Genomic DNA, 54,366 nt, shown 5'->3' with positions numbered 1-54,366 from the left:
CGGGGGGCCCCCATGTGGGGGGGGCCACGGGGGGGTTTTTCCCCCTCCCCCCCGCCGGTTACCGCGGGCGGCGGGGGGCCGGCCGGCCGGGGGGGGCCGGCCCGCCCGCCCGCCTCTCACGACATCAACCACCAGGGGAGTCCCGTTGACCATGTCCGGCACCGAACTCACAGTCACCCTCAGCGGCGGCAGCGCCGCCGACGCGCTCACCGTCGTACGGACCCTGGAGCCCGTCTTCGGCGCCCCGGACGAACTGCCGTCCGACGAGCACGCCACCGTCCACACGGCCACATTCGGCGGCGACACCCCCGAGCTGCCGCCCCGGCTTCCGCAGAGCGGCGTCGGCCACCTGTCGGCGCCGGTCACCGCCACCGTGCAGGGCACGCCGGAGGCCGTCGAGAAGGCGAGCGACACGCTGGTGCGCGCCTTCTCCGCGGACGACCAGGGGAGCGCGTCGGGCGACCAGGAGCGGGAGCGTCAGCTGCTCCTGCAGCCCTGACCGGGCCGGTCTGTTCTACCAGCGGGACTCCACCTGGTCCTTGATCCGCCGGTCGTAGAGGTCACGGATCGCGGTGAGCGTCGCCTCGGGCAGCTCCGGCAGCCTGGCGGCGTCCGCGTTGGCGCGGGCCTGTTCGGGCGAGCGGGCGCCGGGGATCACGGTGGTCACGCCGGGCTGCTGGATGATCCAGCGCAGCGCCAGCTGGGCGGGGGTGTATCCCTCGGGCGCGAGGGCGGCGAACTCGGCCGCGGCCTCGACGCCTGTCGTGTAGTCCACGCCGGAGAAGGTCTCGCCCACGTCGAAGGACTCGCCGTAACGGTTGTAGGCACGGTGGTCGTTCTCCGGGAAGACGGTGTCCTTGGTGTACTTGCCGGACAGCAGGCCCGAGGCGAGCGGGACCCGGGCGATGATGCCGACGCCGGCCTCCCGGGCCGCGGGAAGCACCTCGCGCAGGGGTTTCATACGGAACGGGTTGAGGATGATCTGCACGCTCGCCACGCCCGGCCGGGCGATGGCGGTCAGGGCCTCCTGGCAGGTCTCCACGCTGACGCCGTAGGCCGCGATGCGCTCCTCCTCGACCAGGGTGTCGAGGGCGTCGAAGACCTCGTCCGTGGAGTACACGGGCGTCGGCGGGCAGTGCAGCTGGACCAGGTCGATGCGGTCGACGCCGAGGTTGCGCCGCGAACGGTCGTTCCAGGCCCGGAAGTTGTCCAGGACGTAGTTCCCCGGGATCTGCTCGAGGCGGCGGCCCATCTTCGTCGCGACCAGGACATGCAGGTCGGGGCGGCCGCTGAGGAAGCCGGCGATGGTCTGCTCGCTGCGTCCGTCGCCGTACACGTCCGCCGTGTCGAAGAAGGTGACCCCCGACTCGGCCGCCGTCTCCAGCACGGCCAGAGCTTCCTTGTCGTCGACGTCCCCCCAGTCGGCGCCGAGTTGCCACGTGCCGAGACCTACCACGGATGCGTGCTGCTGCGACCTGTCGAATGTGCGCTCTTCCATGGCGTCAGTCTGTCATCCGGCACCTGGCCGCGCGGAACAGGACGCTCCGCCCCGCCCACTCGCGGCATTTCACTCACACGAGTGAATGAAACAACTCGGGGGCATGCACGCGTCAACGGACGCCTAGCGTGAGCCCGTGACTGATCGTTCAGCAAGCAACGTCCAGCGTGACGACCCGGCGTGGACCCGCCGCGGTCTGCTCCGCTCCGCCGCCGCCCTGGCCGTCGTACCCCTGCTGGTGGCCGCGGATCCGGCCGAGGCCGCCCAGCAGCTCCCGGACTTCCCGGCCGGCGTCGCCCTGTACCGGTCGGCGTACCGGAACTGGGTCGGCGAGATCACCGCCGACGGACTGTGGGCCTGCGCCCCGACCGACGCCGGCCAGAGCGTCGCCGTCGTCAACTGGGCCTGGCGGCACGGCTGGACGGTACGCGCCCGGGGTTCCGCGCACGGCTGGTCGCCGCTGACGGTCACGGAGGGGACGCCGTCCGACGCGCCCGTCCTCCTCGTCGACACCGCTTCCCATCTCACGGGCCTGACCCTGGAGTCCGGCTCCTCCGTCCGCGCCGGCACCGGCGTCACCCTGGAGGCGCTGCTCACCTTCCTGGAGGAGCACGGCCTCGGTGTCACCGCCGCGCCCGCTCCCGGCGACCTCACCCTGGGCGGCGCCCTCGCGATCGACGCCCACGGCGCCGCCGTACCGGCCGCCGGCGAGCGGCGACTGCCGGGGCACACGTACGGCTCGCTCAGCAATCTCGTGCTGTCGCTGACGGCCGTGGTGTGGGACGAGGGCGGCGGCGCCTACGTCCTGCGCACCTTCCGCCGCGACGAGGCGGACTGCGCGGCGCTGCTGACCCACCTCGGGCGGGCCCTGGTCACCGAGGTGGTCCTGCGGGTGGGCGCGAACACCAACCTGCGGTGTGTGAGCCGTACGGACATCCCGGCCGGCGAGCTGTTCGCCGCGCCCGGCAGCGACGGCCGCACCCTCGCGAGGCACCTGGAGGAGGCCGGCCGGGTCGAGGCGATCTGGTTCGCCTTCACCGAGTTCCCGTGGCTGAAGGTGTGGAGCGTGGCGCCGACGAAGCCGCTCACCTCGCGGCGCGTGACGTCGCCGTACAACTACCCGTTCTCCGACAACGTCCCGACGCCGGTGGCGGAGCTGGTGGGCCGGATGGTGTCGGACGCGGCCTGGTATCTGGCGCCGGTGCTCGGCAACGCGCAGTACGACGCGGCCGCTCTGGGACTCGTGGCGACGCTGTCGGCCGACATCTGGGGACCGTCCAAGAACACACTGCTCTACATCAAACCCACCACGCTCAGGGTCACGGCGAACGGCTACGCGGTGCTCACCACCCGCGACCAGGTGCAGCGCGTGGTCGCCGAGTTCACCTCCTACTACCGCGAGCGGCTCACGGCGTACGCGGACCAGGGCCGTTTCCCGGTCAACGGCAGCGTCGAGATCCGGGTGACCGGGCTGGACGATCCTGCCGACGCGGAGCTGGACGGGGCCCGCGCCCCGCTGCTGTCGGCGCTGCGGCCGAGCGCGGAGCATCCCGAGTGGGACACGGCCGTCTGGCTGGACGTGCTGACGCTGCCCGGCACGCCCTACGCGGAGCGGTTCCTGCGCGAGCTGGAGCGGTTCCTGCTGCGGACGTACGACGGCGGGTACGCCCGCACGCGGGTCGAGTGGTCCAAGGGCTGGGCGTACACCGACGAGGGGGTGTGGGACGACGACGAGGTGATCGGCACGACGGTGTCCGCCTCGTTCGGCGAGGCCGTGTGGGGACAGGCGGCCGGGACGCTGGACCGGCTCGACCCCCACCGCGTCTTCGACAACGCCTTCCTGGACCGTCTGTTCAGGTGAGCCGTTCCCCCGTGGCTACTTGCGGGACGTCAGCGCCCGCTGGTGCACGGTCCGCGCCACCTTCGGTCCCAGCCAGCGCTTGAACCGGCGCAGCGCCTCCAGCTGTCCGGCCGCCTTGTCCATGCGGTAGTACAGCTGGGGCGGGACGTACGGGAGCAGAGGCGAGTGGCGCTGGCCGAGCAGGGCGAACATCTGCTCCGGGGGGAGGTGGATGTAGCGGGGCAGGTTCTCGTACCACCGGGCGCTGTAGCGGGCCGCGCTCTGGAGGGAGAGCAGGGCCTGCTTGCGTTCCCGCTCGTAGTGGGCGAGCGCCTGCGGGAGGACGGTGTGCTCGCGCAGGGCGCCGGCCAGGGCGATCGCGTCCTCCAGGGCGAGGGTGGTGCCGGCGCCGATGGAGTAGTGCGTGGTGTGGGCGGCGTCGCCGAGCAGGACCAGGTTGTCGCGGTGCCAGGTGCGGTTGGTGAGGGTGCGGAAGTTCAGCCACGGGGCGCCGCCCTGGGCGGTGGAGCGGCCGATCAGAGGGTGGCCGTCGAGCACGTCGGCGAAGAGTTTCTCCAGGAGGGCGAGCCCGTCGGCCTCGTTCGCCGTGTGCAGCCCCAGTCCCCTCCAGGTCTCGGGGGCGCACTCCACCACGCAGGTGCTGCGCTCGGGGCTGAAGGGGTAGCCGTAGCACCAGATCCAGCCGTGGTCGGTCTCGACGAAGGCGAAGGTGAACGCGTCGAAGACCCGGGTGGTGCCGAGCCAGATGTAGCGGTTGCGGCCGGCCCTGATCTCCTCGCCGAAGTGGCCGGGGCGGCCGCCGCGCAGGGCGCTGTGCACACCGTCGGCCGCCACGATCAGGTCGGCCGAGGGAAGGTCCCCGTCGGTGATCTCCTGGATCTCGTGCTCGAACTCCAGCCGTACGCCCAGCGATCGGGCCCGTCCGGCGAGAATCTCCAGCAGGCGGTGCCGGCCGATACCGAAGCCCTCGTCGCCGGGGTGGCGCGTGACGCTGTCCCGCACATGGGCGATGCCGTGGTTCCAGCGCACCGAGTGCTCCTCGACCGCGCGGGCCGACTCGGGGTCGTACGCTGCCAGCTTGTCGAGCAGGCCACGCCAGTACGTGACACCCCAGCCGTAGGTCGAGCCCTCGGGGCCACGTTCATGGACCGTGATGTCGTGGGACGGGTCCTGCCGCTTCAGCAGGATCGACAGATACAGTCCGGCGGGCCCGCCACCGACACAGGCGACCTTCACACGCACCCCTCAGCAACTACTCAACGCGTCCAATTGGCAACGCAGAGTAGCAGGCCAGGGTCTCGCAGTACGCGACCTTCCGCCGTCCTCAAAGGACCGCCCGCTGCGCTTCCCCTCCGGCGGACGGTCTCCGGTTCCGGGTTTGCTCCGCAGGTCACGGGTACCCGCGCCGGGACAACCCGACGAGACGAAGGAGGCGATGACCTGTGTCGCAGGTCGAGGAATCCATCGAGGTCGGCGTCCCCGTGCACACGGCCTACAACCAGTGGACGCAGTTCGAGACCTTCCCCGAGTTCATGAACGGGGTGGAGCGCATCGAGCAGCGCACGGACACGCTCACGCACTGGGTGACCAATGTGAACGGTGTGCACCGGGAGTTCGACGCCGAGATCACCGAGCAGATCCCGGACGAGCGGGTCGCGTGGACCACGATCGCAGGCGAGGCCCAGCAGGCCGGTGCGGTGACCTTCCACCGGCTCGACGACCAGCACACCAAGGTGATGCTGCAGATGGACTTCCATCCGGACAGCGTCACCGAGAAGGTCGGCGACAAGCTGGGGTTCGTGAAGCGGCAGACCAAGGGCGACCTGGAGCGCTTCAAGAAGTTCATCGAGGAGCGTGGCCGGGAGACCGGCGAATGGCGCGGCGCGGTCGTATGACCGTGACCGCGGGCTATCCGGCAGCGGCCGTACGGCACTCCGGATGGCCCCAGCCCTGATCGTTCTTGGCGATGGGTTCCCCGGCCGCGTACGGGCGTCCACAGACGCAGCGGCCGGGGAACTTCGCCTTGATGGTCCGTGCGGAGCCGCCGCGACCGCCGGACACCTTGGCGCCGCCCGGCCGTTTGCGCGGGGCGCGCGCCACCGGCGTGTCCGGTGCGGCCGGCGGCTCCGGCGATCCGAGGTCGCTGCCCGCGGGTTCCTGCACGGTGGCGGCCTGGCTCGCGGCGCGGTCCGCGAAGTCGTTGAGCGGGTCGCCGTCCACCTGGTGCGCGGGCACATAGCGGAACTCGACCGAGCGGCCGTCGAGCAGCTCGTCGATGCGCACCACCAGGTCCTGGTTGGCGACGGGCTTGCCGGCGGACGTCTTCCAGCCGTTGCGCTTCCAGCCCGGCAACCAGGTCGTGACGGCCTTCATCGCGTACTGGGAGTCCATCCGGACCTCCAGCGGCACATCCGGGTCGGTCGACGCCAACAGCCGCTCCAGCGCGGTCAGTTCGGCCACGTTGTTGGTGGCCTTGCCGAGCGGCCCCGCCTCCCAGCGCGTCGGGGACTCCGACGCGTCGGCGACGACCCAGGCCCAGCCCGCCGGCCCGGGGTTTCCTTTCGAAGCCCCGTCACACGCGGCCACAACACGTTCACGCATGCGCCCGATCATGCCATGGCCGCGCGGGGAGTCCGGACTCGGTTCAGGGGACGTCCGTGACCTGCGGCCGGTCCCCCGTTTTCGTCGTGACGTCGATCACCGAGAAGCTCGCGCCCTGCGGGTCGCTGAGGGCGGCGAACCGGCCGAACGGCGTGTCCAGCGGGCCGAAGCGGAGGACGCCGCCGAGCTTGGTGGCGCGGGCGACGGCGTCGTCGCAGTTGTCGACGGTGAAGTAGACGTTGATGTACGGCGGCACCTCGGGCGGAAACTCCTCCCCCATCTTCATGCGGCCCAGCACCATGTCGCCGTCGACCTCGAACAGGCGGAAGTCGACCGCGTCGTCCTGCATCTGCTTCGCGGTGTAGGGAAACACGGCCGGGAAGAACGCGTCCGACTTCTCGGGCTCGCGGGTGAAGACCTCGGCCCAGCAGAAGGCGCCGGGCTGCTCGGGCGGCGCCTGGAAGCCCTCGTGGACGCCCGCCTGCCACACGCCGAAGACGACGCCGCTGGGGTCGCGTGCCAGGCACATGGTGCCGAAGTCGCCGACCTGCATCGGCTCCATCACCACCTCACCGCCGTTGTCACGGATCTTGCCGGCGGTGGCGGCGGCGTCCGGGGACGCGAGGTACAGACACCACTGCGACGCTCCTTCCTGACCGGGCATCGGCGGTACGACGGCGGCGACGGCCTTTCCGTCGGCGTAGGCCTGGGTGTAGTTGCCGTACTCCGACGACGACTCACCGAAGGTCCAGCCGAGGACGTCACCGTAGAAGCTCTTGGCTCCCTCGACGTCGCTGAACATCGCATCGGCCCAACAAGGGGTTCCCTCAGGTTGTACGGCCATGACCGCGACCTCTCCAAATCGGTGAATGTCCGGCTTCTCACGCTAGCGATCCGGGCGCCGGCCCGCGCGACGAACGGCCCGATCCGTTCCAGACTGGACAGACGTGTCCGGTCTTCGGTGAAAGGGGGAGACGTATGACCACCGGGACCATGCAGGCGTGGTCCGTGCTGCGGCCGGGGCCCGTCGAGGAAGAGCCCCTCCGGTTCCGCCGGAAACCGGTGCCGGTGCCCGGGGCCGACGAGCTGCTGCTGCGGGTGAGTGCCTGCGGGGTGTGCCGTACCGATCTGCACGTGGCCGAGGGCGACCTGCCGGTCCGCCGGCCGGGGGTGACGCCCGGGCACGAGGTGGTCGGGGTGGTGGTGGGACTCGGGCCGGCGGTGAGCGGGTTCACGGCGGGTGACCGGGTGGGGTTGGCGTGGCTGCGGGGTACGGACGGCACCTGCGCGTACTGCCTGCGCGGGGCTGAGAACCTCTGCCCGGCCTCCCGGTACACGGGCTGGGACGCCGACGGCGGATACGCCGAGTACGCCACCGTCCCCGCCGCGTTCGCGTACCGGTTGCCCGACGCCCTCGACGACGTGTCCGCGGCGCCGCTGCTGTGTGCCGGGATCATCGGCTACCGCGCGCTGCGGCGGGCATCGCTTCCGGCGCGGGGCCGCCTCGGTCTGTACGGCTTCGGCGGCAGCGCCCATCTGTGTGCGCAGGTCGCGCTGGCCGAGGGCGCCACCGTGCACGTGATGACCCGGGGGGCCGGCGCCCGGCGCCTCGCGCTCGCTCTGGGCGCCGCCTCCGCGCAGGACGCGTACGACCCGCCCCCCGAGCCGCTGGACAGCGCGATCCTGTTCGCTCCGGCGGGCGAGCTGGTCCCGGTCGCGCTGCGGGCGCTGGACCGGGGCGGAGTCCTGGCGGTGGCCGGTATCCACCTCAGCGACGTTCCGCCGCTGCGCTACGAGAGCGAGCTCTTCTACGAGAAGCAACTGCGCAGCGTCACCTCCAGCACACGGCAGGACGGCCGCGATTTCCTCGCCCTCGCCGCCCGGTACGACGTGCGCGCCACGACCCGCACGTACCCCTTGTCCCGGGCCGACGAGGCCCTGCGGGACCTGAAGGCCGGGAGCTTCGACGGGGCGGCGGTGCTGGTGCCCGAGGTGGGGTGAGGCGGTGGCGGACGGCCCCCACCAGCGGCATCCCCGAGGACTACCAACAGGGCCTGAACGTACGGTTCATGGACATCGACGACCCCGTGCCGACCGCCTGCAGGAACGGCGGCTGCCCGTACCTGCCGATACCGCCGACCGCGTGCCAACCGCCGCCGGGGCCGGGGAGGTCGTACGTCTTCCGCCTTCGGCCCGGCTGTGCTTGCCTGGGGAACCGTTTCGGTGTCCGGGGCGGGAGTCGTATGCGCAGGGTGTGGAGCGTGTGGGTGCTGCTCGGCGGGCTGCTGCTCGGCGCGTGCACGGACCCGGCGTCCGGGCCACAGGGCCCGCCGCCGTCCCCGGACGTTCCGCGCGCCTCGGCCACCACCGAGCACGGCCGGCCGGCCGCCACCGCGCGCTCCGCCCCGAGGGCCCCCGGGAAGGCACCCAGCGTGCTGTACCTCGGCGACTCGCTGGCGATGGAGAGCCAGCGGGTGCTCGGGCAGGAGTTACGGCGGGACCTGCGCGCGAAGTACACCAGCGCCCCCTACTCCGGCACCACCCTGTGCGACTACCTGGAGGGCACGGGGGCGCGCTCCCTGGTGCCGGACCGGGACAAGGCCGCGGCCCTGGTCCGCTCGCTCCACCCGGACGTCGTGGTCCTGCAGTTCTGGGGCAACGCGTGGGGCTACACCTGGTGCATGGACGGGATCACCTACGCGGGCTCCCGGAGCAAGTACTTCAGGCGGTACGCGGCCGATGCCGAGCGGCTCGCCGAGCAGATCGCGACGGCCGGCGCGGGGAAGCGGCCGCGGATCGTGTGGGTGGCGCAGGGACCGGACCCGGTCACCCCCGACCGGGTCCGCCACGTCAACGCCCTGTACGAGAGGCAGGCGGCGGCCTCGGGCGACCTGGTCGCCGACGCGGGAAGGACGGTGAGCCCGGCCGGGGCCCGCCAGACATGGGTCCAGTACCTGCCCTGCACCGCCTACGAACACGAGCACCCCGGCTACTGCACCGAGCCCGGCCGCGACCGCACCGCCCTGCACCTCGACACGGACTTCCTGCACTTCTGTCTGGCGCCCACGACGTCCACGCCCCGGCCGTGCCCGGTCCGCTCCCCCGGCATCCTGCGCATCGCCCGCGAGGTCACGCGGGTGATCGGAGAACGGGTCGGCGGTCCCTGATCGCCAGTCGCTGAACGCGACGGTCAAAACCCTTCGACACCGGGCCCGTTGATCCGCGGAGAACTCCCGTCATGTGATCGGGGAAATCCGGGCCGAGGCGGGCTGACGGCGCACGGTCACGGCCCGGTCGCCCGGGACCGTGGCCGCTGACCGTCCGGGCGGGTCACTCGCCCGCGTACGCCTTGTCCAGGGCGGCGATGTCGAACTTGCTCATCGCCATGAACGCCTTGGTCACGCGGGCCACCTTCGCCGGGTCCGGGTCGGTGATCATGGCCTGGAGCCGGTCCGGGACGACCTGCCAGGACACTCCGTACTTGTCTTTGAGCCAGCCGCAGGGGCCGGGTTCGCCGCCGTTCTCGGTGAGCTTGGCCCAGTAGTAGTCGATCTCCTCCTGGTCCTTGCAGAGGATCATGAAGGAGACCGCCTCGCTGAACTTGAACTCGGGTCCGCCGTTCAGCGCGAGGAACCTGTGGCCGTTGGCCGTGAACTCGACGGTCAGCACGGAGCCGGCCGGCTGGGGCGCTCCCTCGGGGTAGCGGGCGACCTCGCCGATGCTGGAGTTCTTGAAGATGGACACGTAGTGGTGAGCGGCCTCCTCCGCCTGGCCGTCGAACCAGAGACATGTGGTGAAACCGTCGGCTGCCATGAGTACCTCCTGGGTGGGGAACGCGGTCATCTGTACCGACCGATCCTCGCCGCGGAACTCATCGGTCGGGCGGCCGATTCATCCAGGTGGCCGATGCACCGACGCGAACCGGCATCCGCCCCATGACGTCTTCGCCCACGGACACGGTCCGGCCCTTCCGCCTCGACATCCCGCAGAGCGACCTCGACGACCTGTACGACCGTCTCGACCGCACCCGCCGTTGCCCGAGGAGGCCGTGGACCGGGACCGGCCGATGACCGACGTGATGCTGTACTGGCTGACCGCGACCGCCCGTTCGGCCGCCCGGATCCACTACGAGCGCGCGTACCTCCAGGGCGAGTGGGCAGCCCGGCCGGCCGAGCCGTCCACGGCGTCGCCGACCGCCGTCGCGCTCCAGATCCCCTTTCGGCACAAGGCGGCGCGCACCGAGAACATCGTGCGGTGGACCGGGTTCGAGCGGAGCGGCCACTTCGCGGCCATGGAGGAGCCGGATCCGTTGGTGGGGGACGTGTGTGCCTTCTTCCGTCAGCTGCGGGAGGGGCCGTCGGGTGACCGCTCTGCCCGTGGCGAATCTGCTGAGGGCCTGGAATTCCCCGGGCGGCCCCGGTCCCGGCCCAGAGTGGAGATCACGACGACTCGACACAGAGGAGTGCTGATGCTGTCTCCACTCACCTCCGGCCCGGGGGCGGCCCTGCTGCCCCGGGCGCAGGACGGCGACACCCCGCCCACCCGGTTCGACGACCACCTGGCCGCCCAACTGCTCGCCCAGCGCATCGTCCTGCTGGGCACCCAGGTCGACGAGGTGTCCGCGAACCGGGTCTGCTCCCAGCTGCTGATCCTGTCCGCGGAGGACCCGCGCACCGACATCAGCCTGTACATCAACAGCCCGGGCGGCTCGGTCCACGCGGGCCTGGCCATCTACGACACGATGCAGCTGATCCCGAACGACGTCTCCACGCTCGCCATGGGCTTCGCGGCGAGCATGGGCCAGTTCCTGCTCAGCGTCGGCGCGCCCGGCAAGCGCTACTCGCTGCCGCACGCGCGGATCATGATGCACCAGCCGTCGGCGGGCATCGGCGGCACCACCGCGGACATCGAGATCCAGGCGGAGAACCTGGAGAACCTGAAGCGGACGATCGAGCGGATCACCGCCGACCACACCGGGCAGAGCCCGGAGACCATCTCCCGGGACGGCGACCGTGACCGCTGGTTCACGGCCGAGCAGGCCAGGGAGTACGGCATGGTGGACCAGGTCGTGGCGTCGCTCGACGATGTCCGCCCGGCCGCCTCGAAGCGACGGATGGGACTCTGACATGGGGACGTACACGATTCCGAACGTCGTCGAGAAGACCCCGCAGGGCGAGCGGTCGTACGACGTGTTCAGCCGGCTGCTGGCGGAGCGGATCATCTTCCTCGGCACCGAGATCGACGACGGCGTCGCGAACGTCGTCATCGCGCAGCTCCTCCATCTGGAGTCCTCCGCACCGGAGAACGAGATCGCGATCTACATCAACTCCCCCGGCGGCTCGTTCACCTCGCTGATGGCGATCTACGACACGATGACGTACGTGCAGTCGCCGATCACGACGTTCTGCGTCGGGCAGGCGGCCTCCACGGCGGCCGTGCTCCTGGCCGGCGGGGACCCGGGGCGACGGTTCGTGCTGGAGCACGCTCGGGTGCTGCTCGGGCAGCCGGCCAGCGGCGGACAGCAGGGGACGGTGTCCGATCTCTCGCTCCAGGCCAAGGAGATGGTGCGGATCCGCTCCCAGGTGGAGGAGGTGCTGGCACGGCACACGCACCACGACATCGCCACCCTGCGCGCGGACATGGACCGCGACAAGGTGTTCACCGCCGAGGAGGCGGTCGCGTACGGACTGGCGGACGAGGTGGTGAGCCGGCGCCTCGTGACGGTCTGAGGCGCCGGCCGGTCCGGTCAGGCGGCCAGGCAGAGCCCGTTGTACGGGGCCGTGGAACGGCGGGTGACGCCGACCCGCGCCTGGCGGGTGAGCTCGCCCTGGGCCAGCGACAGCAGATCTCCCAGGCCCAGGCCGAGGGCGTGGGCGGCGGCCGCGAGGACCTCCGACGAGGCCTCCTTGCGGCCGCGCTCGACCTCGGAGAGGTACGGCATGGAAATCCGGGCGGCGTCGGCGACGTCCTTGAGCGTGCGCTCCTGAGCGAGGCGTTCGCGGCGCAGCACATCGCCGACCAGGTCGCGCAAGAGGGGTTCCTTCCGCGCGCCCGCGTCGAGGGGGACGGGGGCCGTCGGCGACTGGCCGGGCGGGGAGGCGGCGGGGCGTTCGGACACTGGGCGGGCGGTCCCGGGGCGCGCGGCGGGCGGGCGCAGGGGAATCACGCGGGCTTGGTTCGGCGCTTGGTTGCTCACCCTGATCAGACTAGATTCCCTGGCCCCGAGGGCAAGGTGCCGGCATTCCGCCCTCGGGGGAATCGGCCATAAGGTACAGAACCCCCATCGTGAGAGGTTCGACCGCCGTTTTTCCGCCGCTCGGACGCAGGACGGGCATGGGCCCTCACGCCCCGGGTAGGCGCACGGTTGAAGGACCTGGGACGGTTCGCTGTTCCGCGGCCGGCGTGCATACGTCACCGCGATCCGGGTACTCGCACGCGGCGAGCCCGGAGCAGGACCCGAGACAACCAAGGCCGAAGAGGCAGACGTCGAGCCGTGACTTTCGTGGGAGAGGTAATGGACACCGCCGTGATCCGGTCGGAGGCACAGGTCGTCAAGCAGACCGCCGGGACCAGGACGACGGGTGACGGACCGCTGCCGGGAGTCGAGGACCCGCGGACCGTGGCGCCGCGCGACGCGCGGGAGCTTTCCCGCCAGTTTTTCCAGCGCCTGACCCAGCTCGAAGAAGGCACGCACGAATACCAGTACGCGCGCAACACGCTCATCGAGATGAACATGTCCCTGGTGCGCTTCGCGGCCGGCCGGTTCCGCGGCCGCGGCGACGACATGGAGGACATCGTCCAGACCGGCATGATCGGTCTGATCAAGGCCATCGACCGATTCGAGCTGGCGCGCGAGGTCGAGTTCACGTCGTTCGCGCTGCCCTACATCGTCGGCGAGATCAAGCGCTTCTTCCGTGACACCACCTGGGCCGTGCACGTGCCGCGGCGGCTGCAGGAGCTGCGCGTGGAGCTGGCCAAGGCCCGCGAGGAGCTCGCCAGCCGGCTGGACCGCGAGCCGACCGTGGCCGAACTCGCCACGTTGATGAACATCCCCGAGAGCGAGGTGGTGGAGGCGCAGATCGCCTCCAACGGCTACAACTCGTCCTCGCTGGACGCCGCGCTCACCGGAGACGGCCCGGAGGGCGGCGAGGCGGTCCTCGCCGACTTCATCGGGGTGGAGGAGAACGGGCTGCGGCTCGTGGAGGACTTCCAGTCCCTCGCCCCGCTCATGGCCGAACTGAGTGAGCGCGATCGGCAGATCCTCCATATGCGGTTCGTGGAGGAGGCCACCCAGGCGGAGATCGGCGAGCGTCTGGGCTGCTCGCAGATGCATGTGTCCCGGCTGATCAAGCGGATCATCACACGCCTGCGCCACGGCATGCTGGGCGAGCTGGGCTGCGCCTGACCGATCCGACCCGGACGCGAACGAGCGGGTGCCGTCCCCACGGAACGAGGGCCGCATGACGGCCGGGGCGGTACCCGTGAACGGGCTCAGGTGCGAACAGGCGCAACCGTGACGCCTCAACCGTGAGCCTTCAAGAGCGGGCGGAGATCACCTCTGGCCCAGGCCCACGACGGCGCGAACCCGCTTGCCGACGGGCACCCGTTCGAAGTCGATCTCCGCGGCCAGCGCGTGCACGATCTCCAGGCCGTGTCGGCCGATGCGCTCAGGATCCCTGGGGAAGCGCCGGGGAAGGGCGACGCTGCTGTCGTAGACCACGACGGCCACCGCGCCGGCCGTGCCCTCCAGCTCAAGGATGTACGGCCCGTCGCTGTGCCGGTCCGCGTTGGTGACCAGTTCGCTGACCACCAGGAGGATCCCGTCCTTGGTACGAGGGTCCACGTCGGCGCACCACTCGGTCCTGAGCTGCTCCAGGAAGCTCCCGGCGAAAGCCCGCGCCTCCGCTATGGATCCCGGTTCGCCGGTGTAGTGCGCTGCCCGCCGTAGCGGTTCCACGGGCACGTCGAAACCAGTCGGTATCCCTGCCCCGTCCAGGTGCTCGGTCATGCGTGTCTCTCTCGGAAGCCGGACTGGCCGGACGCTGCTGCACCAGTGCTCGTACCCCGAGCCGCGCGTCACAGTCCCCGAGTCCCCGTGACGGTCCTTACGCCGGGCCGGTTGTGATCGTCGTACCCGGGGTGAGAGCCGCCTTCGCCGTTCCCGTGGTGTCGGAGTCGGGCGAGGGCGGTGGGGTCCGGGAGCCGGTCGGCGGCTCGCTGTTCGAGGAGGAGGACCTCGGTCGGCGGGTGGCCGCCCGCCGGGGCGGTACGCGGCGGCGACTGACGCGAGGCAGGAGCCGTACCGGTCGTCGGGGTTCCTGGAACAGGGCCTTGGCGAACACGGCGTCGAGGTGCGGGGCGAGGCCGGGGTGGGCTGCGGAGGGCCGTTCCACGAGGGTCCGGTGGGCGTCCTCGGGCCGCAGCACCGCCGGGTGCCGCCGGCGCCGTCGGTGTGACCGTCCGCTTCGCCGTGGCGACTGAGTGCATGCGACGGGGGGGCCAGGCGACGGGCGTTCAGGCGACGGGCGTGAAGAGGGCCGCTGCGGTGCGCTGCATCCGCAGGGCGTCCACGGACTCCGCCAGCAGTTCGTACTCGGTGGTGTCGTCGAAGGCGGCGATCCGCACCAGCCGCCCGGCGGCCAACTCGTCGGCCACCAGCTCCTGTTGGGCCGGGTCGGCGCACCAGGTGCGCAGCACGGCGGGCACGTCGGGAACGGTGTGTGCCACGGGGACGAGGGCGCCCGCCGGTAAGTGCTCGGCCTCGGGCCGGGGGTCCAGCCGGTCGGCGATCCAGGAGGCACGGTCGCGCAGCCACCACAGGGCGAGGGCGAGGGTGGGGGCACGGTAGGTCCCCAGCGGTACGCCGATACGCCGACCGTCACAGGTGCCGTACCCCGTGACATGGCACAGGAATTCGTCGTGCACGATCCACTCCCCCGCTGCTTCGCCAGACTTGGTCGGCCAGGCCTCACTTTCGATACGGCTCCCGTGCGGTGCTCGGCTCATGTGCTGTGCGTGATCGGCTCTTCGCTGGATGTGAAGTGCCCTAGCAGTCGAGTATGTTCACTACTGAAACACTGTCACCACGTCTTTCCAGCCAGTCTCCTGGCATATTCGCCGCCCGACATGGCCGAAATGTGATGGGCGGCCCCGCCGCCGTCATTACCTGAGGGGTAATCGACCCCGCGGACCGCTGCGGGCAGGGTGGAGCCACCGGGTCGCCGCAGCCGCGGATCCGGGTTTCGACCAGCAGATACGTCCTTGATGGAGGCCGATCACCCATGCCCGCGAACACCGACCGTTACGAGAACGCCGTCGCCCGCTACTTCGAGGCCTGGAACGCCCGGGAGGCCGGCACACGTGCCAAGGCGGTCGCCGCCGCCTGGACCGTGGACGGCACCTACACCGACCCGCTCACCGACACGGGCGGCCACGCGCAGCTCGTCGCGGTGATCGCGGGGGTCCACGAGCAGTTCCCCGGCTTCGTCTTCCGGCAGGTCGGCACGGTGGACGGCCACCACGAGACGGCGCGCTTCTCCTGGGAGCTGGTGAGCGAGGCCGACGGTTCGGCACCGGTGGCCGGCTCCGATGTGATCACCCTGGCCGAGGACGGGCGGATCAAGGCCGTCCTCGGCTTCCTGGACCGGGTGCCCGCCGGAGCCTGAGCAGGACGTCGGCGATGAGTTTCCGCGCTGCCGGTGGTCTCTTCAGCGGGAGTCTCCTGAGGTGGAGACCATCGCAGCGGAGGATGTCATGGCGACGACCGGGAAAGTGGAGGCGGAATTCACCGCCAAGCTGAGCAAAAGCCCGGAGAAGGGCAGCTGGACGTGTGTCCGCTGGCCCGGCTCCGTGGCGTTCTTCGGCACCCGCGGCCTGGTCAAGGTCCGCGGGATGATCGACGGGCACCCCTTCCAGAGCTCCTTCATGGCCCTCGGTGACGGCACGCACATGCTTCCGGTGAATGCCGAGGTGCGCCGGGCCATCGGGAAGAAGGCGGGGGACACGGTGACGGTGCGGCTCGAGGAACGGCTGGGCTGACGCCTGACGTGGCTTCCCTCAGGCCTGGCCCCGTCACGGCCGCCCGCGCTCGTACCGGCGCCCCCGCTCCCTCGCACCCTCCGCCGCCCGGGGCCGTGACACCCCGTCGGTCACGCCTTGACGATGGCGTCGATCCGCGCCAGTTCCTCCGCGTCGAAGTCCAGGTTGCGGATGGCGCCCACGCTGTCCTCCAGCTGCTGCGGGCTGCTCGCGCCGACCAGGGCGGAGGTCACCCGGCCGCCGCGCAGGACCCAGGCGAGGGCCAGCTGGGCCAGGGACTGGCCGCGGGACTTCGCGATGTCGTCGAGGGCGCGCAGGCGACCCACCAGGTCCTCGGTGACCGCGTCCGAGTTCAGGAACGGGCTGTCGCTCGCGGCCCGCGAGTCCTCCGGGATGCCGTTGAGGTAGCGGCCGGTCAGCAGACCCTGCTCCAGCGGGGAGAAGACGATGGAGCCGACCTGGAGCTCGTCCAGCGCGTCCAGCAGACCCCCGTCCTCGGGGCGCCGGTCGAGCATCGAGTAGCGGGGCTGGTGGATGAGCAGCGGGGTGCCCAGCTCACCCAGGATGCGCGCGGCCTCGCGGGTCTGCTCGGCCGAGTAGTTGGAGATGCCGACGTACAGCGCCTTGCCCTGCTGGACCGCCGAGTGCAGGGCGCCCATCGTCTCCTCCAGGGGAGTCTCCGGGTCGGGGCGGTGCGAGTAGAAGATGTCGACGTAGTCCAGGCCCATCCGCTTCAGGCTCTGGTCGAGCGAGGACAGCACGTACTTCCGCGAGCCCCACTCGCCGTAGGGGCCGGGCCACATCAGGTAGCCGGCCTTGGTGGAGACGACCATCTCGTCGCGGTAGGACGCGAAGTCGGCCTTCAGCGCCTCGCCGAACGCGGACTCGGCGGCGCCGGGCGGCGGGCCGTAGTTGTTGGCCAGGTCGAAGTGGGTGACGCCGAGGTCGAAGGCACGGCGCAGGATGGCGCGCTGCGTCTCGACCGTGCGGTCCGCCGGGCCGAAGTTGTGCCACAGACCGAGCGACAGCGCGGGAAGTTTCAGACCGCTGCGTCCGGTGCGCCGGTAGGGCATGTCCGCGTAGCGGTCGGGGTGTGCGGTGTACAACGCGACTCCAGAGGGGTTGGCACGGCGGAACCTGGTTCCCTGAGAACCGTGCCCACTCTCTCGTGACCTGGGTGCAGTGGTCCAACAGAAGAATCCGATGGAATTGAGCGGATAGGCTTCTCAATCATGGAACTCCGCCATCTCCAGCACTTCGTCGCGGTCGCCGAGGACCAGCATTTCACCCGGGCCGCCGAACGGCTGCTGGTCTCCCAGTCGGGGCTGTCCGCCTCCATCCGCGCCCTGGAACGGGAGCTGCAGACCCCGCTGTTCGTGCGAACCACCCGCCGGGTGACGCTCACGCCGGCCGGCCGGGCGCTGCTGACCGAGGCGGAGCGGATCCTCGCACAGGTGCGGGCGGCCCACGAGGCGGTGGCCGCGGTGCAGGGCGTGCTGCGTGGCATGCTCGCGCTCGGGTCGGAGCAGTGCATCGCCGGGGTCCACGTCGCCGGGCTGCTCGCCACGTTCCGGCGCCGGCACCCGGACGTGGAGATCTGTCTGCGGCAGGCGGGCTCGGGGGCGCTCACCGAGGAGGTCGCGGCCGGTCGACTGGACCTCGCGTTCGCCGTCCGGACGGCCGACGAGGACACCGACCAGCTACGCGCCGTACCGCTGACCAGCGAGCCGATGACGGTCCTGTGCCATCCCAGCCACCGCCTCGCGCGCGCCGGGGCGGCCGTGACGCCTGAGGATCTGGGCGGAGAGGTCTTCGTCGACTTCCATCCGGACTGGGGTCCGCGCCGGACCACCGACGCCGCCTTCGCCGCCGCGGGCGTCCGCCGGAGCGTCGCCCTGGAGGTCAACGACGTGCACACCCTCCTGGACCTGGTGGACGAGGACCTCGGCATCGCCGTCGTCCCGCGGCACTTCCAGCACAAGCGCGAGTCGCTGACCGCCCTCCCGGTCAAGGGCACCGGCGAGACCGTGTACGAGACCGTCGCCCTGCTGCCGCCCGCACAGGCCACCAGCCCCGCGGCCCGGGCGCTGATGGCGCTCCTGGAAACAGAGGGCGCCCTCCTGCAGACAGAGGGCACCCTTCCGCAGACAGAGAGCGCATGACGGCCGCGGATGCGCCATGGTGGATCCATGCATGCCAAGGACATCCTCATCGACGCGTACAGCCGCATCCAGGAAGAGGTCCACGCCACCGTCGACGGGCTGGGCCCGGACGGCCTCAACGCCCGGCCCTCCGCCGACGCCAACTCCGTCTCCTGGCTGATCTGGCATCTCACCCGGGTCCAGGACGACCACATCGCCGACGCCTCGGGGTTCGACCAGGTGTGGCTGACACAGGGCTGGGAGAAACGGTTCGGCCTCGACCTTCCGCGCCGTGACACCGGGTACGGGCACAGCTCCGCGAAGGTCGCCAAGGTGCGGGTCGGCTCCGGTGACCTGCTGACCGGGTACTACGACGCCGTGCACGAGCAGACGCTCGGGTATCTGCGCGGGCTCACCGCCAAGGACTTCGAGCGGATCGTGGACGAGCGCTGGGATCCGCCGGTGACACTGGCCGTACGGCTGGTCAGTGTCCTGTCCGACGATCTCCAGCACGTCGGACAGGCCGCCTACCTCAGGGGGTTGTTGCGAAGCGCGGCTTCGTAGCCCGGCAGGACGACGTCCTCGATGAGTGCCCTGCGCTCGTCGAACGGGATGAACGCGCTCTTGAGGGCGTTCACCGTGACGGTGCGCAGGTCCTCGACCGTCCAGTTGGCCCCCTCCACCAGCAGCGCCATCTCCCGGGTCATCGTCGTCCCCGACACCAGCCGGTTGTCGGTGTTGAGGGTGACCCGGAAGCCGAGGTCCTTCAGGGCCGTGATCGGGTGCTCGGCGATCGACATGGCGGCGCCGGTCTGGAGGTTGGAGGTCGGACACATCTCCAGCGCGATACGACGGTCCCGGACCCAGCCGGCGAGACGGCCGAGCTTGCCGGCCGCGAGGTCGGGGATGTCGTCGGTGATGCGGACGCCGTGTCCGATGCGCTGGGCGCCGCACACCTGGAGCGCCTGGTGGATGCTGGGCAGACCGTGTGCCTCGCCGGCGTGGATGGTGAACGGGACGTTCTCCCGGCGCAGATGCTCGAAGGCGGCCAGGTGGTCGGCGGGCGGGAAGCCGTCCTCGGCGCCGGCGATGTCGAAGCCGACGACGCCCGCGTCCCGGAAGGCGACGGCCAGGTCGGCGGTCTCCCTGGTGCGGTCGAACATACGCATCCCGCACAGCAGCGTGCCGACGCGGACCGGGGTGCCCGCGGCGGCCGCCTTCGCCATACCGGCCGCGAGACCTTCCTGAACGGCCTCGACGACCTCGGGCAGGGTCAGCCCGCCTCTCAGCATCAACTCGGGGGCGTACCGCACCTCGCCGTACACGACACCGTCCGCGGCGAGGTCGAGCACGTACTCCTCGGCGGTGCGCAGCAAGCCCTCGCGGGACTGCAGCACCGCCAGGGTGTGCTCGAAGGTGCCTATGTAGCGCACCAGGTCACCTGAGCCCGCGGCCTCGACGTACCAGGCGGCCAGCTCGTCCGGGTCGGTGGTGGGCAGGGGGTGGCGGACCGCGTCCGCGAGCTCCACCAGGGTGGCGGGGCGCAGGCCGCCGTCGAGGTGGTCGTGCAGCACGGCCTTGGGCAGCCGGCGGAGGGTGTCGGTGTCGATGCGGGGCGCGGTCATGTGCGTGGTCCTCGGCGGTGGTTCTGGGCGTGGTTCTCGGCGGTGGTTCTGGGCGTGGTTCTCGACGGTGGTTCTCAGTCGGTGGCGGGCTGGAGCAGGTCCCAGCGGTTTCCGTACAGGTCCTCGAAGACGGCGACCGAGCCGTAGGGCTCGTGGCGGGGCTCCTCCAGGAAGGTCACGCCGGCGGCGAGCATGCGGGCGCGGTCGTGGGCGAAGTCGTCCGTGTGCAGGAAGAATCCGACGCGGCCACCGGTCTGATCCCCGACCCGGGCACGCTGGGCGTCGTCCTTGGCCCGGGCCAGCAGCAGATCGGTGCCGTCCTGATGGGAGCCGGGCCGAACGACGACCCAGCGGGAGCCGTCCGGGCGCGGGGTGTCCTCGACCAGACTGAATCCGAGGGCCTCGGTGTAGAAGCGGATGGCCTCGTCGTGGTCGTCGACGACGAGGGTGACCAGGGCGATGCGTCTCATCGGGGCCTTTCGGAGACTTGTGAAGCAGGTGAGTGACGGGAGAGGTTATACGTAAAACGTGCCCTGCGCCAGTCAGCCCTGCCGATGATCCGGGCGGGCGCGGAAACCGGCCCGGGGAACGCGGAACGGGCCGGGGGGTGCGTGGCAGCGGTGACTCCCTGCGTGGCAGGCTGGTGATCACGTCGGAGTCACCGGCTCCGCCGCCTCCCCGCCCGCACTGCCGTACAGGAGTCGCGCGTCATGACCGAACTGCCGAAGTCGACCGGTGCCCCGGCCCACCAGAACGTCACCTTCCCGAGCGGCGGGACCACCGCCCACGGCTATCTGGCCCTGCCGCCGTCCGGACGCGGACCCGGCGTCATCGTCATCCAGGAGTGGTGGGGCCTGACCGACCACATCGCGGACGTCGCCGACCGGCTCGCCCGGGAGGGCTTCGTCGCCCTCGCGCCCGACCTCTACGGCGGCAACGTGGCGCACGAGAGCCAGGAGGCCCTGCGGATGATGCAGGCCCTCCCGGTCGCGCGCGGGGTCGAACTGCTCTCCGGCGCGGTCGGCCATCTGCTGTCCCTGCCCGAGGTCACCTCGGACATGGTCGGCGCGGTCGGCTTCTGCATGGGCGGCGGTTTCGTGCTGTACCTGGCCGCGGCGGACCCGCGGGTAAGCGCGGCCGTGCCGTTCTACGGCGTCATCCAGGGCGAACTGCCCGACTTCTCGGGGCTGAAGGCGCAGGTCCTGGGACACTTCGGCGAACGCGACCAGAGCATCCCGGCACAGACCGTCGACCGGCTCGCCGACGCCATCCGGGAGCAGTCGGGGATCACCCCGGACTTCCGCCGCTACCCGGCCGACCACGCCTTCTTCAACGACGGCCGACCGGTCTACGACGCCGAGTCGGCCGCCCGCGCCTGGGAGCGCACGGTGCCCTTCCTGCACGAACAACTGGGATGAACCACACGTAGGGCCGGCATGCGGATGGCGTCTGCCCGTCGGTCCACGCGGTCCGCTCAGACGACCGGCTCGCCGATGCCGAGCAGGTTTCCCTCGCTGTCACGGAGCCAGGCGGCGCGTTCGCCCCGGGCACCCTTGCTCGGGTAGTTCCCGTGGATCTCCGCGATCCCGTCCCTGGTGCGGAACCCTGGCACGTCGACCTCCTCGAACACCACGCCGCGTCGCTTGAGCTGGGACACGACGGTGTCGAGGTCGTCGACCTCCCATCCCATCTGGGTGAAGGTGCCGGTCGATGCTCCCGTCGACCGGAACACGGCGAAGTCGGTGCCCCCGCACCGGTACAGCAGTGCGCCGGGCCGTTCGTCGACGGGCTCCAGGCCGAGCTTCTCGGCGTAGAAACGCCGCGCCCGGTCCAGGTCCTGGGCGGGAAGCCTGGTCGCCACCCGTCCCCTGGCCAGAATGTCGCTGTCGTCTGCGTTCATCTCTCCACTGTGCCGCGAACCGAGGCAACCGTCCTGGCACGCGACGGTTGCCTCACCTCACGGGCGGCCTCATGGAACGGCCTGTGGACCTGCTACGCCCGGGGACCCGAGTACAGGGCCGCGAACAGACCCTGAACCCGTTCACCGTCCGGCTGCTGCCAAGGGCCCGCGACGTGGCCGACCGCGCCGGGCGGGACGAGGGACGCGCCCTGCGGGGCGGGGTGCAGGACCCGGTGGAGGCGGAGTGTGGCGCCCTCGGGGAGGGACAGGTCGGTGCCCTCTTCGTCGTCGGCGACGGTGACGGGGCCCGAGGCGAGGGGGACGTCTGCCGCGCAGGAACGGGTGACGTCGTGGTCCGGGGTGTCCGTGGCGCTCTGGGCCTGCGCCTGGGCGCTGCCCTCGATCAGGGCGAGCAGCTGGGTCACCAGGACCGGGTCGTGGGCGCCGTCGTAGGCCCAGCGGGGGCCCAGCACCCCGTGCTCCGCGGTGCCGACGAGGGCGTGTTCCGCTCCGGCGAGCGGGGCGCCCCGGTAGGTCAGGGGCACCAGATAGGCGGCCGGGTGGGTACCGGAGGTGTCGGTGGCCACCATGAACTCGATGCCGACCTCGCCCTTCGGGTCGTCCAGACGGAAGCCGCCCGCCTTGGACAGCCGGGGTTCGTCCGGACCGCCCGCGTACCAGGGGCGGGTGGGCAACCAGGCGGTGAGGAGTTCCAGCTTGGTCGGCTTGAGGGTGGTGCGGTGGATGACGGCCATGGGTCGCGTTCTCTTTCCGTGGAGCGGATGTCGGCCCTCACTCTGGGCCACTGCCGGTGCGGGGCTCAACCGGCTTTCCGGCGGAGCCCGTTGAGTGCGGCCAGCTCCTCGTCGGTCAGCCGCAGGGCGCCCGCGGCCACGTTCTCGACGAGGTGGTCCGGGTTACCGGTGCCGGGGATGGCGAGGACGTGCGGACCCTGGTGCAGGGTCCAGGCGATGCGGACCTGGGCGGGGGTGGCGTCGTGCGCCCGGGCGACGGCGAGCACCTCGTCGTCGTGGGCGGTGGTCGTCCCGTTCGGTCCGGCCTCGCCGGCGACGGCGTAGAACGGCACGAAGGCGATGCCCCGTTCTCCGCACAGGCGCAGGACTTCGTCGGTGGCGGGGTCGGGGCGGTCGAGCGCGTACTGGTTCTGCACGCACACCACGGGCGCTATCGCCTGCGCCTCGGCGAGGTGGCGCGGCTCGACGTTGGAGATGCCGAGGTGGCGTATCAGGCCTGCCTCGCGGAGTTCGGCGAGGGCGCCGAAGTGCTCGGCGATCGAGTCGTACCTGGGCATCCGGCGGAGGTTGACCACGTCCAGGTGGTCGCGGCCGAGCTGGCGCAGGTTCTCCTCGACGTGGCCGCGCAGGTCCTCGGGGCGGGCCGGGGTGCCCCACTCCCCGGAGTACGTCCGGAACGGGCCGACCTTGGTGACGATGACCAGGTCGTCGGGGTACGGCGACAGCGCGCTGGTGATGAGTTCGTTGGCGGAACGCAGGGCGGAGAAGTAGAAGGCGGCCGTGTCGATGTGGTTCACACCGAGTTCGGCCGCCCTGCGCAGCACGGCGACCGACCGCTCGCGGTCGCTCGGCGCCCCGAGGTGGAAGGCCGCGCTGCCCGTCAACCGCATCGCGCCGAAGCCGATGCGGTTGACGGTGAGGTCGCCGAGTTTCCAGGTGCCCGCGGCGTCCGCGGTTAGCGTTCGGGAGGTCATCGGCGGATTCTGACATACGCCCGGCAGAGCTCCGGGAGCGCGTTCACGCACGCGGCCCAGGCACCTCAGCGGTACGGATCGCCGCCGTCAGCAGTACAGATTGCCACCCGGCGAAACCCCGAGGATCTGCGCGAACTGCTGGTACTTGGTCACCCGGCTCTGCACCTGGGCCGGGTTTCTGCCGTCGCATTCCAGGGAGCCGTTGATGCTGCGGATGGTCTGGCCGAATCCGGCACCGTTGACCATGGCGTTGTGCGGGGTCATGGTGCCGGGTCCGGACTGGGTGTTCCAGTACCACAGGGCCGTCTTCCAGGCGACGGCCGCGTCGTTCTGCACCAGCCAGGGGTTGTTCAGGAGGTCGATGCCGAGCGCGTCGCCGGCGGCCTTGTAGTTGAAGTTCCAGCTGAGCTGGATCGGACCGCGCCCGTAGTACGCCGACTGCCCGGCCGGGCAGCCGTAGGGCTGGTTCCAGTCGCAGTAGGTCGGGTAGTTGGCGGTGTTCTGCTCGACCACGTACACCAACCCGCCGGTCTCGTGGCTGACGTTGGCGAGGAAGGCTGCGGCCTCCTGCTTCTTGACGGTGTCGCTGCCGGTGGTGGCGAAGCCGGGGTAGGCGCTGAGGGCGGCGGTGAGGCCGCTGTAGGTGTAGAAGGCGTTCCGGCCCGGGAACATCTGGTCGAACTGCGCCTCGCTCACCACGAAGCTGCCGATGGGTGTGGAGCCGCCGTCGCAGGCGTAGGGCTCCCAGTACCAGGTGCTGATGGTGGGGTCGTAGCCCGGGTTGTCGTGTTCGGCGATGTAGGCCTTGCCGTCGGTGTAGCGCACGATGTCGCCGGTGACGTACGGCCTTCCGGCCACCCAGCTCGGATAGCTCGAGCACGCGGCGGCGGACGCGGGAGCCGCCGGCAGCAGGACCGGCACGGCGGTCCCGAGGACGAGAGCGGTGACCACGGCGGAGATACGGCGTCTCGACACAGGATCAACTCCTTTGCGGAGCACGGCCGCACCCGGACAAGGGCAGGGCGGAGCCGGGCCTTGTGCGCACGTGCCGGACGGACCGGCCACGGCGTGGGCGCGGCCGTGGTGGGGGGTGTGGCAGCACACTCAACCCCTTTGGTCTGTACCAGTCAAGGGTGTAGACCAGTCAAGTACCGTCGCCTCTCAGGGAATTGCAGGTGGGGGGTGAATCGGCGAAGGTGAGGAGGTGACCTGCCTCAGCCCAGCGGCTTCTCCAGTACCGCCTTGCGGTGGCTGAACGTCTCGATGGAGTAGCGGCCGTGGTAGCTGCCCATGCCGCTTTCGCCCACTCCCCCGAACGGGAGGTCGGAGACGGTGAGATGGGCGAGCGGGAGACCGTAGCCGAGACCGCCGGAGGAGGTTTCGTCGGCGATGCGGTGCCGGGTCTCCTCGGACTGCGTGAAGACGTACAGGGCGAGGGGCTTGTCGCGGTCGTTGATGAAGTCGATCGCCTCGTCGAGGCCGGGGACCGTGACGATGGGCAGGATCGGGCCGAAGATCTCCTCGCGCATGACGGGCGACCCGGGGTCGACGTCGGCGAGGACGGTGGGGGCGAGGTACTTCGTCGTACGGTCACCGGTGCCGCCCACGACGACCCGGCCCGAGTCGAGCAGGCCGGAGAGGCGGTCGTAGTGCCGTTCGTCGACGATGCGGCCGTACTCGGCCGAGGCGGCGGGGTCGCTGCCGTACAGCCCCTCGACGGCCCGGGCGAGCAACGGCTCCAGGGCCGCCGCGGTCCGCGGGTCGGTCAGCACGTAGTCGGGGGCTACGCAGGTCTGCCCGGCGTTGAGGAACTTGCCGCGGGCCAGCCGGTCGGCGACGACAGTGAGGTCGGTGTCGCGGTCGACGAACGCCGGGGACTTGCCGCCCAGTTCGAGGGCGACCGGGGTGAGGTGCTCGGCGGCGGCGCGCATCACGACGCGGCCGACGGTGCCGTTGCCGGTGTAGAAGATGTGGTCGAAGCGCTCGGCCAGCAGGGCCGTGGTCTCGGGAATGCCGCCCTCGACGACGGCGACCGCGGCGGTGTCGAGGTACGCGGGCAGCAGCCGGGCGAGCGCGGCGGAGGTGGCGGGGGCCAGCTCGCTCGGCTTGGCGATCACGGCGTTGCCGGCGGCGAGGGCACCGACCACGGGGGCGAGCAGGAGCTGGAGAGGATAGTTCCAGGGCGCGATGACGAGGACGACGCCGAGCGGGTCGTAGCGCGTCCAGGCTCGGGCGTCGTCACCGAGGTGCGCCGGGACCGGGGCGGACTCGGGGCGCAGCCAGTCGGTGAGGTGGTCGAGGGTGTGGTCGATCTCGCGGACCGTGAAGTCGATCTCGGTGCGGTACGCCTCGGTGGCGCTCTTGCCCAGGTCGGTGTGGAGGGCGGCGGCGAGATCGGCGCCCTTCTCGGTGAGCATCTCGCGCAGGCGGCGCAGTTGGGCGGTGCGCCATTCGACGGGCTTGGTGCGGCCGGTGCGGAAGGTGGCGCGCAGCCGGGCCACGATGTCGGCGGGCTGCTCGGGGGCGGGGTGGTTCACGGTGCCTCGCTGGGGTGCGCCGGCCTTTCGGCCGGCAGTACGGATCTCGACGGCCGGAGCCATCAGGTGTATATAGCAACCTTTCATGTGCCCAAATGAATTCCGAGCACTGCGGACCCCGTTTCCGTGAGTCGTGTGTCACGGCCGCCCGAGTTCCCGGCGCCGGCGTTCGAGATACGCGCGTTCGGCCGGGTTGCCGGTCAGCCGGGCGGCCTCCGCGTACGCCCGCCCGGCCTCCGCGTCCCGGCCCAGGCGGCGCAGCAGGTCGGCGCGGACGGCGTGGAAGACGTGGTAGGCGTCGAGGTCCAGCGTGTCCACCAGGTCGAGGGCAGCGTCCGGTCCCTCGGTCTCGGCGACGGCGACCGCCCGGTTCAGGGCCACGACCGGGCTGGGGGTGAGCGCGAGGAGCTGGTCGTAGAGCTGGAGGATCTGTCCCCAGTCGGTGGTGTCGGCGCTCGGGGCGTCGCTGTGGACGGCCTGGACGGCGGCCTGGATCTGGTAGGGCCCGGGGTGGTTGCGGCGCAGGCAGCGGCGGACGAGCTCCTGGCCCTCGGCGACCAGCGCGCGGTCCCAGCGGGATCGGTCCTGCTCGGGCAACGGTACGAGCCCGCCGTCCGCGTCCTGCCGGGCGGTCCGCCTCGACTCGACGAGGAGCATCAGCGCGAGCAGGCCGGTCGCCTCGGGCTCGTCCGGCATGAGGTCGGTCAGCAGCCGCCCGAGGCGTACGGCCTCCGCGCACAGCTCGGGCGAGCCGCCGTACCCCTCGTTGAAGATCAGGTAGACCACGGCCAGGACACCCTCGAGACGGTCCGGGAGGTCGGCGTGGCGCGGTACGCGGTACGGGATCCGGGCGTCGCGGATCTTCGTCTTGGCCCGGACGAGCCGCTGGGCCATGGTCGCCTCGGGCACCAGGAAGGCGCGGGCGATCTGCTGCGTGGTGAGCCCGCCGAGCAGGCGCAGGGTGAGGGCGACCCGCGCCTGCGGGGCGAGTGCGGGGTGGCAGCAGGTGAAGACCAGGCGGAGCCGTTCGTCGCGCACGGGGCCCTCCTCGGGCGGCGCGTCAGCGGTGTGCAACAGGAGTGCCTCGGCCTGACGCTCGTCGCGCCTGGCCTCCCGGCGCAGCCGGTCGATGGCGCGATTGCGGGCGGTGGTGATGATCCACCCGGCCGGACTCGGCGGCACACCGGTCTCCGGCCAGCGTCGCACGGCCGTGGTGAAGGCGTCCTGGACCGCTTCCTCGGCGAGGTCGATGTCGCCGAGGAAACGGACGAGAACGGAGACCGCGCGGCCGTACTCCGCACGGAACACGGCCTCGATGTCGAGCGGCATCAGGCCTCGCCCATGAAGGGGCGCACCTCGATGGGGAGCGTGGTGGCCCACGTCGCCCGCCGGCCCCAGTGCAGGGCGGCGTCCAGGTCGGGCGCCTTGATGAGGCAGATCCCGCCGAGGTACTCCTTTCCCTCGGCGTACGGCCCGTCGGTCACCAGCACGTCGCCGCCCTTGGGCCGCAGCACGGTGGCCGTCTCCGGGCCGTGCAGCCCGCCGGCGAACACCCAGGCCCCGGCCTCGCGCAGCTCCTGGTGGAAGGTCTCCAGGTTCCGGCCGATCTCCGCGAGCCCCTCGGCGGAGGGCGGCTCGCCCCCGCTGGGGGTGATCACGCTGAGCAGGTAGTACTTCATGACGGCCTCCACGGCGTCGTAGGAGCGTTGTCTCACCTCCTACACGAACGGCCCGCCCCCGGATCGACATCGTGCGCCGCGACACCGGAAGAATCTTCCCCATGACCGCACCGCACCCGCTCGTCGCCCGCGCCCACCGCCTCGCGGACGACCTCCTCGCTCCGCACGCCGAACGCGTCGACCAGGAGGGCGTGCCCGCGGGCCACCTCGACGCGATCAGGCGATCGGGGCTGCTCGCGGTGAGCGCGCCCGCGGAGTACGGCGGGACACCCGCCGCCGTGGCGCGCCAAACGGCGGAGATCCTGGCCGGCGCGTGCTGCTCGACCTGGTTCGTACAGACCCAGCACCACACGCCCGTGGCCACGCTCTCCAAGAGCGAGGGCCCCGCACGGGAACGGCTGCTGGGGCCGCTGGCGCGCGGTGAGCTGCTGTCCGGTGTGGCCTACGCCCACCTGAGGGCGTACCCGCGCACGCCGGTCCGGGTCACGCGCGAGCGCGGCGGCCGGCGCTTCGACGGCACGGTGCCCTGGTACACCGGCTGGGGCCTCAACGACGTGATGCTGCTGGCCGGGGTGACGGACAGCGGCGAGGCCCTCTTCGCCTTCACGGAGGCCCGCGAGCAGCCGGGCCTGCGCGCATCTGCCCCCATGCGTCTGGCAGCCCTCACCGCGTCCCGCACGGTGTCCCTGGAACTGGACGGCTTCTGGCTGCCCGAGGAATCCGTGGTCCTGCGACGCCCGTACGGGGACTGGGCGGCGACGGACCGCCTGAAGACGGTGAACGCGTCCCCGGCGGTGTTCGGCATCACCGAGGCGGCCCTCTCCCTGCTGGACGACGACACGGCCGCCCCGATCCGGGCCCGCCTCACCGGCATCCGCGCCGAAGCCTACGACCTGGCCGACCACCCCACGCCCCACGAGCACCTGGAGGAACGACTGACCTTGCGCACCCAGGCATTCCAGGTGATGCAGGCGGCCACCACGGCGGCGGTGGTGGCCGGAGGCGGCCGCTCGATGACCCTGACGAGCAAGCCCCAACGCCTGGCGCGGGAGGCCTTGTTCCTTCTGGTCCAGGGTCAGACACAGGAGTCACGCACGGCCCACTTGAAAGCGCTGGTGAGCGGTCTGACCTGAGGAACGCGCAGCTGTGTCGACATGCGGCTCCGCCGCGCGGGCGCGCCGGACCCACACCACGCCGCAGAAGCCGAACGCCCCGACCACCCCACTCAGCTCGCGAACGGCACCTGCGCGGACGGAACGTTCCGGTCGCCGTACGGATGCCGCCACAGGCCCTGCGCGGCAAGCCGCGGCAGCACCCCTTCCCCGAACCAGTACGCCTCCTCCAGATGGGGATACCCGGAGAAGATGAACTCCTCGATCCCCAGCGCGGCATACTCCTTGATCCGCTCGGCGACGTCCTCGTGGCTGCCGACCAGTGCCGTCCCCGCTCCCCCGCGCACCAGCCCGATCCCGGCCCACAGGTTGGGGTGGATCTCCAGCCCGTCCCGGTTGCCGCCCGAGTGCAGGGACAGCATCCGCTGTTGTCCTTCGGACTCGCTGCGCGCCAGCCCCGCCTGCACGGACCTCACGGTCTCCGCGTCGAACCCGGCCAGCAGGCGGTCCGCCTCCGCCCAGGCCTGCTCGGCGGTGTCACGGGTGATGACGTGCAGTCGGATACCGAACCGGAGCGTGCGGCCCTGTCGAGCCGCCAGCCCCCGGACCCACGCGATCTTCTCGGCGACCTGCGCGGGCGGCTCGCCCCAGGTGAGGTACACGTCGGCGTGCTGCGCGGCGACCTCCCCGGCGACGGGCGAGGATCCCCCGAAGTACACCTCGGGCACCGGATCCGGCACCCGTGCCAGCTTCGCGTCCTCGACCTGGAGGTGCTCGCCGCGCAGATCCACGGTCTTGCCCTCCCACAACCCCCGTACGATCTCCAGGAATTCACCGGTACGGCGGTACCGCGCGTCCTTGTCCAGGAAGTCTCCGTAGGCACGCTGCTCGTGGCTCTCGCCACCCGTGACCACGTTGAGGAGCAGCCGTCCGCCGGTCTGCCGCTGGAAGGTGGACGCCATCTGCGCGGCCAGCGTCGGCGAGACGAAGCCGGGGCGGAAGGCGACCAGGAACTTCAGGCGCTCGCTCAGCTGGGCGACCATCGCGGTGGTCAGCCACGCGTCCTCGCACCAGGCGCCGGTGGGGGTGAGCGCGCCCTCGAAGCCCAGGTCCTCCGCCGCGCGGGCGATCTGGCTGAGGTAGGCGACCGTCGGCGGCCGGTCCCGTCCGGAGGCGGTGGCCGGCGTGCCGTGGCCACCGCCGACGACATGGCGGCTGTCGCCGTTGGTGGGAAGGAACCAGTGGAAGGTGAGGGACACGGGGGTCTCCGTTCTGGACGGTCTGCTACAGGAGGCCGTGGCGCGGCGGCCGCGTGCCGCTCAGCACGTACCGGCCGATGTGCTGGATCTTCCAGCGGGCGGGGTCGTGCAGGGTGTGGGTGCGGGCGTCGCGCCAGTGCCGGTGCAGGTTGAGCGAGTTGAGCGCGGACCGGGTGCCGGACACCTCGAACAGGGCGCCCGCCACCTCCACGGCGGTCCGCGCGGCGTGCGCCTTGGCCACGGCGACCGCGATGGACGCCTCGGCCGCCGTGTCGTCGGTGAGGTCGGCGCGGGCCTCGTCCACACTGCGGGCGGCTTCCCGCAGCAGTGCCTCGGAAGCCCGTACCTCGATGGCCAGTTCACCGAAACGCTGGATCAGGAGCGGGTCCTCGGCGGCCGTCTCGACTCCGCTCTCGAACCAGGGCCGGCTCTTGGTGCGGACGAACTCGGCGGCCTCGGCCAGCGCACCCCGGGCGATACCGGCGTCGATCGCGGCGTGCAGCAACTGGGCGAGTGCCCCGTGGAGTTGGGGACCCTGGAAGGTGAGATGGTGCGGGAGCACCCGGTCGGCCGGGACGTGGACACCGTCCAGGCGGACGGTGCCGCCGGCCGTGGTCCGCTGGCCCATGCCGTCCCAGTCGTCGATCACCGTGAGGCCCGGGGCGCCCTGGGGGACGTAGGCGACGTGCAGGTTGTCGTCCTCGGCGCGGGCCAGTACCGGGATCCAGTCGGCGAAGAGGGCTCCGGTGGAGTAGTGCTTGACGCCGGTGAGGGTGTACGAGCCGTCGGGTGCCGGTGCCAGACGGGTGCGGATGTCCTGGACGTGTTTGGTGCCCGCCTCCGACTGGGCGTTGCCGAAGCGGCGCCCCGCGAGCACCTCACCGAAGAAGAACTCCTGTTGCTCCGCTGTGCCTTGCCGGCGGATCACGTTCACGTACACGAAGTGGCTCTGCGGGATCTGGGCGAGGCTCGCGTCGGCCGACGCGAGCAGCCGGAAGATCTCCGCCAGGGTCTGCCGGCATACGTCCGCTCCCCCGTGCTCGGCCGGCACGGTGACCGCGAGCAGTCCGGAGGCGGACAGGCGGTCCAGCTCCTCGCGCGGCAGGCGGCGTTCGGTGTCCCGCTGCGAGGCGCCGGCGCGGAAGTCGTCGGCGAGCAGGCGGGCCACCGACAGCGCCTCGACGTCGTCGGCGATGACTTTCGCGGTCACGGTGTCAGCCCGCCGCGGCCAGCACAGGGGTGCGGCCCAGGGCCGTCGAGAACTGGTCGAGGACCTGCGTGAGGGCCTGGATCGCGGCCGGGGCGACGGTGAGGGTGCCGTCGTCGTGGGCGGTGATGTCCTTGTCGAGGGTGAACCAGCCCTGCACGATGTGGGCCGCGCCCATGGAGCTGAGCACCGGGCGCAGGGCGTAGTCGATGGCCAGCACGTGGGCCGTCGTGCCGCCGGTCGCCAGCGGGAGGACGGTCTTGCCGGCGAGGGCGTACTGCGGGAGCAGGTCGAGGAGCGCCTTGAGGACGCCGGAGTAGGCCGCCTTGTAGACGGGGGTGCCGATGACGACGCCGTCGGCGCGCTCGAAGAGCTCGGTGGCCTCGATGATCGCGGGGTGCCGGAAGTCGGCGCCGAGCAGGGCCTCGGCGGGGATGGTGCGGACGTCGAGCGGGATCACCTCGTGGCCCTGGGCGGCGAGGCGGGCATCGAGATGGCGCAGCAGCTTTCCGGTGCGGGAGGAGGCGGAGGGGCTGCCGGAGACGGACAGGACGGTGGCCATGGGTCCTCTTTCGGGGAGGCCGGGCGCCCGCGGATGACGGGCGCCCCGGGACGGGCGGTCAGAAGTACCAGGTGGGTTCGGGCAGTTCGCCTTCGAGGACCCAGCGGTCGGCCTCGCGTCGCTGGTGGGCGACCGGGGCGTGCGGTCCGGGCGCGGCCCTGGCCGCACTCGGTGCGGGGCGGGTCCGCCGGTCGGCGGGGGTGACGGTGCTCACGCGTGTCTGCGTCTCTCGCGGTACGGGACGGACGGTCATGCGTGCGATGCGGCGAACTCGGGCTCGCTGTCAGCGAGTTGGGCCTCCAGCTCGCGCACGAGCGGCAGCACCCGCCTGCCGAAGTACTCGACCTCCTCGTGGTAGTGCAGGAAGCCGAGGAGCAGCAGGTCGACGCCGAGCTTCTTGTAGGCGACGATCCGCTCGGCGATCTGCTCCGGGGTGCCGATCAGGCCGGTGCGGAAGCCGTCGTTGTACTGGACCAGGTCCTCGAAGCCGGAGTCCTGCCACATGCCCTTGCCGTCGGCGGCGGACTGGCCGGCCTGCTTGACGGCGGCACCGAAGCCCTCGACGGCCTCGGAGTCGGCCTGGGCGACGATCTCGCGAAGGGTCTCGCGGGCCTCGGCCTCCGTGTCGCGGGCGATGAGGAAGCCGTTGAGCCCGAACTTCGGTGCCCTGCGGCCGGCTTCGGAGGCGGACCTGCGGACGTCCGCGATCTGCTCGGACACCCCGTCGAAGTCCTTGCCGTTGGAGAAGTACCAGTCGGAGACCCGGCCGGCCATGGCGCGGGCGGCGGTGGAGTTGCCGCCCTGGAAGATCTCGGGGTGCGGACGATCGGGCGTGTTGAGGGGCTTGGGCTTGAGGGAGAAGTCGCGCAAGCGGTAGAAGTCACCGGCGAGTTCGGTGTGGTCTTCGGTCCAGATCTGGCGCAGGGCGCGGATGAACTCCTCGGAGCGGCGGATGGGGGTGCCCCCGGTTCGAGCGAAGCCGAGAACTGGGGGAGTTCGTCGTGCTCCAGCCAGGGCTCGCCGAGGGCGGTGAACTCGCCCTTGAACCAGCCCGAGACGACATTGACGGCGAAGCGGCCGTTCGACAGGTGGTCGGCGGTGGCACCGAGCTTGGCGAGGACGCCGGGGTGCCACAGGCCGGGGTGGACGGCGGCGATGACCTTCAGACGCTCGGTGGCGAGGAGAAGCGCGAGGCTGAAGCTGGTCGACTCGTGCTGGAACTCGGCGCCGTAGCCGGCCATGTAGCGGACCTGGCTGAGGGCGTAGTCGAAGCCGTTGTTCTCGGCGAGGACGGCGAGTTCGCGGTTGTAGTCGTAGCCCCAGTCGGTGCGCTGCTCGATCTTGCTGGTGACGAGTCCTCCGCTGACGTTGGGGACCCAATAGGCGAATTTCAGGGGCGCTGCGGGCATGCGGAACTCCTGTTGCGGAACGCGCGGGACTTTCGGGAACGCCGAATGAAAGGCGTAGGAAAGACCGCGGGATTTCAGACGGCGATCGCTGGGTTCCGGCCTGGATTCAGGCGGCGTGAAAGGGAAACGCGCAGGCTGCCGTCCCGTCAGGGAACAGTCTGGGTGCGCGGGAGGGGCGGCGGCTCAGGCCGCGAGGCAACAGGAGGCGCTGGAAACGCGCGCGAGGTCGACATGGCGTCGCCGCGTGAGGTCCAGTCGCATCTTCATGTCGTCGATGGTGGCAGTCGGCTCAGACAGCCGTCAAGGAAAACCCGACCGGTCTCGTATCGCGGACCATTGAATTTCACGAACGTGTGACAGGGAAACCCTTGAACGGCCCGTGGATCACCCGCATTCTGCTGCCGTGCGCACCGAACAGCTGGAATACATCGCCGCGGTCACCCGGCTCGGTTCCCTGCGCCGGGCCGCCGAGGAACTGCGCCTGTCGCAGCCCGCGTTGAGCGAGACCGTCCGGAACCTGGAGCGGGAACTCGGAGTCGACCTGCTGGAACGCAAGCGGTCCGGGGCGACGATGAGCGCCGAGGGCCGGGAGCTGCTGCCCTACATCGTCCACGTCCTGGAGGCGGTGGACCGGCTGCGGGTGGCGGCGGGAGAACAGCACCGGATCAGCCGTATGGTGCGGGTCGGCACCGTGAACGCGGCGACCGTCCCCCTTCTGGTTCCGGCCGTACGGGAGTTCCGCGCGGCGCATCCGGTCACCCAGGTCGAGGTGGTGGGCGCACAGCAGACGGAGATCCACCGGGCCCTGGCCGAGGGCGGTTTCGACCTCGGTCTGGTCAACCACCTGGACGGCGACGACGTACCCGCGGGCTTCGAGTCGACCCGGCTGCTGTGCGGGCGCCCGGTGGTGTGCGTACGGCCCGACAGTCCCCTCGCGTCCAGGGACGCCGTGTCGGTGGACGACCTGCTCACCGAGCCACTGATCGCGATGCGCACCGGATACGTCATGCACCGCTATGTGCACCGGCTGCTGGCCGGCCGCGATCCGTTGTTCTCGTACTCCACCGACGGGGCGGAAATGGGCAAGCTGATGGTCGCCGAAGGTCTCGGCGCGACGGTCCTGCCGGACTTCAGTGTGATCGGCGATCCGCTGGAGCGGCTCGGCACGATCACCTACCGGCCGATCGCGGGCGACACGACCCGGGTACTGCTGATGCTGCAACGCCGCAAGGCCGAGTCCGTGCCACGCGCGGCACAGGACCTCCATGACGTGTTCGTACGCCGAGCCCGGGAACTGGGCGGGACATCGGCCGGCGACTGAAACGCGCCGAGCGTCCGCCCCGCCCGTCCGGCATGGCCCGGGCGTGCCCCGTCAGGCTGGGGCAGCCCCCGCGGAGGCACTGTCAGGCCCGGACAGACATGCGTCAGGCCTCAGGGCCTCAATCCTCGTCCCGCGTCGGGACTACCACGAGGAACGCGTCCGACTTCAGGTCCATCACGACCGTCGCGGGCTCACCCTCGGCGCGCCGCGCCGCCGCGTACTCCTCCGCCGGCCACGATCCGCGCGGAGCTCCCGCAGGAAACCGCTCCAACACCTTCGCGCCCATAGCGGCAGCCACCTCCAGCTCGGTTCTTCGACTCTCTACGACATCTCTCGTACGGTTCGGCTGCCCGGGAACGGCCCCGGCATGTGCCACGTACCGCAACCCGGCCGGAAACACGCGGCGAACCCCCCGCAAACCCCGCAGCCGGTCCGGGCCGTGAGACGAAAGCCCCGGAATCCTTCCCACCCCCACCGCTACACATAAAGAGAAAATAAGCGCAGAATGTACCCAAAGCGGCGCTTACCGCACCGCACCAAGCAGTCAAGCCTCCAAGTCGAAGGAGACGAGTCATGGCCGACGTCTCGCACACCAGAGGTGACATCACCACCCACCCCGACGCTCCGGAAATGCGGGACCGCTACGCCCGCATGCTGGGCGGTCGCGATGTGGCGCTCGTGGACGGACCGGTGTTCCTGCTCGGTCTGTACTGTGCCGTATCGCCCTGGATACTCCACTACACGACAAGCCAGCCCAGCCTCGTGACCCACAACCTGATCGTGGGCATCGCGATCGGCCTGCTGGCCCTCGGCTTCACCCGGGCCCCGGAGCGCATGTACGGTCTGAGCTGGGCCATGTGCGCACTGGGCGTGTGGATGATCGTCTCGCCATGGATCGTCGGCACCGGCCCGGACGCCGGGGTCATCTGGAACAACGTCGTTGTCGGCGCCCTCGCCGTGATCCTGGGGCTGATGTGCATCGCTACGGCGGCCAAGAGCGCCCCGCGGCCGTAGGAACCGACGGACAAGGGCCGGTCCACCACCCCATGGACCGGCACTCCCGTCGACCGGCAGCGGGCTGTCAGCGGGCCGGGACCTGCCACGGCTCCCGCGGCAACGGGCTGCCGGTCTCCAGCGGCGACTTCTCGGCACGGTTGGCATCCCCCCGCGGAGACCAGGCCGACGCGCACCGGTGTCAGTGCAGCAAGCGCTCCAACTCGCCCCGGTGACCGGCGACCCACTCCCAGGCGCCGCGCACCTCGTCGACAGCCCCTGCCTCGCGCAGCCCGATCATGGCCCGTTCCCCTCGCAGCGCACCGGCCTCGATGCCACGCCAACACCGGTCCTGCCACCACAGGACGGTGCCGACGAGGTCGTCCCGCTGGTCGAGGCCGTACGCGTCGCGGATCAGCCGCATCCGGCGAGCCGTCTCCGGTACGTCACTCACTTCGGGCCCTAGGTCCAGGTACTGCCAGCAGACGTGGGCGACGTCGTGGATGCGCTCCCCCGGAGCGGCGATGTCCCAGTCGACGAAAGCCACCGGACGCCACTGGCCGCCGTCGACGGCGTACACCGTGTTCTTCGGGGCGAGGTCGTTGTGGCACACGACGTCCCGGCCCTCGGCCAGCGGTGTGCCGTGGGTCAGGTCGTGAAACGCGCGGACGAGCCGGGCCACCTGCACGAGACAGGCGTCGGTGCGGGCGGCGGCACGCTCCGCCACGGTCAGGGCCGCCCGCCCCTCGATGTACCCGAACGTCTCCCGCCCCTTCTCGTCCGTCCCCAGGAAGCGCGGCGCGCCGGCCCACCCCCGCCGCTCGAACAACCCGAGTACGTCCCGCACGTACTCCGCCCGCCGGGCCGGTGTTCGCCGCACGGTGACCCCGACCCGCACGACCTCGTTGACCGCACCGCCGCCGAGTACCGACTCCTCCACCAGGTCCTCCCCCGGATCTGCCCCTGCGTCGCCCGTCGCGGCTCGAAGGGTACGCGAGGAAATCCGCTCGCCCGGCCCGGCGACCGCTGAGACGGTGCTCCCCTGTCGGGAGCGGCGGACCGGGAGTGGAGGCCAGGTCCGCCGCTGCCGTGGGGCGGATCAGGTGACGTTGAGCGCCGTGTCGTCGACGACGAAGGACGTCTGGAGTCTGGAGCCCTCCGTGCCGGTGAACTTGACCGTCACGGTCTGCCCCGCGTAGGCGCCGAGGTTGACGCTGCGCTGGGTGTAGCCGGGGGCCGCGTCGAGGTTCGAGTACGTGACCGGTGTGCCGAGCACCGTGCCGGAACTGTTGAGGACCTGCACCTTCAGGGTGTCGTAGGCAGTGCTGGTCGTGGTCTCCGCGGTGTCGATGTGCAGGTAGAAGCTCAGGGTCGCGGAGCAGCCGGACGGGATGGCGACCGACTGCGCGAGAGTGTCGGTGGTGGCGGTGCCGTTGCCGCCGAGCCAGGCGTAGTACGAGCCCGAACGGGGGGCCTGGCCGCTGGAGTTGGTGATGACGCCGCTCGTCGCGGTCCAGGTGCTCGCGCCGGACTCGAAGCCGGTGTTGCCGAGCAGCTGGGCGTCGGTGCAGGAGCTGCCCCCGGTACCGCCCCCGTCACCGCTGCCGCTCGCGCCGGACAGCCACTCGGTGGCGTTGAGGGCGAGGGCCGCGTTGGTGGCGCCGGTGTCGTTCCAGCCGTCGTAGAGGGTGTTGCCGGACTGACCGGTGCCGTCGTCGACGGGCGAGCTGTCACCCCAGAAGGCGACGCGGCCGCTACCGAAGGTGCTGGTGGCGAAGAAGGCGCCGGTGTTGCCGGAGTAACCGCTGCGGTAGAGCAGGCCCTTGACCCCGGCGTTGTCGGCGGGCTTGAGCGTGGCGGTCGTGCCGCTGGCGATGAGGCTCTTGGTCACCGTGCCGAAGGAACCGTGCAGCACCGGGTTGCCACTGTCGCTGACGGCCGCCGGATAGCCGGAGCTGATGCTCAGGGAGTCGATGGAGAAGCCGAAGGGGTCGGTCGAGTCGACGCTGTTGTCGGTCATCAGGTCGTTGAGGATCTCGACCGCGTCCTCGCCGTCGTTGTTGCGGTCGGCGCCGGTGTGGTCGGAGATCATGAACAGACCTCCGCCGTTCTTCACGAAGTTCATGATCGCGGTCTTCTCCGCCGTGCTGAACAGCGTGTTCGGTTCCGGCAGGACCAGGGTGTCGAAGTGCGACAGGTCGGTCGTCGAGGACCCGCCGTAGCTGAGGCCGGCGCCCGAGGGCAGCGTCTTCAGGCTGTAGTCACCGGTCTTCTGCAGGGCGACGCCCCAGGAGGACAGCGCGCCGGTCCAGTCGGTCTCCGCGGACGGGGAGGAGTCCTGACCGAGCGGGTCCGGCTGGCTGGTGGAGACGATCCAGTCGGCGTTGCCGGCCGTCTCGGCATGGGCGTTGTCGAACAGGATGCGGTGGGGGGTCGCCGCGTGCGCGGATGTCGCGGTGACGGCCGCCTGGACGGTGATGCCCGCGGCCAGCAGGCCGAGCGCGGCGAGAACGGTGCCGAGTCTGGTGCGGGACAGGGGGAGTCTGGCGCGGGACAGGGTGAGTCCGGGCATCCGGCGTACCTCCGTGGGGGTCGGGAGAAGATGCGGTGCGGGAACCGGACCTACGCGCGTAGACGAAGGGCACTTCTGCGCGCGTAGAGCATCGGCCGTACGGGTGTCCGCGCGGTCGAATATTTGAACCGTACATGGCAACGAGGGGCCCGAACAGAGCTCCCCTCACCAACGGACCAGACGTTGACCATGCTTTGGTCAGGGGTTGGCGCGGAGGCGGACTGTCCTTGCCCCCCAGGGGGCATACGCACTGGTGCGGGGGTCTTGACGAAGAGGGGCGGAGATGGAGATCGACGGCATCATCAGTGCCATCATCATCGGCATCGTCATCGGTGTCCTGGGCCGGCTCGTGGTCCCGGGGCGCCAACGCATCGGCATCCTGTGGACGATCGTCGTCGGCATCGTCGCCGCGCTGATCGGCTCGGCGATCGCCGGCGCCTTCGACGTGGCCGACACGAAGGGCGTGGACTGGATCGAGTGGCTCATCCAGATCGGCCTCGCCGCACTGGGCGTGAGCGCGCTGGACCGCTCGCGGGCCCGCCGCTGACGGCGCACACCACGGGAGACGGAGACAGGGGATACAGGGGGTACGGGAGACCGGGGACAGAAGACGCCTCCCTCGGCCGATCTCGACGAGGTCGTCCTTGGCCGTGACCCGTCCTGATCTGGCAGATCTGGCCGGCCTGGCCGGCCTGACCTCGGGGGACACTGCCGCTGGGCGCCTCCATGGCCGGGGCGCGCGACCCGACGGGCGTGCGGGCGGGCGGGCAGGCAGACGGTGCGGAGCCTCCGCCGGACCTGGGCCTGATCTACGCCAGGCCGACCCAGCGGAATCGTCGAGGAGAAGGGACGAGTTCAGCCGTACGCGTCGATGGGTCGAGGCTATGACCCGTAGATGTACGGCGTCGTCGTGGTCAGCGGCTGGAAGCCGAGGCGTTCGAGGATCGGGCGGCTCTGGGCGGAGGCGTCGACCTGGAGGTAGCGGTAGCCGCGGTCGAGGGCGGCGCGGGCCCGGTGGGCGACGAGCGCGCGGTAGATGCCCCGGCCGCGCCAGCCCTCGACGGTGCCGCCGCCCCACAGGCCGGCGAACCGGGTACCGGGGACGAGTTCCAGCCGGGCCGCGCTCACCGGTGTGTCCCCGTCCAGCGCGACGACGGCGACGACGGAGTCCGGATCCTCCGTCAGCCGCGCGAGCAACTGGCGCCGCAGCCGGAAGCTGTCGGTGCCGAACGCCTTGACGTGCACGTCCGCGACGAGGTCGACGCCGGCCCGGTCGGTGACCGGCAGGAAGCGGATGCCCTCGGGCGGGCCGGCGTCCAGGGGCAGATCGGCGACCTCGCCGATCATCAACGTCTCCTCGGGCTCGGGCGTGAACCCGGCGGCTCTGAGCCGCTGGCCGAGGTCCACGGGCAGGTCGTGCCCGTAGAGCTTCCACTCGAAGGCGCGGCCCAGAGCGGAGTAGTGGCTGATCTGCTCGGCGATCGCCGCGTCGGCGGACGCCCCGTCGAGGTCGGACCAGACCACGCCGTCCCAGCCCTGCGCCGAGGAGACCTGGCGGACCACCCGCCCCACCCGCTCGACCCGGGCCCCTGGGCCGTCCGGCTGCGCTCCCTCACGCATGTCCCGGTCGTACAGGGCGAGTACCGCGGTGTGATCCATGCGCTCACTCCACCACCCGGAGGCCCCCGCGGCAACATCGTTTACGGCGCCGCGCGCTCAAGGACACCGACCCGCCACGTCGTTCACACACTTCGTCGATCAGCGCGCCGGGACAGCCGCGCCACGGGCGCCCTGCGGGCGCGCGGTCATACTCGCGCCCGGTCCGTCCGTCCACGTTCCCGCCGTGTTCGCCGACAGGGGCGTCCTGTGGTCCGGCGCCCGAGGTCCGGGGCCCGGGGCCGGCGTCCGGCTGCCGCGAACGTGGCAACCTCCACGGAGCACCCCAGGCCGCCCGCACGCCTCACCACCCGCAGCCACACAGCCACGCACCCACGCACCCACGCCAAGGGGCTCGGTCCAGCCCCCGCACGCGGTCCCGTGGCCTAGCCTCTGGGTGGAGATCATGCCAAGAGGAGGGCCGTACGCCATGGTCGTGAAGGACGCCGAACTTCCCTACCTGCGCCGTTGCGTGGAGCTCGCGCTGGAGGCGCTGGAGGCCGGGGACGAGCCGTTCGGTTCGGTGCTGGTGGGTGGGGACGGCACGGTGCTCGCCGAGGACCACAACCGGGTGGCCTCCGGCGACCGCACCCGGCATCCCGAGTTCGAGCTGGCGCGCTGGTCGGCGGCTCGGCTGACGCCCGAGGAGCGGGCCGCCGCGACCGTCTACACGTCCGGTGAGCACTGTCCGATGTGCGCGGCCGCGCACGCCTGGGTGGGGCTGGGACGCATCGTGTACGTGGCCTCGTCCCGGCAACTCGCGGAGTGGCTCGCCGAGTTGGGGGTGCCCGCGCCGCCGGTACGGACAATGCCGGTGCACGATGTGGCACCCGGCGTGGCGGTGGACGGCCCGGTGCCGGAGCTGGTCGAGGAGGTGCACGCGCTCCACCGCCGGTTCCACGGCCGCGCCGGCCAGGCATAGATGATGATCCAAGGGTGGCGGTGGTGTGTCACCGGGTCCGGTGACTACGCCGAGCGGCAGATCCCTCTGCGGGCCACAGGCGAGCCGGCAGCCGCTCCACGTGCGGTACCGGCGGCGGAACCCGGATCTGCCGCGGTGCAGGTGTAGGTGCGCTCACCCAGCGGCAGGCGATGCTTGGCTCTCGCATCGCAGTGCGCGCAGTCCATCGTGGTGTGCGCGGGGTGGACGAGGTGGATGTCCCGCCCGTGTTTGCGGCCCATATGGATCAGGGCCTGTTTGGTGGCGCCGACGGCTGCGTCGGCAGCCTTGCGGGCCATGGTGGTCTTGGCGAACCGCCGCGGTTATGCGCAGTGCGGGGCACAGGGTAGGGCAGGGGCCGTGGTCCCGCTCGCCCGGAGGCGTGCCCTGCGAGGTCCGCCTATCGTGATCGAGGGCGCCGCTTCCCGGTCCGCGACGGGCGTCCCTGGAGGCATCGATGCTGGCCAAGCTGTCGGCGCGGCCCACGGCCCGGCGCTGCGCGATCACCTCGGCCGCCGGACTGGCCCTGCTCGGCACGGGGCTCCCGGCGCCCGCGCCGGACGGCTCCGCACCGGATCTGTCGCGGTTCTACAGCCAGCAGGTGGCGTGGACGAAGTGCGAAGGCGTGGACATGCCCGCGGATCTCCAGTGCGGGAAGGTCACCGTCCCCCTCGACTACGCGAGACCGCGCGGGCCCACCCTCGACCTGGCACTCGCCCGCTACCGGGCGACGGGAGAGTCACGGGGTTCGGTACTGCTGAACTTCGGCGGGCCCGGTGGCGCGGGAGTCCCCGAACTCGCCGCCGGAGGCGACGACTTCATGGGGCTCACCAGGGACTACGACGTGGTGTCCTTCGACCCCCGGGGCGTCGGCCGGTCCTCGCCGGTCAGCTGCGGCGCCGGCACCGGGCAGGCCCTCCTGGTGACGGACGGGGACACGGACGTGACCGACCATCCACGGGCCGCGCTCAAGCGGGTACGCGAGTCGGCGGCCACCTGCGCGAGGCACGCCGGGCCCGTCCTGCCCTACATCGGCACGGTGAACGCCTCCCGCGACCTGGACGTGATGCGCCAGGCCCTCGGCGACAAGAAGCTCAACTACCTCGGTTTCTCCTACGGAACCCGGCTCGGCGCCGTGTACGCGGCCCAGTTCCCCGAGAACGTCGGCCGGCTGGTGCTCGACGGTGTCGACACGCTCACCGAGTCGCTGTCCGACCAGGGTGTGGCCGGCGCCGAGGGTCAGCAGAGGGCGCTGGATGACTTCGTCACCTGGTGTGTGAAGGACATCGCCTGTCCGTTCGGCACGGACGCCCGTTCGGCTCGCGAGGAGGTCGTACGACTGGTCGGGTCGCTGGACAGGGACCCGGTGCCGACGGACTTCGGCGAGGACTTCACCGGGCAGGATCTCGTCGGTGCCATCGGACAGGCGCTCTACAGCGACGAGTTGTGGCCCTCGTTGGAGCGGGCGCTCGCCTCGCTGGTCGAGGACGGGGACCCCGGCGCGCTCCTCGGGTTCTCCGGCGGCGGTTCCGTCGTCCGGGCGACCGGCTCCCGGCCCGGCGCGAGGCCGGACGGCGGTCTGGTCGACCAGGAGGACGTGCCGCTCGACAATGTTCCGGCGGCGCTGATGGCGATCAACTGCGCGGACGATCCCGACCGGCCGGGCGCCGAGCGGATCACCCGGGACCTCGGCCGGCTGCGCGCCGCCTACGAGGAGGCCTCCCCCGTCTTCGGCCGCTACCGGCTCGCCGAGTACCTGATGTGCTTCGGCCGTCCCGAGGGCACCGGCTTCATCCGTGAGAAGGTGCGGGACGTACGCACGCCGAAGATGCTCCTCGTGGGCACCCGCGGCGATCCCGCGACGCCGTACCGCTGGACCGTGGAGACGGCCGAACGGCTCGGTGACTCGGCCGTGGTCCTGGACAACAAGGGCGAGGGACACACGGGTTACTCCTCCTCCACGTGTGTGCACCGGAACGTCGACGCGTTCCTGCTGTACGGCTCGCTCCCACCGGACGGCAGCTCCTGCGGCCCCGAGGGCGACCGCGACTGAGTGTCCCCAGGGCGGCGGGCAGGTCACTGAAGGCGAGTTCTCCGGAAGATCCGGGAGATCCGCGAGAACCGGGGAAAACCGCGAGACGGAGGGAAGGGGACCGCGTCAGGATTCCCAGTGGGCCAGCCGCCGCATCACCACCGCGGTCGTTCCGAAGCCGCTGTCGCCGAGCAGTGCGCGCAGTTCGGCGTTGAAGCGGTCGATCTCCGGGCTGGCGGCCCGCAGGGCGGCGGCCCCGGCGTCGGTCAACTCCAGTTCGGTGTTCACCATCGACTACCTCCGTCCGGCCAAGGGCGAGGTCCTGCGCGCCCACGCCCGGGTGGTCCGGGCGGGCTGCACCCGCGTCGTCTGCCGCTGCGACCTGAGTACCGTCGAGGGCGAGGGCGCACCCACCCTGTGCGCGGTGGCGCAGGGCACGATCGCCGTGCCCGCCATGCCCGCCGCGCCGTCCAACGGACCAGACGGGCTGGAGGGCTCGCACGCCTCACCTCACCCGAAGCGATGATCCCACCGGGAACGCTCACCGGATTGCCCCAAATGCCTGATCCGGCAATCGGCCCTATGGTGCTGATATGGAGCCTGCACTCAGCCCCGCGACCCTCACCGAACTGCGCCGCCCGCGCCCCTATCCCGCGGTGTCCGTGCTGACGCCCACACACCGCCGCGAACCCGACAACGCCCAGGACCGGGTCCGGCTGCGCAACGTGGTGGCCGAGGCCAAGCGGCAGCTGGAGGCCGATCCCGCCGTCGCCCGGGAACGGCGCATGGACGTCGCCCGGCAGCTCGACCAGGCCCTCACCGAGGTCGACCTGGCGCACGCCGAGGACGGTCTGGTGATCTATGCCGCTCCGGGTGAGCACCAGGTGTGGTCGCTGGCCCGGCCGGTGCCCGAACGCGTGGTTCTCTCGGACACCTTCCTGACCCGCAACCTGGTCTCCGCCCAGGCCGCCGAGCGCACGTTCTGGGTGCTGTCGCTCTCCGCCGACCGCGTCGCCCTGTGGAGCGGCGGCACGGACCGGGTCACCGAGGCCCACACCGGCGACTTCCCGCTGGCCAGGAGCCGCGACAACTTCGACGCCGAACGCCAGGAGCGGATCGGCGACCTGCCCAGCACCTTCCGGGACGAGGGCACCCGCCAGTTCCTGCGGGAGGCGGACACCGCGATGAGCGCGGTCCTGCGCGACGACGAACGCCCCCTGTACGTCACCGGTGAGCCCGCCGCGCTCTCCCTGCTGGACGAGGTCGGCAGTGTCACCAAGGACGCCGTCCACGTCCCGCACGGGGGTCTCGCCCACGGCACCCCCGAGACCGTGTGGCAGGCGGTCCGGCCGCTGGTCGACGCCGAGGCCCGCAAGAGCACCGCCTCCGTGGCCCGTGAGCTCGAGTCGGCGCGCGGCCGCCGGGCCTTCGCGGCAGGCGTCGACGAGCTGTGGCGGAGCGCCCACGAGGGACGCGTGCGCCTGCTGGCCGTCGAGGAGAACTACCAGGTCACGGTGGGCGGCGAGGGCGGCGACCACCTGGCCCCGGCGGTGAGCGGCGATCTCGACGCCCGCGAGGACATCGTGGACGAGATCGTCGAACAGTGCCTGGAGACCGGCGCCGACGTCCGGTTCGTGCCGGACGGCACCCTCGGCGCCGCCGACGGCATGGCAGCCGTCCTGCGGTACTGACGGGGGCCGTCATTCAAGGGATGGGCGTACGGCGATCCCCATGTCACACTCTTAGAACACAAGGCCGTCGAACACATAACTGAACACCTGTCGACCCCTCGACGACCGGTCAAGTTCCGCTCAAAAGCCACGACTTGACCCACTTGGTGCCGCACCCCGGACGCCCGGCCCACCCATGCCGTAAAGACTGTGGCATATGCCAGAAGCACCACCGTATCGGGTGCTGCCAAATCCCTTACAGCCCGTCGCGGGCTGTGCAACAGTCGTAACGGTCCTTCCGCCCGCCTTGGTCGTACCGTCCCGCATCGGAGTGCGTCATGCCGCCCCATCTCTCCGCGGACCACCCCGCCGCCCCGCCGCCAGGACGCGGCTCGGTCGACGCGCTCATATCGCAGGCACGCCGCCTCAAGGGCGAGGTGGACGCCGTACGACGGGACACGCGACCCGACGGCCCGGACCCACAGGACCGATGGCAGCGTGCGCTGTACGACCTGGCGCTGCACCAACTCGACGACTTGGACGAGCACTTGGCACAGCTGCGGGACGGTCCGCCGCCTGTGCCCCCGACCCCCGAGACGGCCCTCGACGTCCCGGCCGCGCCGCCCGCTCCCCGGCGCGGCTCGCTGCTCAGCCGGGTCGGCAGCGCGGAGTGGAACCTCCTGACGGACGAGGCCAGTTGGTCCGGCGAGCTCTACCAGATCCTGGGCCGTGACCCCGCCGCGCCCCCGCTGACCCTCGACGAGCTGCCGTCCCTGGTGCTCGACGAGGACCGGCCGAAGCTGACGGCGATGGTCACCGACTGCCTCGTCGACGCCAGGCCCATCGACGGGGAGTTCCGCGTGGTACGCCCGGGCGGTGACGTACGGACCGTGCACATGATGGGCGAGCCCGTGCTCGACACTGACGGCAGCACCGCCTCGATGTGGGCGGTGCTGCGGGATGTCAGCGAACTGCGCCGCAGCCAACGGACGGTGGACGAGACCCGTGACTCGTTACAGCGTCACCGGCATCGCGCGCAGACCGAGCACCGGCTCGCGGTCGAGCTGCAGGAAGCCGTGCTACCGCCGTGGCGCGGCTCCCTGCGGCTCCCGCACCAGGGCCCCGAGACGCTCGACCTCGCGGCCCACTACCTGCCGTCGTCGACGAGCGCGTTCATCGGCGGCGACTGGTACGACGCCCTGGAACTCACCGACGGCGAGACGTTGCTCAGCGTGGGCGACCTCACCGGCCACGGAGTCGCCGTGACCTCGGGCATGGCGACCCTGCTGGGCGCCGTCCGCGGCATGGCGATGGCCGGCACCCAGCCGGGTCAACTCATGGCCTGGCTCAACCAGTTGCTCGACGCCACCGTGCAACCGGCGCTCGGCAGCGCGGTGTGCTGCCGCTACCGGCCCGGGACCCGCACCCTGGTCTGGGCGCAGGCCGGGCACCCCGCCCCGCTGCTGTTCCGCGACGGGACGGGGCGCAGGCTTGCGGCACCGGCCGGTGTGCTGCTCGGCGCGACCTCCGGTGCCGTCTACGAGCAGGCCGAGGAAACCCTCCGTCCGGACGACCTGCTCCTGCTGCACACCGACGGGCTGGTGCCCGGGCACGGCCGCACCGACTCAGTGCACCGCCTCCTCGACCTGGCCCCCCGGTTCGGCGAGGCCCGTACCGCACAGGACTGCGTACGGATGATCGTGGAGGAGTTCGGCGAGACCGAGCGCGAGGACGACGCCTGCGTACTCGTCGCCAGGGTGACGTCGTAGGACCGCACCACCGGCACGGTTGTTGTCAGGCCGTGGTGCTGTTACCGCCCCTGCCCTTCGGTTTCGGCAGCGCCAGCCTGATCTCCTCGCGCAGTTCGTGGATCTTCGGGTAGCTGGAGTACGCGGCGGTGAGCCGGTACATCTGGCCCAGCCGGTCCCAGGTACGGCGTGAGGAGTTCGAACCCATCGCCATCAGGGCCAGCCGCGCGTACCGGTCCGCCTGTTCCGGGTCGTCCGCGATGAAGCAGGCGGAGGCCATGGACAGATGGTCGAAGATCTTCGACCGTTCCCGGCCGTCGATGCGCAGGGCCAGCGCCTTCTCCGCGTAGTGCTGGGCGTGCACGGCCGCGCCAGGCTCGTGCTCGGCCAGCGTGCGGTAGGCCAGGGCCTGCATGCCGTACAGGTCCTCCTCCTTGAAGGTCTGCATCCAGCTGGGCGGTGGCACGTCGCCCCGGTCGGAGACGAAGAGGTCCTCCGCCTGTCCGAGGGTGCGGCGCATGGCCTGGCCCTTGCCCATGGACGCCTGGGCCCAGGCCTCGATGGTGTGGAGCATCGCCCTGGTGCGCGGCAGCACCTCCTCGCCGGAGCCGGACTGGGCGAGCTTCATCAGATCGAGCGCGTCGTCGGGCCGGCCCAGGTGCACCATCTGGCGAGCCGCTCGGGAGAGCGCCTCCCCGGCGCGGGGCCGGTCGCCGCCCTCTCTCGCGGCATGGGCGGCGATGACGAAGTACTTCTGGGCCGTGGGTTCCAGGCCGACGTCGTGCGACATCCAGCCCGCGAGTACGGCGAGATTGGCGGCGACGCCCCACAGGCGCCGCTGCAGATGGTCGGGGTGTCGGTAGGCGAGCATGCCGCCCACTTCGTTGAGCTGGCCCACGACTGCCTTGCGCTGCAGCCCGCCGCCGCGGGCCGCGTCCCAGGCCCGGAAGACTTCGACGGCGCGCTCCAGTTCCTCGATCTCCTGCGACCCGATCGGGGCGGCCTCGTAGCGGTCGAAACCGGCGGGGTCGGCATGCAGGGGGTCGTCGAACCGGGGAGCGTCGGCGGTCAGGGCCGGATCGGTGTGCAGCCAGTCGTACATGGCGCTGCTGAGTGCGGATCCCGCGGCGAGCGCGGCGCCCGCGCCCACCAAGCCGCGTCGGTTGAGCATGAGGTCCATTCCCGTGAATTCGGTGAGGACCGCAGCAGTCCGCTCGGGCGCCCACGGCACTCCGTCGGGATGTTCCGCACTCCCGCCGCGTGGCCGTTTCCCCGCACGCCCGTGCCGGACCAGACCGAGGTCCTCGATGGTCACGACACGGCCGAGACGCTCGGTGAACAGGGCCGCCAGCACCCGCGGCACCGGATCGCGCGGGATCTCTCCCGTGTCGATCCACCGCCGTACCCGGGAGGTGTCGGTCGCCAGCTGGGGGTGGCCCATGGCCGCCGCCTGCTTGTTGACCAGCCTCGCGAGTTCACCCTTGGACCAGCCGGCCAGGCCGAACAGGTCCGCAAGGCGGGTGTTGGGTTCTCCGCTCACATCAAGCCCCCAGGTTCTCGGCTGAGTTGACAGTAGCCCGGTGAGAGTTGCCGGGCGACTATTCGCCAGGGTTCGCCAGGCCTCGCCAGATGGTGTGCCAGTGGCGGACGGGTGTCAGGTAGGAACGCGCCACCCCGACCCGGTCGCCTTCTGGCAACAACGGATGCATTCCCCAGGGTGCACCGGGGGGACCGGGCCGGGCAGCGCACTGTCTCGCAGGCACACGAAGGGATCTGTTTCGCCCATGTACGCAGCATCATCCTCCGTGTCCGCCCCGCCCAGGTCGCTACGCCCCCGCCCGGCGGGCGGCGGCCCCTACCTCGACCCCGCGCGTCCGGCCGCCCCCGTGCTCGGTGCGGGCAGGACGCGGCGCGTTGCGGGGCTCGGCACCCAACCGCTCAGCGGGAGACTCGACTTGTCCGGCCCTCAGGGCGCCCAGCTGCGCACGGCGATCGCGTCGGTGCACCGGATCTGCCCGGAGTTCGCCCCGGTGCAGGTGCTGCGCCGCAGTGGCCGCTCCGTGCTCCTGGTCGGTACGACGGGACGCAGCACCGCCGTCGCCAAGTGCTTACTCGACCACTCGCCCGCCTGGGCCGAGCGGATCCGCCACGAGATAGCCGCGTACCGCTCGTTCGTCCGGCACCGTCCTCCGGTGCGCGTACCGAGACTGATCGCGGCGGACCCGGACAACTGCACCCTCGTCATCGAGCGGATGCCCGGACGGGTGGCGGCACTGCACCGGCACCCGGCGGAGGCCCCGCCCCGCGCGGACATCAGGGCGGCGCTCGGCGCTGTCTGCAGGCTGAACGCCTGGCGGCCGCCGGCGGGCACCTTCGACGCCCCGCTGGACTACGCGACCCGCATCAACCGCTACCACGAGCTCGGGCTGCTCACCGACCGGGACCTCGGTGACCTGCAGAAGCTGCTGCACGGCATCGCGGCGTCCGCGGGCCGGCACGGCATGGGCCAGTTCTGCCACGGCGACGCACTCCTGTCGAACATCCTTCTGTCACCGGCCGGTCCAGTGCTGGTGGACTGGGAGCACGCGGGCTGGTATCTGCCGGGGTACGACCTGGCGACGCTGTGGTCGGTCCTCGGGGACGCGCCGGTGGCCAGGCGGCAGATCAGCCAGATGGCGCAGTCGGCGGGCCCGGCCTCGCGGGACGCGTTCCTGGTGAACCTGATGCTCGTCCTGACGCGGGAGATCCGAACCTACGAGACGGCCGTGCAGCGTTCGATGCACGACGCGACCCCGGCGGCGTCGGGAGTGGCCCATCCGGGTGCCGCGCCGTCCGGCGAGGAACAGCGGCTGCTGCTGAGGCGGCTGCACGACGACTGCCAGTTGGCCCGGCGGGCTGTGCGCGCCGCGGTCGGCACTCGCTGACGGGGACGAAGGTTCGCGGTGCGCTCGGGGCGTACCGCGGACCTTCGTATGTCCGCGGCGGCCCGCGAGGCGGTCATCGGTGTACACCACTGACGCCCCGCAGGCCAGGAAACCTGCGCCACGAAAATCCCGTGGACCCGGATTGACATGGGAAATCAGCTGCCTCTGGGCATGATTGACGGATCGTCGGCACGCCGGTACCACTGACGCACACCCGGCCCCGTACGGCTCATCGCCCGTCCGTCCCAGGAGGCTGCATTGCGAGGATCCGCCACCGCCCGCGACCGAGCCGCCGGGCCCAGACGCATCCGAAGAACCGCGGGCGTCCTGGGCTCGGCGGCGCTGCTCCTGCCGCTGCTCGGCGCCGCCCCGTCCGCAGCGGGGCCGTCCGCGGCGTCGGCATCCGCGCGGGCGCTCCAGTCGGCGTTCGTGTCCGCCGCCGCCGAGTACCACGTGCCGCCCAGCGTGCTCCTGGCCGTTTCCTACCTCCAGTCCCGCTGGGACGCGCACGGCGGGGTGCCGAGCGTGACCGGCGGCTACGGCCCGATGCACCTGACCGACGCCCGCACCGCGCTCGCCGACGCGCCGCCCCACCACAGCGAGGGCACGGAGGACGCCCGCGGCGACAGCGCCCGCGTGCCGCTGCACCCGCAGACGGCACTCCCGGTGAACTCCGCACTCCCGGCCCGGCTCAGGACGCTGCCGAGGGCGGCCGAGCTGACCGGCCTGCCCGCCGAGCGGCTGCGTACCGACCCCGCCGCGAACGTGGCCGGCGGTGCGGCCCTCCTCGCCGCCGCCCAGCGGGACCTCGGTGAACCGCTGAGCGCGGACCCGGCCGACTGGTACGGGGCGGTGGCCCGCTTCTCCGGCGCCGACGACGGCGCGACGGCCGCCGCGTACGCGAACGACGTGTACGACGTGCTGCGCACCGGCGAGGAGCGCACCACCGACGCCGGCCAGCAGATCGCGCTGGCCCCCCAGCCGGGCCTGGCCCCCGACACCGGGCAGCTCACCCGAACGGGTCTGCGCACCCTGAGGGCCGACGGCACGGAGTGCCCGCAGACGGTGTCCTGCGAGTGGCTCCCGGCTCCGTACGAGGAGTTCGGCGAGGGCGACTACGGCAACCACGACCTGGGTGACCGGCCGGCCTCCCAGAGCATCAGGTACATCGTCATCCACGACACGGAAGGCACCTGGGAGGGAGTCCTCAACCTCGTGCGGGACCCGGCCTATGTGTCGTGGAACTACACCCTGCGCTCCACGGACGGCCACATCGCCCAGCATGTGAAGGCGAAGGACGTGGCCTGGCACTCGGGCAACTGGTACGTCAACGCCAAGTCGATCGGGCTGGAGCACGAGGGCTTCCTGGCCGACCCGGACGCCTGGTACACGGAGGCGATGTACCGGTCGTCGGCGCGGCTCGTGGCGTACCTGGCGAAGAAGTACGACATCCCGCTGGACCGGCAGCACATCCTCGGCCACGACACCGTGCCCGGCCCGACCACGTCGACCGTCCCCGGCATGCACACCGACCCGGGCCCGTACTGGGACTGGCGGCACTACTTCGAACTGCTCGGGCGCCCCTTCGAGCCCCGCGCCGGCGGGAACGGCGCTGTGGTGACGATCCGCCCGGCCTACGCCACCAACCAGCCCCTGTACACGGGCTGCGTGACCGCGGGCAGGCCCTGCGCCGCCCACGGCTCCAGCGAGGTGCGGCTCTACTCCGACCACGACGAGAAGTCCGCCCTGATCAAGGACATCGGCCTGGGCACGACCCCGACGGCGGGCGTGAACGACCTGTCCTCGCGGGTCTCCACCGGCCAGCAGTACGCGGTCGCCGACCGGCACGGCGACTGGACGGCGATCTGGTACCTGGGACAGAAGGCCTGGTTCAAGGACCCGAAGAAGAGCCCGGCGGCGGTGCCCGCGAGCGGCCGGGTGGTGACGCCGAAGGCCGGCCTGACGAGCGTCCCGGTGTACGGGCGGGCCTATCCGGAGGCCTCGGCCTATCCGACGGGAGTGCCCGCGCAGACGGTGTCGCCGCTGCCGTACCGACTGCTCGCGGGCCAGAAGTACGTGGTCGGCGACGAACTGCCGGGCGAGTACTTCTACGCCGTCACCTTCGCGACCGGCTCGCACCGGGTGGTGACCGGCAAGGACCTCTACTACGAGATCCAGTTCGGCCACCGGGTGGCGTTCGTACGGGCCGCCGACGTGCGGGTGGCGCAGTCCGGCGGGTAGCCGCCTCAGCCCTGCTGGAAAAGCTCCGCCGGGAGCGGCTTCAGCAGGGCGTACAGGTCGTCGGTGATGGGGCGGTCCCAGGCGGCGATGGTCACCAGGACGTTGTCGCTGCGGTCGAACTGCACGCAGGAGATCCGGCTCTCGGAGAGCTTCAGACGGCGCACGATCAGGAGGTTGTCGCCCTGCATCACCGGCATGTCCTCCACGCCGACGACGGTCACCTCCTCGTCGTTCTCCAGGGCCAGCAGGAGCTGTGCGACCTCGAAGGGGACCTCGCCCTCGGCGATGTCACGGGCCGGTGAGCCCTCCGGCAGGTTGCCGATGATCATCGCGGGGCCACGGCCGCCGAACAGGTCGTACCGCAGGTACAGGCCCTGGCAGCTGCCGTCGGGGGCGGGCAGCAGACCGGCGTTCAGGTTGCCGGGCCAGTCGCTCGGGTCCATGGCCAGGACGTCGAAGTCGGGCCCGGCGGGAGTGGCGCTGCGGCGGCGGAGGAACGACATGTCGCCATGGTACGTGGCCGCCGGGCCCGCGTGACGTGCGGGCGGCGCTCTGTGCACCCGGTACGGCGTTCCTGATGACGTTCGTGACGGCGGGCGGTCCCGGCCCGGTTGCCGCAGGACGGCGTGCACCACTGCCGGAGCGCATGCACCTTGCGGCTGCGCCTTGAGGAAGTACGCCGTCGCCCAGGAGAGCCGGCACACTCCTCCGGCGGAGCAGGCGGGACCACCGCGACCGGGGCGGCCGCGTGGAGCAGCACGGCGTGGGTGACGGAGCCCAGCAGGCGGGCGGGGGCGAGCAGGCGTCGCCGGTGGCGGCCCACGACGACCAGGTCGGCGTCCTTGGAGGCGGCGACGAGATGTCCGGCCGCGTCGCCCGGGGCCACGTACGGCTCGGTGCGGACGTCGGGGTGCCGGGCGCGGTGCGGGGCGAGGAAGCCCTCGGCGAGGGTCCGGGTCTCGCTCTCGACGGCGTCCTGGTCGATCACCGGGGGCACGAGGTCGCCGGGGGCCGCCCAGGTCTGCACCGGCCAGGCGTAGGCGGCGACGACCTGGAGGCGGGCTCCGCGCAGGGCGGCCTCGGTGAAGGCGAAGGCCGGCGTGGCCTCGTCGGGGCTGTCGACCTGGAGGCCGAGGACGACGCGCGGACCGGGCTCGGCGTAGGTCTCGTCGTGCACCTCGCGCCCGGGGCGGGGCACCACGACGACGGGGCATTCGGCGTCGCGCGCGGCGGCCATGCCGTTGGAACCCAGCAGCAGGCTGGCGAATCCGCCCCGGCCGCGGGAGCCGAGCACCAACAGCTGGGCACTGGCACCGAGTTGGGGCAGCAAAGCCGTCGACGCCCCGTCCAGGGCGACGTAGTCGGTCGCGGGCAGGTCGGGCCGGGCCTCCAGACGCGTGCGGATCCGGTCGAGTACCGGGTCGTCGGCCGCCGCGGGCGGTCCGGCGGCCGCCGCGTCGGCTCGGGTCCACGCGGCGTACTGCCGTACATGGACCACCCGGAGCGGCGCCCCGCGCCGGCGGGCGGTGTCGAGGGCCCAGTCCAGGGCCCGCACACTGTCGTCCGACCCGTCGACCGCCGCGATCACCGGCAGGGCGTCCATGAGGTTCCTCGCTTCCGGAGGTACGGCCTTCCGCTTCCTGGGGCCAGCCTTGCTCAGGCCAGTGCCCCAGGAGAGCGCCGAAGGTCGCGTGTCCGGAAAAACGCGCGGAACACCGCCGGATCGGCCCGGCGTGTCCGGTCCCGTGGGTCAGGTGAGGTCGAACTCCCCTTCCCGCGCTCCCGACACGAACGCGCCCCACTCCGCGGGCGTGAAGATCAGGGAGGGGCTCTCCGGGCGGCCGCTGTTGCGCATCGCGATGAATCCCTCGACAAAGGCGATCTGGACATCCCCCAGGCCACGGCTGCTGGAGTGCCATTCGGCGTTGCTGAGGTCCAGCTCGGGTTTGTCCCAGCCCATGAGCGGCTGCTGCTGGATGGTGGTCTCGGCCACGTCCGTGCTCCTCCCGATTGCGTCGTCCGCGGCCAGCCTAGCGATCGGTTCCTGGCGCCGACAGGCCACGTGAGGCGGACCTTTCAGGAGTCGGGCGGCCGGTCCCCCACGAGCCACATCGCGAAGAACTGCGATCCGCCGCCGTAGGCGTGCCCCAGCACCCTGCGCGCCCTCTCCACCTGGTGTTCCCCGGCCTGTCCGCGTACCTGGAGGGCGGCCTCCGCGAAACGGATCATGCCGGAGGCGCCGATGGGATTGGTCGACAGAACTCCGCCCGACATGTCGACCGGCAGGTCCCCGTCCAGCTCCGTCACTCCGGACTCGGTGAGTTTCCAGCCCTCGCCCTCGTCGGCGAAGCCGAGATTCTCCAGCCACATGGGCTCGTACCAGGAGAACGGCACGTACATCTCGACGGCGTCGATCTCGCGGCGCGGGTCGGTGATCCCGGCCTGCCGGTACACGTCGGCCGCGCAGTCCTTGCCGGCCTGCGGCGACACGGCGTCCTTGCCGGCGAAGAGGGTGGGTTCGCTGCGCATCGCGCCGCCGTGCATCCAGGCCGGGGGCCGGGGCGCGCGGGCGGCTCCGGAGCGGTCGGTGAGGATCATCGCGCAGGCCCCGTCGGAGGAGGGGCAGGTCTCCGAGTAGCGGATCGGGTCCCAGAGCATGGGCGAGGCCTGGACCTTCTCCAGGGTGATGTCGTGCTCGTGGAGGTGCGCGTAGGGGTTCTTCAGGGCGTTGCGCCGGTCCTTGTAGGCGACCAGCGAGCCGACCGTGTCGGGCGCGCCGCTGCGCCGCATGTACGCGCGCACGTGCGGGGCGAAGAAGCCGCCGGCCCCGGCGAGGAGGGGCTGCTGGAAGGGGATGGGCAGGGACAGGCCCCACATGGCGTTCGATTCGGACTGTTTTTCGAAGGCGAGGGTCAGCACCGTGCCGTGGACGCGGGCCGCGACCAGGCCCGCGGCGACCAGCGCGGTGGAGCCGCCGACGGACCCGGCCGTGTGCACCCGCAGCATGGGCTTGCCCACCGCGCCGAGCGCGTCGGCCAGGTACAGCTCCGGCATCATCACGCCCTCGAAGAAGTCGGGCGCCTTGCCGATGACGACGGCGTCGATGTCCGC

At 71.4% G+C, this 54,366-nt stretch carries 56 protein-coding genes and 5 pseudogenes (1 of these 61 running past the window's edge); 26 read left to right on the top strand and 35 right to left on the bottom strand.

What is annotated here, in order from left to right:
* Nucleotides 1–151 precede the first annotated feature (151 nt).
* The gene (locus tag ACIBK3_RS39475) at nt 152–499 is read left to right on the top strand and encodes a hypothetical protein (protein ID WP_399372793.1); all 348 of its coding nucleotides are present in this window, start codon (nt 152–154) and stop codon (nt 497–499) included.
* Between the two features lie 15 nt (nt 500–514).
* Here the strand turns inward: ACIBK3_RS39475 and ACIBK3_RS39470 are convergent, their stop codons facing one another.
* A complete protein-coding gene (locus tag ACIBK3_RS39470; RefSeq protein WP_399372792.1) occupies nt 515–1,498 on the bottom strand; it encodes an aldo/keto reductase in 984 nt (327 codons plus the stop codon).
* Between the two features lie 136 nt (nt 1,499–1,634).
* Between ACIBK3_RS39470 and ACIBK3_RS39465 the strand changes: the two genes are divergently transcribed.
* Nucleotides 1,635–3,359: a cholesterol oxidase substrate-binding domain-containing protein gene (locus ACIBK3_RS39465; protein WP_399372790.1), complete on the top strand. Its 1,725-nt coding sequence runs from the start codon at nt 1,635–1,637 to the stop codon at nt 3,357–3,359.
* A gap of 15 nt (nt 3,360–3,374) precedes the next feature.
* Here ACIBK3_RS39465 and ACIBK3_RS39460 read toward each other — a convergent pair whose 3' ends face one another.
* Nucleotides 3,375–4,595 carry an FAD-dependent monooxygenase gene (locus tag ACIBK3_RS39460; protein ID WP_399372789.1) on the bottom strand — a complete coding sequence of 407 codons (1,221 nt, stop codon included), beginning with the start codon at nt 4,593–4,595 and terminating at the stop codon, nt 3,375–3,377.
* 206 nt (nt 4,596–4,801) lie between these two features.
* On the opposite strand from ACIBK3_RS39460, the gene ACIBK3_RS39455 reads away from it, so the two are divergent.
* Nucleotides 4,802–5,254, top strand: coding sequence for an SRPBCC family protein (locus ACIBK3_RS39455; RefSeq protein WP_399372787.1), 453 nt, complete (start codon nt 4,802–4,804; stop codon nt 5,252–5,254).
* A gap of 13 nt (nt 5,255–5,267) precedes the next feature.
* Here the strand turns inward: ACIBK3_RS39455 and ACIBK3_RS39450 are convergent, their stop codons facing one another.
* Nucleotides 5,268–5,972, bottom strand: coding sequence for a ribonuclease H (locus tag ACIBK3_RS39450; protein WP_399372785.1), 705 nt, complete (start codon nt 5,970–5,972; stop codon nt 5,268–5,270).
* Between the two features lie 31 nt (nt 5,973–6,003).
* A complete protein-coding gene (locus ACIBK3_RS39445) occupies nt 6,004–6,804 on the bottom strand; it encodes a VOC family protein (protein ID WP_399372784.1) in 801 nt (266 codons plus the stop codon).
* Between the two features lie 149 nt (nt 6,805–6,953).
* Between ACIBK3_RS39445 and ACIBK3_RS39440 the strand changes: the two genes are divergently transcribed.
* Both ACIBK3_RS39440 and ACIBK3_RS39435 read left to right on the top strand, forming a co-directional pair.
* A complete protein-coding gene (locus ACIBK3_RS39440; RefSeq protein WP_399372894.1) occupies nt 6,954–7,961 on the top strand; it encodes a zinc-binding alcohol dehydrogenase family protein in 1,008 nt (335 codons plus the stop codon).
* A 242-nt stretch (nt 7,962–8,203) separates the two neighbouring features.
* A complete protein-coding gene (locus ACIBK3_RS39435; protein ID WP_399372783.1) occupies nt 8,204–9,127 on the top strand; it encodes an SGNH/GDSL hydrolase family protein in 924 nt (307 codons plus the stop codon).
* Nucleotides 9,128–9,290: 163 nt separating this feature from the next.
* Here ACIBK3_RS39435 and ACIBK3_RS39430 read toward each other — a convergent pair whose 3' ends face one another.
* Entirely contained in the window at nt 9,291–9,773 is a 483-nt protein-coding gene (locus ACIBK3_RS39430; protein ID WP_399372782.1) for a VOC family protein, read from the bottom strand.
* 122 nt (nt 9,774–9,895) lie between these two features.
* On the opposite strand from ACIBK3_RS39430, the gene ACIBK3_RS39425 reads away from it, so the two are divergent.
* From ACIBK3_RS39425 to ACIBK3_RS39410, 4 genes and pseudogenes are all read left to right on the top strand, one after another.
* Nucleotides 9,896–10,030 (top strand): hypothetical protein, encoded by a 135-nt coding sequence (locus tag ACIBK3_RS39425; protein WP_399372780.1) that lies wholly within the window; start codon nt 9,896–9,898, stop codon nt 10,028–10,030.
* Nucleotides 9,994–10,311: pseudogene (locus tag ACIBK3_RS39420) on the top strand (epoxide hydrolase); the annotation flags it as partial. The gene ACIBK3_RS39425 and the pseudogene ACIBK3_RS39420, both read left to right, overlap by 37 nt.
* Nucleotides 10,312–10,431: 120 nt before the next feature.
* Nucleotides 10,432–11,085, top strand: coding sequence for an ATP-dependent Clp protease proteolytic subunit (locus ACIBK3_RS39415; RefSeq protein WP_399372892.1), 654 nt, complete (start codon nt 10,432–10,434; stop codon nt 11,083–11,085).
* A 1-nt stretch (nt 11,086) separates the two neighbouring features.
* Nucleotides 11,087–11,689, top strand: coding sequence for a ClpP family protease (locus ACIBK3_RS39410; protein WP_399372779.1), 603 nt, complete (start codon nt 11,087–11,089; stop codon nt 11,687–11,689).
* Between the two features lie 17 nt (nt 11,690–11,706).
* Here the strand turns inward: ACIBK3_RS39410 and ACIBK3_RS39405 are convergent, their stop codons facing one another.
* Nucleotides 11,707–12,156 (bottom strand): helix-turn-helix domain-containing protein, encoded by a 450-nt coding sequence (locus ACIBK3_RS39405; protein WP_399372778.1) that lies wholly within the window; start codon nt 12,154–12,156, stop codon nt 11,707–11,709.
* A 318-nt stretch (nt 12,157–12,474) separates the two neighbouring features.
* On the opposite strand from ACIBK3_RS39405, the gene ACIBK3_RS39400 reads away from it, so the two are divergent.
* Nucleotides 12,475–13,365 carry an RNA polymerase sigma factor SigF gene (locus ACIBK3_RS39400; protein WP_399372775.1) on the top strand — a complete coding sequence of 297 codons (891 nt, stop codon included), beginning with the start codon at nt 12,475–12,477 and terminating at the stop codon, nt 13,363–13,365.
* Nucleotides 13,366–13,512: 147 nt separating this feature from the next.
* Here the strand turns inward: ACIBK3_RS39400 and ACIBK3_RS39395 are convergent, their stop codons facing one another.
* Both ACIBK3_RS39395 and ACIBK3_RS39390 read right to left on the bottom strand, forming a co-directional pair.
* Nucleotides 13,513–13,968 carry an ATP-binding protein gene (locus tag ACIBK3_RS39395; RefSeq protein ID WP_399372774.1) on the bottom strand — a complete coding sequence of 152 codons (456 nt, stop codon included), beginning with the start codon at nt 13,966–13,968 and terminating at the stop codon, nt 13,513–13,515.
* Nucleotides 13,969–14,474: 506 nt separating this feature from the next.
* Entirely contained in the window at nt 14,475–14,885 is a 411-nt protein-coding gene (locus ACIBK3_RS39390) for a hypothetical protein (RefSeq protein ID WP_399372772.1), read from the bottom strand.
* Between the two features lie 356 nt (nt 14,886–15,241).
* Here ACIBK3_RS39390 and ACIBK3_RS39385 point away from each other — a divergent pair, with 356 nt between their 5' ends.
* A complete protein-coding gene (locus tag ACIBK3_RS39385; RefSeq protein WP_399372769.1) occupies nt 15,242–15,625 on the top strand; it encodes a nuclear transport factor 2 family protein in 384 nt (127 codons plus the stop codon).
* An 88-nt stretch (nt 15,626–15,713) separates the two neighbouring features.
* Nucleotides 15,714–15,998, top strand: a complete 285-nt coding sequence (locus ACIBK3_RS39380) for a DUF1905 domain-containing protein (RefSeq protein WP_399372891.1) — start codon at nt 15,714–15,716, stop codon at nt 15,996–15,998.
* 110 nt (nt 15,999–16,108) lie between these two features.
* On the opposite strand, the gene mgrA is transcribed toward ACIBK3_RS39380, so the two are convergent.
* Complete coding sequence (gene mgrA, locus ACIBK3_RS39375) at nt 16,109–17,104, bottom strand: L-glyceraldehyde 3-phosphate reductase (RefSeq protein ID WP_399372767.1); 996 nt, start codon at nt 17,102–17,104, stop codon at nt 16,109–16,111.
* Nucleotides 17,105–17,230: 126 nt separating this feature from the next.
* On the opposite strand from mgrA, the gene ACIBK3_RS39370 reads away from it, so the two are divergent.
* A complete protein-coding gene (locus ACIBK3_RS39370; protein WP_399372766.1) occupies nt 17,231–18,160 on the top strand; it encodes a LysR substrate-binding domain-containing protein in 930 nt (309 codons plus the stop codon).
* A gap of 27 nt (nt 18,161–18,187) precedes the next feature.
* Nucleotides 18,188–18,703: a DinB family protein gene (locus tag ACIBK3_RS39365; RefSeq protein ID WP_399372764.1), complete on the top strand. Its 516-nt coding sequence runs from the start codon at nt 18,188–18,190 to the stop codon at nt 18,701–18,703.
* On the opposite strand, the gene ACIBK3_RS39360 is transcribed toward ACIBK3_RS39365, so the two are convergent.
* Nucleotides 18,667–19,764, bottom strand: coding sequence for an adenosine deaminase (locus ACIBK3_RS39360; protein ID WP_399372762.1), 1,098 nt, complete (start codon nt 19,762–19,764; stop codon nt 18,667–18,669). The genes ACIBK3_RS39365 and ACIBK3_RS39360 overlap by 37 nt on opposite strands.
* Before the next feature lie 74 nt (nt 19,765–19,838).
* Complete coding sequence (locus tag ACIBK3_RS39355; protein WP_399372761.1) at nt 19,839–20,234, bottom strand: VOC family protein; 396 nt, start codon at nt 20,232–20,234, stop codon at nt 19,839–19,841.
* A gap of 240 nt (nt 20,235–20,474) precedes the next feature.
* Between ACIBK3_RS39355 and ACIBK3_RS39350 the strand changes: the two genes are divergently transcribed.
* Nucleotides 20,475–21,182 (top strand): dienelactone hydrolase family protein, encoded by a 708-nt coding sequence (locus tag ACIBK3_RS39350; protein ID WP_399372760.1) that lies wholly within the window; start codon nt 20,475–20,477, stop codon nt 21,180–21,182.
* Nucleotides 21,183–21,238: 56 nt separating this feature from the next.
* Here the strand turns inward: ACIBK3_RS39350 and ACIBK3_RS39345 are convergent, their stop codons facing one another.
* The 7 genes from ACIBK3_RS39345 to ACIBK3_RS39315 all read right to left on the bottom strand — a co-directional run bounded on the left by ACIBK3_RS39345 (nt 21,239) and on the right by ACIBK3_RS39315 (nt 27,609).
* Nucleotides 21,239–21,664, bottom strand: coding sequence for a VOC family protein (locus ACIBK3_RS39345; RefSeq protein ID WP_399372759.1), 426 nt, complete (start codon nt 21,662–21,664; stop codon nt 21,239–21,241).
* 92 nt (nt 21,665–21,756) lie between these two features.
* On the bottom strand, nt 21,757–22,419 hold the full coding sequence (locus tag ACIBK3_RS39340) for a 1,4-alpha-glucan branching protein (protein WP_399372758.1): 663 nt from the start codon (nt 22,417–22,419) through the stop codon (nt 21,757–21,759).
* A 65-nt stretch (nt 22,420–22,484) separates the two neighbouring features.
* Nucleotides 22,485–23,393 (bottom strand): oxidoreductase, encoded by a 909-nt coding sequence (locus ACIBK3_RS39335; protein ID WP_399372757.1) that lies wholly within the window; start codon nt 23,391–23,393, stop codon nt 22,485–22,487.
* Between the two features lie 87 nt (nt 23,394–23,480).
* Complete coding sequence (locus tag ACIBK3_RS39330; protein WP_399372756.1) at nt 23,481–24,368, bottom strand: glycoside hydrolase family 19 protein; 888 nt, start codon at nt 24,366–24,368, stop codon at nt 23,481–23,483.
* Nucleotides 24,369–24,607: 239 nt separating this feature from the next.
* Nucleotides 24,608–25,930, bottom strand: a complete 1,323-nt coding sequence (locus ACIBK3_RS39325) for an aldehyde dehydrogenase family protein (protein WP_399372754.1) — start codon at nt 25,928–25,930, stop codon at nt 24,608–24,610.
* 138 nt (nt 25,931–26,068) lie between these two features.
* On the bottom strand, nt 26,069–27,259 hold the full coding sequence (locus ACIBK3_RS39320; protein WP_399372752.1) for an RNA polymerase sigma factor: 1,191 nt from the start codon (nt 27,257–27,259) through the stop codon (nt 26,069–26,071).
* A complete protein-coding gene (locus tag ACIBK3_RS39315) occupies nt 27,259–27,609 on the bottom strand; it encodes a YciI family protein (protein WP_399372889.1) in 351 nt (116 codons plus the stop codon). The genes ACIBK3_RS39320 and ACIBK3_RS39315 overlap by 1 nt, the downstream gene beginning before the upstream one ends.
* Before the next feature lie 101 nt (nt 27,610–27,710).
* Here ACIBK3_RS39315 and ACIBK3_RS39310 point away from each other — a divergent pair, with 101 nt between their 5' ends.
* Nucleotides 27,711–28,742: an acyl-CoA dehydrogenase family protein gene (locus ACIBK3_RS39310; protein WP_399372751.1), complete on the top strand. Its 1,032-nt coding sequence runs from the start codon at nt 27,711–27,713 to the stop codon at nt 28,740–28,742.
* A 92-nt stretch (nt 28,743–28,834) separates the two neighbouring features.
* Here the strand turns inward: ACIBK3_RS39310 and ACIBK3_RS39305 are convergent, their stop codons facing one another.
* The 6 genes and pseudogenes from ACIBK3_RS39305 to ACIBK3_RS39280 all read right to left on the bottom strand — a co-directional run bounded on the left by ACIBK3_RS39305 (nt 28,835) and on the right by ACIBK3_RS39280 (nt 33,419).
* On the bottom strand, nt 28,835–29,980 hold the full coding sequence (locus tag ACIBK3_RS39305; protein WP_399372750.1) for an LLM class flavin-dependent oxidoreductase: 1,146 nt from the start codon (nt 29,978–29,980) through the stop codon (nt 28,835–28,837).
* A 25-nt stretch (nt 29,981–30,005) separates the two neighbouring features.
* Nucleotides 30,006–31,190 (bottom strand): SfnB family sulfur acquisition oxidoreductase, encoded by a 1,185-nt coding sequence (locus ACIBK3_RS39300; RefSeq protein ID WP_399372749.1) that lies wholly within the window; start codon nt 31,188–31,190, stop codon nt 30,006–30,008.
* Between the two features lie 4 nt (nt 31,191–31,194).
* Nucleotides 31,195–31,749 (bottom strand): NADPH-dependent FMN reductase, encoded by a 555-nt coding sequence (gene ssuE / locus ACIBK3_RS39295; RefSeq protein ID WP_399372747.1) that lies wholly within the window; start codon nt 31,747–31,749, stop codon nt 31,195–31,197.
* A gap of 58 nt (nt 31,750–31,807) precedes the next feature.
* Entirely contained in the window at nt 31,808–31,963 is a 156-nt protein-coding gene (locus ACIBK3_RS39290) for a hypothetical protein (protein ID WP_399372746.1), read from the bottom strand.
* A 35-nt stretch (nt 31,964–31,998) separates the two neighbouring features.
* Nucleotides 31,999–33,158 (bottom strand): annotated as a pseudogene (gene sfnG / locus ACIBK3_RS39285) (dimethylsulfone monooxygenase SfnG).
* Between the two features lie 183 nt (nt 33,159–33,341).
* Nucleotides 33,342–33,419: a putative leader peptide gene (locus ACIBK3_RS39280; protein WP_368861482.1), complete on the bottom strand. Its 78-nt coding sequence runs from the start codon at nt 33,417–33,419 to the stop codon at nt 33,342–33,344.
* A gap of 142 nt (nt 33,420–33,561) precedes the next feature.
* Here ACIBK3_RS39280 and ACIBK3_RS39275 point away from each other — a divergent pair, with 142 nt between their 5' ends.
* Nucleotides 33,562–34,479 (top strand): LysR family transcriptional regulator, encoded by a 918-nt coding sequence (locus ACIBK3_RS39275; protein ID WP_399372745.1) that lies wholly within the window; start codon nt 33,562–33,564, stop codon nt 34,477–34,479.
* 118 nt (nt 34,480–34,597) lie between these two features.
* Here the strand turns inward: ACIBK3_RS39275 and ACIBK3_RS39270 are convergent, their stop codons facing one another.
* Complete coding sequence (locus ACIBK3_RS39270; protein WP_399372743.1) at nt 34,598–34,765, bottom strand: hypothetical protein; 168 nt, start codon at nt 34,763–34,765, stop codon at nt 34,598–34,600.
* Nucleotides 34,766–35,052: 287 nt separating this feature from the next.
* Between ACIBK3_RS39270 and ACIBK3_RS39265 the strand changes: the two genes are divergently transcribed.
* Nucleotides 35,053–35,493, top strand: a complete 441-nt coding sequence (locus ACIBK3_RS39265) for an SPW repeat protein (protein WP_399372742.1) — start codon at nt 35,053–35,055, stop codon at nt 35,491–35,493.
* Between the two features lie 181 nt (nt 35,494–35,674).
* Here ACIBK3_RS39265 and ACIBK3_RS39260 read toward each other — a convergent pair whose 3' ends face one another.
* Nucleotides 35,675–36,412 carry a phosphotransferase gene (locus tag ACIBK3_RS39260; protein WP_399372740.1) on the bottom strand — a complete coding sequence of 246 codons (738 nt, stop codon included), beginning with the start codon at nt 36,410–36,412 and terminating at the stop codon, nt 35,675–35,677.
* A gap of 159 nt (nt 36,413–36,571) precedes the next feature.
* Nucleotides 36,572–38,044 (bottom strand): hydrolase, encoded by a 1,473-nt coding sequence (locus ACIBK3_RS39255; protein WP_399372738.1) that lies wholly within the window; start codon nt 38,042–38,044, stop codon nt 36,572–36,574.
* Between the two features lie 283 nt (nt 38,045–38,327).
* Between ACIBK3_RS39255 and ACIBK3_RS39250 the strand changes: the two genes are divergently transcribed.
* Entirely contained in the window at nt 38,328–38,591 is a 264-nt protein-coding gene (locus ACIBK3_RS39250) for a GlsB/YeaQ/YmgE family stress response membrane protein (RefSeq protein ID WP_399372737.1), read from the top strand.
* Nucleotides 38,592–38,926: 335 nt separating this feature from the next.
* On the opposite strand, the gene ACIBK3_RS39245 is transcribed toward ACIBK3_RS39250, so the two are convergent.
* The gene (locus ACIBK3_RS39245; protein ID WP_399372736.1) at nt 38,927–39,703 is read right to left on the bottom strand and encodes a GNAT family N-acetyltransferase; all 777 of its coding nucleotides are present in this window, start codon (nt 39,701–39,703) and stop codon (nt 38,927–38,929) included.
* A gap of 427 nt (nt 39,704–40,130) precedes the next feature.
* Here ACIBK3_RS39245 and ACIBK3_RS39240 point away from each other — a divergent pair, with 427 nt between their 5' ends.
* A complete protein-coding gene (locus tag ACIBK3_RS39240; protein WP_399372734.1) occupies nt 40,131–40,622 on the top strand; it encodes a nucleoside deaminase in 492 nt (163 codons plus the stop codon).
* Between the two features lie 44 nt (nt 40,623–40,666).
* On the opposite strand, the pseudogene ACIBK3_RS39235 reads toward ACIBK3_RS39240, so the two are convergent.
* Nucleotides 40,667–40,963, bottom strand: a pseudogene (locus ACIBK3_RS39235) (RNA-guided endonuclease TnpB family protein); the annotation flags it as partial.
* Between the two features lie 134 nt (nt 40,964–41,097).
* Here ACIBK3_RS39235 and ACIBK3_RS39230 point away from each other — a divergent pair.
* Nucleotides 41,098–42,693: an alpha/beta hydrolase gene (locus tag ACIBK3_RS39230; protein ID WP_399372733.1), complete on the top strand. Its 1,596-nt coding sequence runs from the start codon at nt 41,098–41,100 to the stop codon at nt 42,691–42,693.
* Between the two features lie 105 nt (nt 42,694–42,798).
* On the opposite strand, the gene ACIBK3_RS39225 is transcribed toward ACIBK3_RS39230, so the two are convergent.
* Complete coding sequence (locus ACIBK3_RS39225) at nt 42,799–42,963, bottom strand: hypothetical protein (protein WP_399372731.1); 165 nt, start codon at nt 42,961–42,963, stop codon at nt 42,799–42,801.
* On the opposite strand from ACIBK3_RS39225, the pseudogene ACIBK3_RS39220 reads away from it, so the two are divergent.
* The 3 genes and pseudogenes from ACIBK3_RS39220 to ACIBK3_RS39210 form a co-directional block, all read left to right on the top strand.
* Nucleotides 42,956–43,198 (top strand): annotated as a pseudogene (locus tag ACIBK3_RS39220) (PaaI family thioesterase); the annotation flags it as partial. The gene ACIBK3_RS39225 and the pseudogene ACIBK3_RS39220 overlap by 8 nt on opposite strands.
* A 67-nt stretch (nt 43,199–43,265) precedes the next feature.
* Nucleotides 43,266–44,363 (top strand): chemotaxis protein, encoded by a 1,098-nt coding sequence (locus ACIBK3_RS39215; RefSeq protein WP_399372730.1) that lies wholly within the window; start codon nt 43,266–43,268, stop codon nt 44,361–44,363.
* A gap of 317 nt (nt 44,364–44,680) precedes the next feature.
* Nucleotides 44,681–46,111 carry a PP2C family protein-serine/threonine phosphatase gene (locus ACIBK3_RS39210; RefSeq protein WP_399372728.1) on the top strand — a complete coding sequence of 477 codons (1,431 nt, stop codon included), beginning with the start codon at nt 44,681–44,683 and terminating at the stop codon, nt 46,109–46,111.
* 25 nt (nt 46,112–46,136) lie between these two features.
* Here ACIBK3_RS39210 and ACIBK3_RS39205 read toward each other — a convergent pair whose 3' ends face one another.
* On the bottom strand, nt 46,137–47,630 hold the full coding sequence (locus ACIBK3_RS39205) for a hypothetical protein (protein ID WP_399372726.1): 1,494 nt from the start codon (nt 47,628–47,630) through the stop codon (nt 46,137–46,139).
* A gap of 244 nt (nt 47,631–47,874) precedes the next feature.
* Here ACIBK3_RS39205 and ACIBK3_RS39200 point away from each other — a divergent pair, with 244 nt between their 5' ends.
* Both ACIBK3_RS39200 and ACIBK3_RS39195 read left to right on the top strand, forming a co-directional pair.
* The gene (locus ACIBK3_RS39200; protein ID WP_399372724.1) at nt 47,875–49,014 is read left to right on the top strand and encodes an aminoglycoside phosphotransferase family protein; all 1,140 of its coding nucleotides are present in this window, start codon (nt 47,875–47,877) and stop codon (nt 49,012–49,014) included.
* A 258-nt stretch (nt 49,015–49,272) separates the two neighbouring features.
* Nucleotides 49,273–51,255, top strand: coding sequence for an N-acetylmuramoyl-L-alanine amidase (locus ACIBK3_RS39195; protein WP_399372723.1), 1,983 nt, complete (start codon nt 49,273–49,275; stop codon nt 51,253–51,255).
* Between the two features lie 5 nt (nt 51,256–51,260).
* On the opposite strand, the gene ACIBK3_RS39190 is transcribed toward ACIBK3_RS39195, so the two are convergent.
* From ACIBK3_RS39190 to ACIBK3_RS39175, 4 genes and pseudogenes are all read right to left on the bottom strand, one after another.
* A complete protein-coding gene (locus ACIBK3_RS39190; protein ID WP_399372722.1) occupies nt 51,261–51,758 on the bottom strand; it encodes a hypothetical protein in 498 nt (165 codons plus the stop codon).
* 200 nt (nt 51,759–51,958) lie between these two features.
* A pseudogene (locus ACIBK3_RS39185) lies at nt 51,959–52,858 on the bottom strand (universal stress protein); the annotation flags it as partial.
* A 147-nt stretch (nt 52,859–53,005) separates the two neighbouring features.
* On the bottom strand, nt 53,006–53,248 hold the full coding sequence (locus ACIBK3_RS39180; protein ID WP_030676326.1) for a DUF397 domain-containing protein: 243 nt from the start codon (nt 53,246–53,248) through the stop codon (nt 53,006–53,008).
* An 83-nt stretch (nt 53,249–53,331) separates the two neighbouring features.
* Nucleotides 53,332–54,366: the 3' portion of a thiolase domain-containing protein gene (locus ACIBK3_RS39175; RefSeq protein ID WP_399372721.1), read on the bottom strand. Its footprint extends 132 nt past the window's final position; the window shows 1,035 of its 1,167 coding nt (coding positions 133–1,167); its start codon lies off the right edge, out of view; it ends in the stop codon at nt 53,332–53,334.

The organism is Streptomyces sp. NPDC050287 (assembly GCF_044459385.1).
In the GTDB taxonomy this organism is placed as follows: domain Bacteria; phylum Actinomycetota; class Actinomycetes; order Streptomycetales; family Streptomycetaceae; genus Streptomyces.
Note: the sequence above shows the minus strand (reverse complement) of the source record. Positions and strands in the feature narration are given on the sequence as shown.

Bases quoted from the DNA above. Each gene is read 5' to 3' on its own strand.
- ACIBK3_RS39385 (WP_399372769.1), top strand. From the start codon at position 15,242: ATGCCCGCGAACACCGACCGTTACGAGAACGCCGTCGCCCGCTACTTC.
- ACIBK3_RS39370 (WP_399372766.1), top strand. From the start codon at position 17,231: ATGGAACTCCGCCATCTCCAGCACTTCGTCGCGGTCGCCGAGGACCAG.
- ACIBK3_RS39380 (WP_399372891.1), top strand. From the start codon at position 15,714: ATGGCGACGACCGGGAAAGTGGAGGCGGAATTCACCGCCAAGCTGAGC.
- ACIBK3_RS39450 (WP_399372785.1), bottom strand. From the start codon at position 5,972: ATGATCGGGCGCATGCGTGAACGTGTTGTGGCCGCGTGTGACGGGGCT.
- ACIBK3_RS39425 (WP_399372780.1), top strand. From the start codon at position 9,896: ATGACGTCTTCGCCCACGGACACGGTCCGGCCCTTCCGCCTCGACATC.
- ACIBK3_RS39365 (WP_399372764.1), top strand. From the start codon at position 18,188: ATGCATGCCAAGGACATCCTCATCGACGCGTACAGCCGCATCCAGGAA.
- ACIBK3_RS39230 (WP_399372733.1), top strand. From the start codon at position 41,098: ATGCTGGCCAAGCTGTCGGCGCGGCCCACGGCCCGGCGCTGCGCGATC.
- ACIBK3_RS39335 (WP_399372757.1), bottom strand. From the start codon at position 23,393: ATGACCTCCCGAACGCTAACCGCGGACGCCGCGGGCACCTGGAAACTC.
- ACIBK3_RS39345 (WP_399372759.1), bottom strand. From the start codon at position 21,664: ATGAACGCAGACGACAGCGACATTCTGGCCAGGGGACGGGTGGCGACC.
- ACIBK3_RS39360 (WP_399372762.1), bottom strand. From the start codon at position 19,764: ATGACCGCGCCCCGCATCGACACCGACACCCTCCGCCGGCTGCCCAAG.
- ACIBK3_RS39355 (WP_399372761.1), bottom strand. From the start codon at position 20,234: ATGAGACGCATCGCCCTGGTCACCCTCGTCGTCGACGACCACGACGAG.
- ACIBK3_RS39315 (WP_399372889.1), bottom strand. From the start codon at position 27,609: ATGAAGTACTACCTGCTCAGCGTGATCACCCCCAGCGGGGGCGAGCCG.
- ACIBK3_RS39245 (WP_399372736.1), bottom strand. From the start codon at position 39,703: ATGGATCACACCGCGGTACTCGCCCTGTACGACCGGGACATGCGTGAG.
- ACIBK3_RS39475 (WP_399372793.1), top strand. From the start codon at position 152: ATGTCCGGCACCGAACTCACAGTCACCCTCAGCGGCGGCAGCGCCGCC.
- ACIBK3_RS39340 (WP_399372758.1), bottom strand. From the start codon at position 22,419: ATGGCCGTCATCCACCGCACCACCCTCAAGCCGACCAAGCTGGAACTC.
- ACIBK3_RS39350 (WP_399372760.1), top strand. From the start codon at position 20,475: ATGACCGAACTGCCGAAGTCGACCGGTGCCCCGGCCCACCAGAACGTC.
- ACIBK3_RS39310 (WP_399372751.1), top strand. From the start codon at position 27,711: ATGACCGCACCGCACCCGCTCGTCGCCCGCGCCCACCGCCTCGCGGAC.
- ACIBK3_RS39225 (WP_399372731.1), bottom strand. From the start codon at position 42,963: ATGGTGAACACCGAACTGGAGTTGACCGACGCCGGGGCCGCCGCCCTG.
- ACIBK3_RS39240 (WP_399372734.1), top strand. From the start codon at position 40,131: ATGGTCGTGAAGGACGCCGAACTTCCCTACCTGCGCCGTTGCGTGGAG.
- ACIBK3_RS39435 (WP_399372783.1), top strand. From the start codon at position 8,204: ATGCGCAGGGTGTGGAGCGTGTGGGTGCTGCTCGGCGGGCTGCTGCTC.
- ssuE (WP_399372747.1), bottom strand. From the start codon at position 31,749: ATGGCCACCGTCCTGTCCGTCTCCGGCAGCCCCTCCGCCTCCTCCCGC.
- ACIBK3_RS39280 (WP_368861482.1), bottom strand. From the start codon at position 33,419: ATGCGACTGGACCTCACGCGGCGACGCCATGTCGACCTCGCGCGCGTT.
- ACIBK3_RS39445 (WP_399372784.1), bottom strand. From the start codon at position 6,804: ATGGCCGTACAACCTGAGGGAACCCCTTGTTGGGCCGATGCGATGTTC.
- ACIBK3_RS39210 (WP_399372728.1), top strand. From the start codon at position 44,681: ATGCCGCCCCATCTCTCCGCGGACCACCCCGCCGCCCCGCCGCCAGGA.
- ACIBK3_RS39255 (WP_399372738.1), bottom strand. From the start codon at position 38,044: ATGCCCGGACTCACCCTGTCCCGCGCCAGACTCCCCCTGTCCCGCACC.
- ACIBK3_RS39470 (WP_399372792.1), bottom strand. From the start codon at position 1,498: ATGGAAGAGCGCACATTCGACAGGTCGCAGCAGCACGCATCCGTGGTA.
- ACIBK3_RS39400 (WP_399372775.1), top strand. From the start codon at position 12,475: ATGGACACCGCCGTGATCCGGTCGGAGGCACAGGTCGTCAAGCAGACC.
- ACIBK3_RS39215 (WP_399372730.1), top strand. From the start codon at position 43,266: ATGGAGCCTGCACTCAGCCCCGCGACCCTCACCGAACTGCGCCGCCCG.
- ACIBK3_RS39430 (WP_399372782.1), bottom strand. From the start codon at position 9,773: ATGGCAGCCGACGGTTTCACCACATGTCTCTGGTTCGACGGCCAGGCG.
- ACIBK3_RS39395 (WP_399372774.1), bottom strand. From the start codon at position 13,968: ATGACCGAGCACCTGGACGGGGCAGGGATACCGACTGGTTTCGACGTG.
- ACIBK3_RS39440 (WP_399372894.1), top strand. From the start codon at position 6,954: ATGCAGGCGTGGTCCGTGCTGCGGCCGGGGCCCGTCGAGGAAGAGCCC.
- ACIBK3_RS39320 (WP_399372752.1), bottom strand. From the start codon at position 27,259: ATGCCGCTCGACATCGAGGCCGTGTTCCGTGCGGAGTACGGCCGCGCG.
- ACIBK3_RS39190 (WP_399372722.1), bottom strand. From the start codon at position 51,758: ATGTCGTTCCTCCGCCGCCGCAGCGCCACTCCCGCCGGGCCCGACTTC.
- ACIBK3_RS39410 (WP_399372779.1), top strand. From the start codon at position 11,087: ATGGGGACGTACACGATTCCGAACGTCGTCGAGAAGACCCCGCAGGGC.
- ACIBK3_RS39200 (WP_399372724.1), top strand. From the start codon at position 47,875: ATGTACGCAGCATCATCCTCCGTGTCCGCCCCGCCCAGGTCGCTACGC.
- ACIBK3_RS39250 (WP_399372737.1), top strand. From the start codon at position 38,328: ATGGAGATCGACGGCATCATCAGTGCCATCATCATCGGCATCGTCATC.
- ACIBK3_RS39265 (WP_399372742.1), top strand. From the start codon at position 35,053: ATGGCCGACGTCTCGCACACCAGAGGTGACATCACCACCCACCCCGAC.
- ACIBK3_RS39270 (WP_399372743.1), bottom strand. From the start codon at position 34,765: ATGGGCGCGAAGGTGTTGGAGCGGTTTCCTGCGGGAGCTCCGCGCGGA.